We start from the raw sequence: 57,671 nt of genomic DNA, 5'->3' as shown, positions 1-57,671 counted from the left end.
CGTAAAAGGATCTATTTTTATAAATTAATAGAAATAAATAGGTCGATCTTTGCGGTCTTGTAATGGGCGATTATTGTTTTCTAACACTTCTTCCCGGAATTCCAAAATGAAGCGGCGGCTCATCTCCCCGATCCAGTCAAAGACGAACCAATTGATTGGCCCTTTGGTTGGCGGTGTCGTCAACGAACCCACATAATGGAAATGGTGGGTGCGTTCTGGTAAGAACATAGTCGGATCAAACCATTGCGTATGGTTTTCAAAGTCCCAGATGCTGTCGTCTTGCTGATTGCAGATCCAGTTGAGCTTATCCGTCAATTTGAATAAGATGCCCACAACCAAGTTTTCTCCGTCCTCATTCATATGGACGAGATGAAACTCTAATTCTTGCTGTTCATCATCGATAATATGTTCAGACGGCATGTGGAAATGAATATCCGTCAAATAGTAGTTGATCCCTTTAAATGTGACATAACTTTCTTTGTTATATGGAACGAAGTGAATCGTATTTTTGAATTCTTTTTCCGTGAACCGCTCTCGTTTATAGTGAAAAGCCAAGTCCTGATCGATAGGTTCTTCGGTTTCATCGTGAACTAAAGCAATTGGGGATTGGTAAGGAAATTCGGCGCCTTGTGCATACCAATCGCACAAAGTGTGCCAATGTTCAGGTCCATTGTCTCCGGAATAACTCCAGGGAACATCCATATTTCTTTTCAAAAAAACAGCCTCCTAATTCAAGTTGACAGCAAGGAATAGCCCTTCCTATCAAAAAAACTTTCTCCCAATGCTATCAGAAAATAGGTAAAAATAAAACGAATATGCTTGGTCATTCCCTCACATATCCGTTTCTTATTTCAATTCCTTATTCACTCAACCAAGCAGCAGGATCTTTTCGCCACTCTTGTAACAGGGCAACATCAGACTCTTGAATAGCACCCGTTTCTAAAGCCGACTCGATCAACGCTGTATAGTTTGTCAAAGTCACATAGGATAGACCTGCTTGGTCAAAATTCTCTTGGACTTGAGGCAGCTCGTAAGTAAAGATCGCAGCGACGCCTAATACGTCGGCTCCTTCTCTTTTGGCTGCTTCACAAGCTTCTAAGACACTGCCACCTGTTGACAATAAATCTTCAATGACGACCATTTTTTGATTTGGCTGAATACGACCTTCAATTTGATTGCCTTTGCCATGTTCTTTTGCTTTGCTGCGAATATAAACCATTGGCAAATCTAACAATTCAGCGACCCAAGCAGCATGGGGAATCCCGGCTGTTGCGGTCCCTGCAATCACTTCTGCTTCGGGATAAGTCGTTTTGATGACTGCAGCTAAGCCTTTCGCAATGGCGCGACGTACATGAGGATAACTCATAGTGATTCGATTGTCGCAGTAAATAGGGCTTTTGATGCCGCTTGCCCAAGTAAATGGTTCATTCGGTCGTAAAAAAATCGCCTCGATGTCTAAAAGATCTTTGGCAATTTGATTGGATTGTTCTTTCATTGGCTAGCTTCCTTCCATTCTTGTTTTATTTGCAGATAACTTTCATACGGTGTCTTAGACTGGGTGATTGGACGTCCCACAACGATCATGGTAGCCCCCGCATTGCGAGCTTGTGCAGGTGTCATGATCCGTTTTTGATCGCCAACTTCACTGCCAGCTGGTCGGATACCAGGCGTCAAGCGTATGAAGGCATCGGTTGTTCTTTGCTTGATCTGTTTTGCTTCGTGTGCGGAGCAAACAACACCGTCTAATCCAGCTTTTTGGGCACAAGTGGCGTAATGGATAACACTTTCTTGCAGTGACGTCATGATCTGCTGATCATGATGCATTTGTGCCTCACTAGTGGAGGTCAATTGGGTAACTGCAATCAAATCAGGGACTTTGTGTCCTGCGGGGGTTCCTTGTTGCAGACCTTTTTTAGCAGCAGTCATCATTTCAATCCCGCCGGCTGCATGAACATTCGTCAAAGCAACACCTAAAGAAGCTAAGCGCTCCATTGCTCGTCCAACAGTATTAGGGATATCATGTAATTTTAAATCTAAAAAAATATCATGGCCAAAGGATTTCAACCAAGTGACGATCGCTGGTCCTTCTTGGTAGAAAATCTCCATTCCAACTTTTACAAATAATTTTTCTTCCACAGGAAATTGCGCTAAAAATGTTTCAATAGCCTGTTTGTTGGGGAAATCTAAGGCAATAATTGGTCGTTCACTCATCACACGTGCTCCTCTCTCACTTCTTTTATCAACTGTTCCAAAGAAGTGATCCCTAATTCTGCCATTCGGATAGGCAATTCTTCAATCAATTTTGGGCAAATGTAAGGATCGGTAAAGTTTGCGGTTCCTACTGCAACTGCACTTACACCTGCCAGATACATTTCAAGTACATCATCCACCGACATCACGCCCCCCATGCCAATAATTGGTAATTGAGAAACTTGCGCCACTTGTTTGATCAGGCGGATCGCCACTGGTTTGATTGATGGACCAGACAAGCCCCCGGTTTGGTTGGCTAAAATCGGTTTTCGTGTTTTTAAATCGATCCGCATGCCCAAAAGCGTATTGATCATCGTAAACCCGTCGGCGCCGCCTACTTCGATCGCTTTCGCAATTGGGACAATATCCGTCACATTCGGCGAAAGTTTGACATAGATCGGCACTTGCGAGACTTTTTTGACCGCTTCAGTCAATGCACCAGCAACCGCAGGATCGGTTCCGAAAGTGATACCGCCATGTTTGACGTTAGGGCAAGAGATATTCAATTCGATCGCTTTGACATTTTCTGCCTGACTGATTTCCTGACACACAAGAACGTAATCTTCGACGGTCGAACCAGCAACGTTTGCAATGATCGGTAACTCTGGATGTTTTTGAGCTAAGTCCGGCAATATTTGATTCATGACCGTTTCTAACCCAGGATTTTGCAACCCGATGGCATTTAACATACCACTAGGCGTTTCCGCTACCCTTGGGGTTGGATTGCCGAAACGTGGTTCAGGTGTGGTCGCTTTGATCATCACCGCACCTAATTGACTGATGTCATAATATTTATCATATTCTGCACCAAACCCAAAACAGCCGCTGGCTGGCATGATCGGATTTTTTAGACTCAATCCGGGTAGCTCGACGTTGATCGACATTAAATGACCACCTTTCTCGCCTGAAATACAGGCCCTTCGTCACAAACTTTGACACTTTTGGTACCTTGTTCGTCATCTTTCGTATGGCAAACACAGGCATAACAGGCACCCATCCCGCAAGCCATTCGCGCTTCCATGGATAATTGAACATCTGAAAGGTCTTCGAAAAGCTGGGCGGTGGTTTTTAAAAGACCGTTATTTCCGCAGGCAAAGACTGCCGCAGGTGTTTGCTCTGCAGCTAATAACAGGTTGCCAACATTTCCTTGTAAACCAGCGCTGCCATCATCGGTAGCGATCCTCGTATCTCCCAGTGCGCGAAATTCCTCTTCATAATACATGACGTCTTTGCTGGCAAAGCCCAAAAAGTGAATGACGTGGATCCCTTGTTGCGTCAGACGTTTCGATAGTTCGTAGAGCGGCGGTACACCGATACCGCCACCTACGATAAATGCAGTGTCCCCTTGGTTTAAATGATGATAGCGAAACCCATTTCCTAAAGGCCCCATCACATCGATTGGATCCCCAACGGTCATTTCTGAAAAAATTCGTGTGCCATCTCCTTCGACCCGGTAAATGATTCGGCATTCTTTTTTCTCAGCATCGATATGATTGATACTGATCGGTCGGCGAAGAAGAAAGGCATTTTGAGGAACCCGCAGGTGCAGAAACTGCCCTGGGGTCCTCATCTCATTGACTAATTCACCAGTCAATGTCATTTCAAAAATCCGTGGTGCCAGTTGACGCTGTTTGCTGATGGTCATGATTTCTTGCTTCATCAAAAAACTCCTTTATCTGCGTTAAATTGCTTTTGTTGAAAAACTGCGGGATTCCATCACTTTTAGAATTGCATCCGCTGTATCAAGAGAAGTAAAGGTCGGTACACCATGCTCCACTGCTTCTCGGCGAATGATAAATCCGTCTTCCGTTGCATTTTGGCGATCTTTGTCCATGGTATTGACTACTACTTGGGTCGTTCCTTTACGGATCAAATCAACAACCGTTTCTTCTGCTTGTTGATCAGAGATTTTAGCAACTCGTGTCACTTGCAGGCCTTTTTCTTCAAAGTAATCAGCGGTTCCATTGGTAGCCATTAAGGTGAAGCCGACCTCTACGAAACGCGCCGCCAGTGCTGCTGCCTCTTCTTTGCTTTCGTCTGCAACGGTGAAAAGTGCTTTTCCAAATTCAGGAATATGCAGGCCTGATGCCTCAAAAGCTTTATAAAGTGCTTTTGCCAAATCTTTATCTGATCCCATTACTTCACCCGTTGATTTCATTTCAGGGCCTAAGTAAGTATCGACTTTTAAAAGTTTTGTAAAGGAGAAGACAGGTGCTTTGATGTGTACTTCATTTGGTGTTGGAGCAAGTCCGTCTTGATAACCTAACGCTGTGATCTCTTCCCCGAGAATCGCCTTCGTGGCAATTTGTGCCATTGGGATCTCTGTTACCTTGCTTAAAAATGGCACGGTTCGGCTAGCACGAGGATTTACTTCAATGACATACACTTTGTTCTCATGGATGACAAATTGGATATTCATCATACCGATACAATTTAAACCTAATGCCAAGCGTTTGGTATATTCTTCGATCGTAGCAATTAGTTCATCCGAAAGATTTTGCGGTGGATAGACCGCCATTGAATCTCCTGAATGGACCCCTGCACGCTCGATATGTTCCATGATTCCAGGAATCAAAACAGTTTTGCCGTCACAGATAGCATCGACTTCACATTCTTTACCAACCAAGTAACGATCGACCAAGACAGGATGTTCTGGTGATGCTTTCACTGCATGACGCATATAATCTTCTAAATCGGCTTGGTTTTCCACGATTTCCATCGCACGTCCCCCTAAGACATAACTTGGGCGGACTAAAACAGGATAGCCGATTTTTTGTGCGATGGCGATCGCTTCTTGTTCGTTCGTCGCCGTGTCGCCTGGTGGTTGCGGAATATCTAATGCTTGTAATGCTTGCTCAAAGAGATCGCGGTTTTCGGCACGATCAAGATCTTCAATGCTGGTGCCTAGGATTTTGACTCCGGCTTTCACCAAAGGTTCGGCTAAATTGATCGCCGTTTGCCCGCCAAATTGGACGATGACCCCAATTGGCTGTTCCAAATCGATCACATGCAAGACATCTTCTAAGGTCAACGGTTCAAAATACAGCTTGTCGGAGATAGAAAAATCAGTCGAAACCGTTTCAGGATTACTGTTCATGATGATCGCTTCATAGCCAGCAGCTTGGATCGCTTTCACCGAGTGCACTGTTGCATAGTCGAACTCCACCCCTTGTCCGATTCGGATCGGTCCAGAACCTAGGACAAGAACAGATTCTTTTTCACTGCGCTTGCTTTCATTCTCAAACTCATAGGTGCTGTAGAAATAAGGTGTTGCTGATTCAAATTCTGCGGCACATGTATCCACCATTTTGTAGACTGGCAAAATCTTTTGCTCATGGCGCAGCGTGCGGATCTCAGCTTCCGTGGTTTCCCACAGCTCAGCGATCTTTTTATCCGTAAAGCCGTTTTGCTTGGCTTTTTTCAAAACATCAAGGGATTGTGGATCGTTTGCTAATGCTTGTTCGATCTCAAAGATGTGAAGCATTTTATCTAAGAAGAATAAATCGATTTTCGTCATTTCATTCAAATCTTCGATAGTATACCCTCTTCGGATGGCTTCCATGACGTAGAACAGGCGATCATCTTGCGCCTTGATGACCTTCTCCATCAGATCATTGTCAGAAAGAGCTTCTAGTTCTTTCATTTCGATATGATGTGTGCCGATTTCCAATGAACGAACAGCTTTCAGTAATGACTCTTCAATATTACGACCAATGGCCATCACTTCTCCAGTTGCTTTCATTTGTGTTCCTAATCGACGTTCCCCCGTTTCAAACTTGTCAAACGGCCAGCGAGGAATTTTTGCCACAACATAGTCAAGGGCGGGTTCAAATTCTGCATAGGTGGTTTCTGTGACTGGATTTTTCATTTCATCCAATGTTAAACCGACGGCAATTTTCGCTGCCAGTTTGGCAATTGGATAACCTGTTGCTTTACTTGCTAGTGCAGAGGAACGAGAAACCCTCGGATTTACTTCAATCACATAGTAATTAAAGCTATGTGGATCAAGTGCCAACTGAACATTACAACCACCTTCTATTTTTAATGCGCGAATAATTTTTAATGACGCATCTCGCAACATTTGGTATTCATGGTCTGACAGTGTTTGACTAGGGGCAAAGACGATGGAATCGCCGGTGTGGATGCCGACTGGATCGAAGTTTTCCATATTACAAACAACGATCGCGTTGTCTGCAGAATCCCGCATCACTTCATATTCGATCTCTTTAAACCCTGCAATACTACGTTCAATCAAGCATTGGGTCACGGGCGAGAGCTTCAAGCCGTTTTCAGCGATTTGGCGCAGCTCTTCTTCATTGTTACACATGCCACCGCCCGTTCCTCCTAGCGTAAATGCTGGACGAACAATGATTGGAAAGCCGATTTTTTTCGCAAATTCAACTGCTGCTTCCACCGTTGATACGATTTCGGATTCTGGGATCGGTTGATCCAATTCTTCCATTAATTGTTTGAATAAATCTCGATCTTCTGCCTGATCGATTGCCGCTAATTTGGTTCCTAGCAACTCAATTCCTAATTCATCCAAAATACCTGAGTTGGCTAATTCCATCGCCATATTCAAGCCCGTTTGTCCGCCTAATGTCGGTAAAATTGCATCAGGCTGTTCTTTACGTAAAATCCGTGAGACAAACTCAAATGTGATTGGTTCAATGTAGACTTTGTCAGCAATTTCTTTGTCCGTCATGATCGTTGCGGGATTCGAATTGACTAACACCACTTCGTAGCCTTCTTCTCGTAAAGCTAAACAAGCTTGTGTACCGGCATAATCAAATTCTGCCGCTTGTCCTATAATAATCGGTCCAGAACCGATTACCATGATTTTCTTGATATCTGTACGTTTTGGCATATTAGTTCTGCTCCTTCCATGCATCGATCATCTCTAAAAATTCGTCAAATAAGTGGACCGCATCATGCGGGCCCGGTGCCGCATCTGGGTGGTATTGGACACTGAATGCTGGGTAGCGGCGATGACGAACCCCTTCGATCGTGCCATCGTTCACTTCGACGTGTGTCACCATTAGTTTTTCAGGATCGATGGATGCTTCATCCACAGCAAAGCCATGGTTTTGTGAGGTAAAATCGATCCGACCAGTGGCGATCTCTCTTACCGGATGGTTCAATCCGCGGTGACCGAACTTCATTTTATAGGTATCTGCCCCATTCGCTAATGAGAAGAGCTGATGGCCTAAACAAATCCCGAAGATCGGTACCTTTCCTTGAATCCCTTGTATCATTTTAATTGCTTCTGGCAAGCTTTTAGGATCACCCGGTCCATTTGTCAGCATTACACCATCTGGTGCGAGGTCTAAAATTTCTTGCGCTGTCGTATTGTATGGCAAAATCGTTAAATTGCAGTTGCGGCGTGACAACTCCCGTAAAATACTGTGCTTCAAGCCGAAGTCGATGACCACGATATTGCGACCCGTTCCAGGACTTGGATAAGGTTTTGAGGTAGAAACTTGTGCCACTTGATTGGTTGGTAAAACCGCCGCTTTTAATTGATCAAAGGCATGGTCAAAGACATCTCCTGCATCAACGATACTCGCTTTCATGGTCCCATGTTGACGGATCTTTCTTGTCAGCGCGCGTGTATCGATTCCTGCGATCCCTGGAATATTTTTGCGTTTTAAAAATTCATCTAACGTCAGCTGTTTCCGCCAATTGCTCGCTAGACGCGCGTGTTCTTTCACAACGACCCCTTTACAAGTCGGTGAAATTGATTCGTAGTCGTCTCGGTTGACGCCGTAATTTCCAACCATCGGATACGTAAACGTAATGATTTGTCCGTTAAAGCTTTGATCCGTAATGGCTTCTTGATAGCCCGTCATGCTGGTGGTAAAAACAATCTCACCAAAAACATTGATACTGGCACCAAAGCCTTCGCCTTCAAAGTATGTTCCATCTTCTAAAATAAGCCAACGTTTCATATTATTGCCCACCTTTTTGCCATACTAATTTTCCATTTACAAATGTATAACTTGTATCCCCATATAACGTCCATCCACCGAAAGGCGTATTGACTCCTTTTGATAGAAATTGCTTAGGATCCACGTTATAAGCTGATTCTAAGTCAAAAATCGCGAGATCGGCTTTGTCTCCGACCATCATCGTTCCGGCGCTTAGACCAAAGATTGATGCTGGTTTCACGGTCATCCAATCCACTAGTTGCTGCAAGGTAAAGCGTCCTATTTTGACAAAATGAGTGTACAACAATTGGAAGGCATATTCTGATCCGACGATGCCAAATGGTGCTTTTAAAAAGCTTTTCATTTTTTCTTCATAGCCATGTGGGGCATGATCCGTCGCGATACAATCGATCGTGCCATCCAGCAGACCTTCGATCAACGCTTCACGGTCTTCTTGCCCACGTAACGGTGGGTTCATTTTCCAAAAGCCTTCATCGGCAGGAATATCTTCATCGATTAGAAGCAAATGATGAGGAGAAACTTCAGCTGTCACATGGATACCAGCTTTTTTGGCATCTCGGATCACTCGAACACTTTCTTTGGTCGAGACATGGCAGACATGGTAATGAGCACCTGTTGCTTCCGCCAAAAGTACATCACGAGCGATTTGAGAAGCTTCCGTTACACTCAAGATCCCCGGTAGTCCAAGTTCTTCTGCTTTTTTACCAGCATGCATCACGCCGCCAAAGAGTAAGGAGTCATCTTCTGTATGGGCAACCAAGGCCAAGTCATTTTCGGCTGCTTGCTTCATGGCCAGATACATTGTGCCAGCAGTCTGAACACCCACGCCATCGTTCGTCAAGGCGAAAGCGCCAGCAGCTTTCATTCCAGCTGCATCCGTCAACGTTTCACTGCGTAAGTTTTCTGTGATCGGGGCGTATTGTAAGACATTGATTGACGCATCTGCGTTGATTTTTTCGTAAACAGCTGTTAATTTTTCCGGTGTATCGGGAACTGGGTCAAGGTTTGGCATTGCGCAAACTGTCGTGAACCCACCGCGAGCTGCTGCGATGCTGCCCGTTTCAATTGTTTCTTTGTACTCAAAGCCTGGTTCTCTGAAGTGTACATGAACATCCACTAAACCTGGCGTGATCAATTGCTCTTTGGCATCGATGACTTCGTCAAAATCTGTTTCGGGAAATGCTGTACCGATCCCGCGAATGATTCCTTCTTCGATCCAAATTGCTGCAGGAACACAGTGATTGTCTTTTTTGATGATTTTACCGTTTTTAATGAGTGTTTTCATGTAAACTTCCTCCTCTAATTCTTTCCTTTTTGCCTGTTAGGCCTTACCGTTCAACACCGCTTCAAGAATCGCCATTCGAACAAAGACGCCATTGGACATCTGTGTGATGATTCGTGAGCGTAAGCTTTCAACTAAGGCATCAGCCAATTCCACATCGCGATTGACCGGCGCTGGGTGCATTATGATCGCATGCTCTTTCATTCTTGCGGCCCGTTCGACGGTCAACCCGTGATTTTTTAAGTATTCTTCTTTGGAAAAGCTTTCCGTTCCATCATGGCGCTCGTGCTGGACACGAAGCATCATCATAACATCGACTTCTGCAACCAATTCGTCTAATGGTAGCCAATGACCGTATACTTCAAATTCTTCGTCATACCATTCCTTTGGACCTGAGAAGAAGACTTTCGCTCCGAGACGCTTCAACATTTGCATGTTTGATTTTGCGACCCGTGAGTGGGTGATATCACCTACGATTGCGACTTTCAAGTCGTCAAAATGCCCAAACTCTTCATAGATCGTCATCAAATCTAGCAAGCATTGCGTTGGGTGTTGGCCGCTGCCGTCCCCGCCATTGATGATACTGCACTGGATCGTTTTGCTTTGGATCAAAGCGTCGTAGTAATTTTCATCGCCGTGGCGAATGACCGCAACGTCTACACCTAAAGCTGACATCGTCAAGACCGTGTCATACAAGGTCTCGCCTTTTTGAACAGAGCTGGTGGAGGCTTCAAATTCGATGACTTCGATCCCTAGTTTTTTCTCAGCAACATCGAAGCTTTTGTGGGTTCTGGTACTGTTCTCAAAAAAGAGATTTGTTGCGAAATATTGTTCTTTTTGGGGCATCCATTTCGCCCCTCTTTTGAATTCTTGTCCTCTGCGGATGAGTCCCATCACTTCACGGTCCGTCAATGCTTCTACCGTCAAAAGATGCTTTAAGCTGATTCTTTCGGATTGAATAATCATGAATGAATTCCTCCTTTGATTCTGTTTAAACGATGAGTTGGCACAAGTTATTTTTCTTCGCTGCGAGAGCTGTCAGGTAAAATAAGATTCAAGAAGATTCCTAGGACAGTTGCTAACGCCATTGCGGATAATGTGAAGGTACCGACCGTGAATACAAGACCGCCGATTCCTACCACAAGGATCACTGACGCAATGATCAAATTCTTCTTACGATCAAAATCGATTTTGTTGTCGATCAAAATTTTCAACCCGCTGGCAGCGATGACACCAAAGAGCAGGAAGCTGATCCCTGAGATGACTGGACCAGGAATACTTAAGATCAATGCGCTTAGTTTTCCAACGAAGCCTAGTACGATGGCTAGAACTGCTGCACCACCGATGACGAACACACTGTGGACCCGTGTAATTGCTAAAACCCCAATGTTTTCTCCGTAACTTGTCACTGGGGGGCCCCCAACGAGACCGGCTGCAATTTGAGCAAACCCATCGCCCAATAGTGTTCGGTTCAAGCCTGGCTCTTCAAAAAAGTTCCGCTTCGTTAATTTGTTCAAGACCATCAGATGACCGATGTGTTCGGTCATGGTAACAAAAGCGATCGGCGCCATCGTAGTGATTGCATTCAGATACAGTTTTGGTTCATAGTTAATGAAGGGAATCTCGAAGCTTGGCATGCCAAACCAGTTGGCGTCAATGATGGGCTGCACATCGACGATCCCCGCTGCTAAGGCGATCAAGTATCCGCCCACGATCCCCAGAAGGATCGGGATCAATCCTAAAAACCCTCGCAGAAACATATTGAAGAAAATCGTTAATCCTAAGGTAGCCAAAGCTACCAGAATGTACTTGAAATCGTAGACTGAGTCATTGTACATTGCATTCTGGGCGGCGTTAGCGGCTAACCCTAATCCAATCACCATAATCACAGGACCGACAATGATCGGTGGTAAAATTTTATCCAACCAAGCTGCACCGGCACGTTTAATGATCATCGAAACGATCACGTAAACCAACCCAGTCGTGATGGCGCCTTGTGCGATAGCTGGGTAGCCATCAGATTTCATCAGCATCTGCATCGCTGCGATAAACGCAAAGCTGCTGCCTAGATACGCAGGAATCTTCCCTTTCGTTGTGACCAAGTAAACCAATGTTCCAATACCTGAACTAACTAAAGCGATGCTGGGGTTGATCCCAACGAGGATCGGAACCAATACTGTTGCCCCAAACATCGTGAAAAGATGTTGTAAGCTTAGACCTAACCAAGGCAGTGCTTTGGGCCGATCTTTGATGTCTAAAACTGCGTCTGGATTACGAAATTCTTGCTTCTGCATGTTGCTGTCACTCTTCTTCCTAGTCGTTTTCTTTATTGATCATGATCCGGTCAGAACCATCTGATTCTTCCATCTCCACGATAATTTCTTCACTTAAAGCAGTTGGAATATTTTTCCCAACGAAATCTGCCCGAATCGGCAGTTCACGATGACCGCGGTCAACTAGAACGGCGAGTGAGATTCGCTTTGGTCGACCAATATCCATGATGGCATCCAAAGCTGCCCGAATCGTCCGTCCTGTAAACAAGACATCATCGATCAAGATGACTTCTTTGCCATCAATGGCAGTCGGGATGTCTGATGAATGGATCTCTGGATCATCTTCTGCCTTTTTGTCATCTCGGTACAAGGTGATGTCCAATTCACCGACAGGTACTTCTACGCCTTCTAGTTGTTTTAAACGTTCTGCTATTCGTTGAGCGATATAGATGCCTCTTGTCTTGATTCCTACCAGCACCAAGTTATCAATGCCGCGATTTCTTTCAATAATTTCATAGGTGATCCGCGTTAACGCTCGTTTCATTGTTACTGCATCTACTACTTCTTTCGCTGCCATATGTTATTCCCTCCTAATTTTGAACATAAAAAAACTCCTACCTGCTTGAGGTAGGAGTCATGTTTTCCGATCGTTGCCTAAAATCCCATTCTGTGGATTTTGGGTACACGTTATCATCTAGTAAGGGTTCGAATCTCCAACGCGGGAGTCGTCTGCTTACTCATTCCTTCTTAGCCTCACGGGACTACATTTAAAGGAGCTATTTAGTTGTTACAATTACTATACAGTTCTCACACAAAAAAATCAATCATTTTTTCGCAATTTTTTTAACGTGTCCGCGAACAGCTCTGGTAATGGGGCTTCAAAGACCATTGACTCACCCGTAGCGGGATGTGCGAAACCTAAAAGCTTGGCGTGTAAAAACTGGCCGTTGCCTTTTAAGGTACGCTTTGGTCCGTAGATTGGGTCACCGGCTAACGGGAACCCGATATATTGCATATGCACTCTAATTTGGTGGGTTCTTCCAGTTTCCAATTGCAATTCCACCAAGGTAAATTGATCAAAGCGTTCCAACACGGTGAAATGAGTCACTGCGGGTTTGCCATTCTCGATCACGGCTTGCATTTTCCGATTGACTTTCGAGCGGCCGATCGGTGCATTGATCGTGCCTTTTTCGTGGCTGATATTGCCATGGACCAATGCCACATACTTGCGTAACGAGGTTTTGTCTTTCAATTGTTTCGCTAACGACTCATGCGCCTGATCATTTTTGGCAATCATTAACAGACCCGACGTATCTTTGTCGATTCGATGAACGATTCCTGGCCGAACAACATCATTGATCGTGGATAAATCATCCATATGGTACAATAACGCATTGACCAAGGTGCCATTTGGATGCCCAGCGGATGGATGAACCACCATCCCTTGCGGCTTGTTGATGACTGCCACATCAGCATCTTGATAGACGATCGTCAAAGGAATATTTTCTGGCTCTAAATCTACTACTTCCGGCTCTGGCACTTGGATGACCAAGTGATCGCCTGCTTTTACTTTATAATTAGCCCGAACCGTTTCACCTTCTAAAGTAACGGCATCTTCTTTCAGCCATTGTTGAACTTGTGAACGGCTATGGTCAGGCAAGCGTTCAGCCAACACTTTGTCGACCCGCCCTTTTTCTTCTTTAATGATTACTTCAATTTGCTTTTCCATTTGATTCTCCTTGTTTCCCTTTTGCTTCGTCATCTACCAGTGCATAAATAAAAATCAAGATTACCCCAAACACTAATGACATATCAGCGATATTGAAAATTGGGAAATTGATAAAATCAAGCTGGAACATGTCCACCACAAAGCCATGCTGCAAGCGATCGATGAAGTTTCCGATAGCGCCACCTAGCACAAATGCCAGTCCGAAGCGAAACCACAAACTGCTTTTTTGGTAACGAAACAATAGGTAAACAACGACGGCAACCGCGATAACGGTGATGATCGCAAAAAAAGTGATTTTTCCTTCTAGAATACTCCAAGCTGCACCGGTATTCTGAAGATAGGTCAGGGACAACACATTGTCGATCAGAGAATGTGTTTCACCTAGTTGATAATTGGCAACGATCCAAATTTTCAGCCATTGATCCAAGCCAATGACAACAGCACTTAACAAAAAAAACAACGCGATCATAAATTTTCCACTCTTTCTTCTTTAAAAATATCTCGTGGACGGATGATGCCCAAGAGATTTCCATTCGGATTTTTATCCTTGGTGATCAAAACCGCCTCAAGCAGGGCATTTTTTTGAAACAATTCTTCCACTTCTACGATGGTCGTTTCAGCCGACACGAAACAATAATTTGATCGTTTCCCATCTCCTGCTAATAATTCATCTGCCGTTCTGCCTGTCAACTTGATTTCACCATGGAGGCTTTCTTTCGCTAACCAGTATCCCAGCATCCGCAAAGTGATCAAGCCCAAAAATCGACCATTATCATAGATCGGAAATTGTGAATAGCGCTTTTGGGCAACGATTTTCAATAACTCTGGTAATGGCAGGTGCTTTTCAAAACCAGTCACTCGTTTCGCAAAACGCGGCATGACTTTTTCAGGTGCCAGTAAAGAGCGTTCAATTTCTTGAATGCGATTGACGACCCATTCATTCGGTTCAGCAATGACAAAGTTTTCTCCGATTTTTTCATGTACGATGGCATTGCGCAGCTGAGCCATTTGTAATAGATCATCTTCTGCTCTTCTGACATTGATATTTTTGCTTTTTGACAAGCGACGAACCATTTCAGAAAAACCCATATTCCGTGGATTATCCAATTCGTCACGAAGCCGCTTTTCGATTCGATTAAAACTACTCAAAAATTGATCTGCACCACTAGCCATGAGGAACCTCCTTGATAAGATACGCTTTTTTCAAATAAATCAAAACAAAGACAAAATATGCCACCAAATACACCCCGACAAAAAGCAACGAGTAAAGGGAGATAGAGAATAAGCCCAATACCCCCATCATGAGAAAAAGGCTTAAATAAAAGCCGATATATAATCTTTTAAGCGTAGGATTCATCACGATCTCCAGCTTGAGCGCTGATTGGCCTTGTGGTAGCTGAAAAGGCTGACTTTCTAAAAAAAACATGCGCACACGAATCGGTGTCTGCTCAGCTAACTCTAAAAAAATCGTTTGCTGATGATTGATGGCAGCGATTCTTTTTTTTCCTTGCATGACCTCTAAGGGACTGCCCATTCCATAAAAACCAGTCCTCCTAGTTAGTTGTAGCTCCATTGACAAAGATCACCTCAATTGGTTAAGTATACTTGATTATCAAAAGAAAGAAAATAGACTTTTGCTTGCTTCCTTGATTATTATAACAAGAATCCCTACTTTTATCTTCCATCACGTCTAATGAACGAGAAAAAGACGAATGCCGCTTGCATCCGTCCTTTCAAATCATCTCTTTCCGTTTTTTCGTTTCAAATGCAGCGAATGTCTTCTTTGCTTGTGATCACTCTTTTAGAAAAGACCGATCGCTTGGCCATCAGAAGTCACGTCCATATTGATAGCCGCAGGTTTCTTCGGTAATCCAGGCATTGTCATCACGGCACCAGTCAAGGCAACGATAAAGCCAGCACCTAATTTTGGCACGAATTCGCGAATCGTTACTGTAAAGTCATCTGGTGCGCCCAATCGCTTTGGATCATCACTGAAGGAATACTGGGTTTTTGCCATACAAATCGGCAGCTGATCCCAGCCTTGCTCTTTGAAGCTTTGTAACTGCGCTTTGGCTTTTGGTGCAAACTCAACCTCAGCTCCTCCATAGATTTCCCGCACGATCAAAGAAGCTTTATCCGCTAAAGGCAAATCGTCGGTATACAAGCGATGATAGTTGGCGGGTTTTTCCTCGATTAGTTGAACCACTGCTTTTGCTAGATCCGTTCCACCGGCGCCACCTTCTGCCCAAACGGCTGTCCGTGCGATGGTGACGTCGATTTGCTGGCACAAGGTTTCGACTAATGTTCGCTCCGCTTCTGTGTCTTGTGAGAACTCATTAAGCGCAACGACAACTGGAATACCATATTTACGCATGTTTTCAACATGACGCTTTAAATTACTGAAGCCTCGCTCTAATGCTTTTAAGTTTTCTGTCCCTAAATCAGCGACAGCGACCCCACCATGCATCTTCAGTGCTCTGATCGTTGCTACCACTACGATCGCATCTGGTGCCTTTGATAAATTCGGTGTTTTGATATCAAGAAATTTCTCTGCGCCTAAGTCAGCACCAAACCCAGCTTCGGTCACCGTGTATTTGCCTAAGTGCAAAGCAGTCTCGGTTGCGATGACACTGTTACACCCATGGGCGATATTCGCAAAAGGTCCGCCATGGATCAGCGCAGGGGTTCCTTCAATCGTTTGAACGAGATTCGGTTTGAGGGCATCTTTTAAAAGTAAGGTTAAAGCACCTTGGACCGCCAAATCTTTTACGTAAATTGGTTGTTTCTCAAAAGAATAACCAATTAAAATCTTTCCTAATCGCTCTTTTAAATTATCAATGCTTGTTGCCAAGCACAAAATCGCCATGATTTCACTAGCAACGGTGATGTCAAAACCGTCTTCTCGGGGAACGCCTTGTAACGGTCCCCCTAGACCGACAATCACTTGTCGTAACGCTCGATCATTCAAATCGACAACGCGTTTCCATGTGACCCGACGTCCGTCGATCCCTAATTCGTTGCCTTGTTGGATATGATTGTCGATCAACGCAGACAAGGCGTTATTGGCAGCCGTGATCGCATGCATATCACCTGTGAAATGTAAGTTGATGTCTTCCATCGGTAGAACTTGTGCTTTGCCGCCGCCGGTGGCGCCGCCTTTGATGCCCATTACTGGGCCCAATGATGGCTCCCGCAAAGCAATGACGGTTTGTTTCCCGATTTGATTCAGGGCATCCGCAAGTCCGATGGTCACCGTTGATTTACCTTCCCCTGCTGGTGTCGGGCTGATGGCTGTGACTAAAATAAGCTTACCTAACGGCTTGTTTGCTTTTTCTTTGATTGCCGACCATTCGATTTTTGCTTTATATTTGCCATAAAGTTCCAGGTCATCCCCTGTTAAACCAAGTGGTTCAGCAATTTCAATAATCGGTTTAGGCGTTGATTCTTGTGCAATTTCGATATCTGATTTCATTTTTACCCTCAATTCACGAACTATTTAGCACTTTAAAATGTATTTCGTTTGCTATGCTCTTATTATACTTGATTTTATTCAGAAAGAAAGAGAGATTTTCCACACTTTTACAAGAAGTTTGCCGAATCCTCTATGTAAACAAAAAACAACGTCCTTCCTAAGGCTGTACCGCCAAAAGGAGTGATCGCTGTTTTCTAGATTTCTATGAATTACTCGTTGGTTTCGACCTGCACCCTTTTTTCAGGGATTTTTTCTTGAAAAAAAGTTTCTAACCATACCACATCTTTTTTACGCAACGTGAAGGTATACGTTTTTTGATAATCGGTAATGCTTATTAAACGGTTTTTAATTTGCCATTTTTCTATCTCAGGTAAAGAAACAAGACTTTTCTTCCATAAGCGGGCATAGCGAATAAGGAGCAAATCATTCCTGATGAGTATGCTTCGATGAATACCTAACCATACAAAAAAGAAAAAGACGGCTAAAACGAGGTTGCTTTTCCAATAAGGTCTGGTATTTTCTAACGAAAGAATCAAACTGATAAATAATATCATCATAGTAAACGACCAATAAATGATCGCTGTAGCAGCTTCCGGTTGCCAATACAATTTACGCTTCATAAAAGTTCCTCACAACATAAAATTTCTAGTATACTATCTTTATCATATCAAAAAAGGGTGAGACAATGTTAAAAGTTTATCTTGATGCTTCCACGAAAGGCAACCCCGGCCCTAGTGGCGGTGGAATCGTCATTGTCGGTACTGATCTGCATGAGCAAATTGCGTTTCCGCTACCTGATTCAACCAACCACCAAGCAGAGTTCGCTGTGATGGTAAACGCGTTGCAGCTGCTGATTGACAAAGGGTTACAGGAACAGACGATTATGCTCTATACCGACAGCAAAGTCGTTGCGCAGACTATCGACAAGAATTATACCAAAAACCCTGCTTTTTCTGATTATTTAACGGAAATTCAATGCTTGTTGAAACAGTTCCCTTTAGCGATCATCCAATGGATCCCTGAGAGCCAAAACAAAGGTGCCGACCATTTGGCACGCCAAGGATTAGCAAAGGCGTTGAAATTAAAGGATCGGAGACAATAACCGAGAGAAGTTTTGTTTGAAGCGCAACCAGTAAGACTGCTTAGCTAAAATTTCATCCGTCAGTAATGTTGATTGCGCCATATCCTCTTCAAAGAAGCCTTTCAACGTTTGCGTGACATCGTGATCGTAGGCAAAAGCATTGACTTCAAAATTCAAGGCATAACTCCGAATGTCTTGATTTGTCGTCCCAAAGGAACTAATGGTATCATCCATCATGACCGTCTTCGCATGGAGGAAACCATTGTTATAGATGTAGATTTTTGCACCACGACGATGCAAATAATTGGCATAATGCTGTGTTGCCCGGTAAATGAATGGGTGGTCAGGCATACATGGGATCATGATTCGGACGTCTACACCTGAGTGGATGGCAATTTCCAATGCGTTCATCATACTGTCATCAGGAATCAAATAAGGCGTTTGGATCCAAATCGATTCTTTGGCAGCTAAGATCATTTTTACAAAACCGCCTTTGAGAATTTGGGTCTCACTTTCAGGACCATCAGCGACAATCTGCAAATCAACATTTCCAGAGAGCTCTTTCGGCGGTAGAATAAAGTAGCGATCCTCGTATTCCAGTTGATCCTCTTCTTTTTTTACAGATGCGTTCCAGTCACGAATAAAAATCTCTTGTAGTGTAAAACTGGCAGTACCTACGATTCTCGCATGGGTGTCTCGCCAATAGCCAAATTTGGCCTTTTTCCCTAAATATTGATCGCCGACATTAAAGCCGCCAGTCCACCCAATTTGACCGTCGATCACAACGATTTTTCGATGTAGATGGTAGTTCAATCGTGTGTTGCGGATCAGGTTCTTCGAAGTGATGAAAGGCACGACTTTTCCACCGGCATCAATCAACGGTTGAAAGAATTTCCGATTGGCCTTCGGTGACCCCCATGGATCATAGACCAAACGCACTTCAACACCTTCACGGGCTTTATCGATCAAGATTGACAAGAATTGGCCACCGATCTCATCATTAAAAAACGAATAATACTCCACATGCAGATTATCTTCTGCTTGCTTCATGTCCTCAAACAATGCTGCAAATTTTTCTTTTCCATCAGTATAAAATTCTACTTTGTTTCCTTTCGTCAAGGGCGATTCATCAAGGTTCTTAAAATAGCGCTCTAATAGATGATTGTCATCTGAGTAAGGATGTTCAGGAAAAGAATAATTGTGCACTTTGATGATTTGATTCAACTCATTGATCCTACTTTGGTGGTGCTCACTAAATTTATAAATAATTTCTCCGTCGATCCCCCGACCACAAAACAAGTACAACAAAAACCCGATGCCGGGGATGAATACCAACGTCATCATCCAAGCAAAGACACTTGCAATCGAGCGTGGTTTCCGAAAAACAGTAATAAAGGCAGCAATCGTATTAATAAACAAAAGTGCCAATAATACCGTGGAAATCATGCTCATATCCATTTTTATCATAGTTTCCTCCTATATCCTGTAACCCTATAATAGGTAACTATGATCGAAAGCAAGCTTCAATTCATAGTCCCCTAGTGTTTCTTTGATTTTTTGTTTCAGCATTTCTTCGATTTCTTGATCACTATACGCCGATTTTGCGGGAATCACTAAATCAAAAGCCAACAGATCTCCTTTGACCTGAAAATCATGCATCCGTAACTGCGGATCAACGAAGCGAATGATCTTTGACACTTCTTTTTTTAAATACCGATACTGCTGATCTTGAATTGGTACTGGATCAAGGTGACAGACAAGGTCGACCTTTAAAGATTGGCGAAAATCTTGTTCAATCGCATCAATCACCTCATGCGCTTCTCGTAAAGACCACGTTTCATCCACTTCGATATGCACACTGGCAAAGCGATTTTTCGGTCCATAATTATGAACCAGTAAATCATGGTAACCGAGAATCGTCGGATAGTGATCCAAGCGCTGCTCCATGGCAGCTACTTCTTCTTGCGTTGGGCGTGCCCCTAATAATTCGTTGATAAAGGAACGAATCATTTTGATTCCGCTAATCAAAATATACAAGGCAATCAGACAGCCGACAAAGCCATCGATACGTAGGCCAGTCAACCACTCGATCGTCGCTGAAAACAAAACCGCACCCGTTGTATACACATCGTTGAGACTGTCTTGCCCACTGGCTTTAAGTGTTTGAGAGCCAATCAGGTTCGCCAGTTTGCGGTACATCGCTCCCTGCCAGATTTTGATCAAAATCGATAAAACCAAAACGATAAACAATAGTGGGGAAAGACGGATACTCGTCGGTTCCATGATGCGTTGCACAGAGCTGATGAGAAATTGGCCGCCAACAAACGTGATGATCAAAGATACTACAAACCCACTGATGGCTTCAAATCGCTCATGACCATATGGATGTTCACTGTCGGCTGGTTTCGCAGAGATCCGAAAACCGATCAATGTTAAAATAGACGAAGCGGTATCTGAAAGACTGTTGATGGCATCTGCCATAATCGAAACAGACTGGGCAGATAAGCCAATGATAAATTTCCCAGCAAATAATAGTAAGTTGGAAAGCAACCCGAGGCTTCCTGCTAACTTCCCGATGGCTGTACGTTCGTAGACACCATTTTTTTTGCTGCGATTTAAAAAAAAGTTTAGCAAATCATCACCCTCTCAAAAAACCATCTTTCTTATTTTACCCCGAAGGAATTCAATTAAACAACTATTCGTATCGTTTTTTCGAAAAAAAAGCGAATTCCCTTCAATTATCAAACGCATTTTCAGATAACACGTAGGAAAAAAGGAAAAAGATAACGGAAGGGTCTCCCCCTCCGTCATCTTCGTTCAAAAAAGGAATGTGTTAAAGACCTACGCTCCTCTTTCACCTATCTTCTTAGAAGGAAAGGAACTCGCGGGTACAGATTCAACCATAGTGTGCTTACTTGGCAGCTAACCACGCTGCTGCTGTCTCAAGTGCTGCTGCGATTCCTTCTGGATTCTTCCCGCCGGCTTGTGCCATATCAGGACGACCGCCACCGCCGCCGCCAACTTTAGGTGCGATCTCTTTGATCAAATCGCCTGCTTTCAATCCTTTTTCGTTGGCTGCTTTGTTCATGGCAGCTAAAAGATTCACTTTGCCATCATTCGCGGTAGCTAACACTAAAATATCAGAATGGTCTTTTTGTTTCCATTGGTCAGCTAGTTGACGTAATTGGTTCATGTCCTTTACAGTCACTTTTGCTGTGATCAGACGCAGACCATTTACTTCTTTGACATCCTTGAAAACATCCCCTGCTTGCTGGTTTGCTAACTTGCTGGCAAGAGCTTCGTTTTCTTTTTGCAATTCACGCAGCTGCGCTTGCAGTTGTTCTGTTTTGGCAACGACTTCTTTTAATTGGGCGGATTTAACGATCCCTGCAATTGCTTTTAATTGCGCTTCTTCTTCATGCAATAACGTATAAGCTTCTTGACTAGTCACTGCTTCGATCCGACGAACACCAGCACCGATCCCTGATTCAGAAACGATTTTGAAAATACCGATATCCTCCGTATTTGCTACATGGGTTCCCCCACATAATTCGATCGACCAATCGGCAACATTGACGACGCGAACGTCATGCCCATATTTTTCACCAAAGAGTGCCATCGCTCCCATGCCTTTTGCGGTATCGATATCCGTTTCGATCGTCACAACAGGAAGAGCTTCCCAAATTTTCTGGTTGACGATTTGTTCCATTTGGCTCAGCTCTTCGCTGGTCACTTGCCCAAAATGACTAAAGTCAAAGCGCAAATGTCCTGGAGCAACTAATGAACCTGCTTGGTTCGCATGGCTGCCTAATACTTCTTTTAAGGCTTTATGCAATAAGTGAGTCGCCGTATGATTTTTAATGATCTTATTGCGACGATGCTGATCCACTTGTAAGAAATAGTTCACGCCTTCTTTTAGTGGCGCTTTGATTGTAGCAGTATGCAAGAACTGACCGTTCGGTGCTTTTTTGACATCCGTCACTTCCGCTACAATCGTACCATCTTCCGCTACGATCGTGCCTGTATCCGCAACTTGTCCACCCATTTCTGCGTAAAATGGTGTTTCGGCAAAAATCAGTTTTGCTTCACCTGTCGAAACAGAATCATGTAACGCTTCGTCTTGGATGATCACTAATAATTCGCTGTTTGCTTCAAGTGAATCATAGCCAACGAAACGGCTGTCTACTTTGATATCTGTCAATAAAGCGGATTGTACGCCCATTGAAAGCTCCGTTTGTCGAGCCGCACGAGCGCGGGTACGTTGTGCATCCATTTCTTGTTCAAACCCTTGGTGGTCCACTTTCAACCCTTCGTCTTCCGCCACTTCTTCTGTCAATTCAACTGGGAAGCCGTAAGTGTCATACAATTTGAAAATATCTTGACCAGCTAACGTATCTTGACCGTCTGCTTTTACTTGGGCGATCACTTGATTTAAAATATCTAACCCTTCATTGATCGTTTCATGGAAACGTTCTTCCTCGTTGCGGATCACTTTCTCAATAAATTCTTGCTGCTCTAGTACTTCAGGATAGTAGCTTTCCATGATCTCGCCAACGATCGGTACTAATTTGTATAAGAAGGCAGTATCGATCCCTAATTTTTTCCCATGCATGACTGCACGACGTAATAAACGACGTAAAACATAGCCACGACCTTCATTTGAAGGAAGTGCCCCATCGCCGATCGCAAAAGAAAGTGCGCGGATATGGTCTGCAATCACTTTAAAGGAGATATCTGTCGTTTTGCTGTCGCCGTAGTTCACACGACCGCTTAAATCTGCCACTGCATTAATGATCGGCAGAAACAAGTCTGTTTCAAAATTGGTTGGTGCATTTTGAACGATGGAAACCATTCGTTCCAGCCCCATCCCCGTATCAATGTTTTTATGTGGTAGTGGTTCATAGGAGCCATCTGGTTGATGATTGAATTCTGAAAAGACCAGATTCCAGATTTCCAAATAGCGTTCATTTTCGCCACCAGGGTAGTTTTCGGGATCATCTTCCGCTACGTCATTAAACTCAGGACCACGGTCATAGAAAATCTCTGAATCCGGTCCACAAGGTCCTGCACCGATGTCCCAAAAGTTGTCTTCAATCTCAACGATATGCTCTGTTGGTAAGCCGACTTCCTCTTCCCAAATCCGTTTTGCTTCTGTGTCTTTTGGATAAACCGTGACATATAATTTGTCTGGATCAAAAGCCATCCATTCTGGTGAGGTCAAAAACTCCCATGCCCAATGGATCGCCTCATTTTTGAAGTAATCGCCGATTGAAAAGTTGCCTAGCATTTCAAACATCGTATGATGTCTTGCTGTTTTCCCAACGTTTTCAATGTCGTTAGTCCGAATCGATTTTTGCGCATTGGTCATTCTTGGGTTTTCAGGAACAACACTGCCATCAAAATATTTTTTTAGCGTTGCCACCCCTGAATTGATCCATAACAGGGTTGGATCGTTGACTGGAACAAGGGACGCACTCGGCTCGATGGAATGTCCTTTTGATTGAAAGAAGTCCAAAAACATTTGGCGTACTTCTGCACTGGATAATTGTTTCACGTTATTCTCCTACTTTCTTCTGTGTTCGCTTAAGATACAGGGGCTGACAAAATTGCTGGTAAGGCGCTCTTATGCCTGTAGAGTCATTTTGACGATAAAAAAACACCATTGCAGAGCAAGGACGTCGATACGCGGTACCACCTTGCTTGCAATGATGTGACTCATTACCTCTTAGACTCGTTAACGCGGAGTGGACGGCAACATTTCTGCTGCAGTTGAGCACCAAAGGGAGCAATCCGTCCGAATTCATGTTTTTCTCTCAGCAATGAAAAACTTTCTGTAATGAATCATCAAACCGACCATATCCTTCGTCATTCAAAGTATAAGGAAATGTTTCGAAAAAGTCAATCCTCAAATCCGTTCTTTGTTGATCAGAATCGCTTTGCGGTAACGATAGCTCTGGGGAGAAAGCTTTTGATCTGGCTGCAGCATTTTCCGTGAACGGTAATAACTGGCATATGGCAAGGCATCGAATAAAGGATGCCCACAAATCTGCCAGTTCTCCATTTTTAAAGACAAGCCATCTGTCAGCTCCCAAGCATCCGCAAGCCCATAGGTGCAGCCAAATAAATTCGGTTCAAGCAATTCAGCGGTTGACAAAGAGACACCATCGTCGCAGGACTTTTCATTGCCCCAGCGAAAAAGTCGCCGAGTCGCAGCACCGCAAACGTATTCCCATTGATCCTCTGATAGCAGCTGAAAGCCTTGTTTGTCTAACTGCTGTTTCAATTCTGTTTGACTGACGGATTCGTGGGTAAATAACTGATAGGTTTCCGATAACGGCTCGAGTGCAGCAAAATAGCGATTCTCTTCGTGATAAAAAGCGGGTAATTCCCAACGCAAGCTTTCCTCAAAGGACGCTGGTGCTGTGAATTGTGCCTTTAGCTCTTTTTCGAAAGCACTGAATTGATCGACTAACCCGTGAAACTCCCCAGTGATTGTATTTAACTGCCCGATATACCTTGCGCCAGCAGGCAGAGAACTTTTTTGGACTAGCATAGGATCAATCACAGCTTTGCGCAAAGGGCTCGTAGACTCATTGACAAAAATCCCCCAATCCTGGCTGGTTTCTAACTCATAGATTGTTTCCAGCTGGCGAATGATCTCGTTGGGTGGTGACTGCCAATTTTTACTCCAGCAAGTAGCTGGTAATCCTTGCACACCGAGATCCCAACCTAAGATCGCCTCAGAGTTCCCTGGTATAAAGACAAAGTCTTCGCCATCGATCGTTAATTCAAAGGTAGCACATTTCAATCCTGCATACGTCAACTGACTAAAATGGACATCGGTGATCTCCTTTAAAGGACTGACAAAATACATTAAAATTTGCTGGATCAGCTGTTCTTTGATTTCAAAGGACAGTGTCTTCCAATTTGACCATTGTAACGCCTCAAAAAAATCCACGTCATTTCTCCTCTCATCTGCTACAATTACTATATAACGAGTATACCACGAAAAAGGAGGAAAACGACTGATGCTTTATTTTGGACGCAGTCCGTGGATGCTACAAGCGGTTTTCGCCCTGCGGCAAGCCGTTTTTGTGGAAGAACAGCACATTCCTATAGATTGGGAATTTGATGAAAAAGACCAAACTTGCCCATACTATCTTTGGTTAGATGGACGCATCCCGATCGCGACCATTCGCTATCAATTCTCTTCACCGAACACTCTGCAACCTGATCGCTTTTGCGTAGCTAAGGCCTATCGGCACCAAGGATACGGCACCAAATTATTGCATTATCTCGAAATGCGTGGTGCCCAAGAGGGTGCCCTCCAATCAGTGTTATCCGCAGAGATCGACGCTTGTGCGTTTTATGAATCCTGTGGGTATCAAAAAACATCTGAACCCTATGCTGAAGATGGCGTATTGTGTGTAGAAATGACCAAACAATTAAAAACAGCAGCCAAGGAAGAGTAGTTCTCTTCCTTGACTGCTGTTTTGGTATGCATTAGCTATTCGAATTTTTCTTGTTTTTGCGGGCGGTTCGAGTCGTTTGACGACGTTCGATCTTCCGTTTTTCTTTGTTCTTCTTATCAACAGCCCATTGAATTTTTTTCTTGTAGCCAGGCTTGATTTTTTTCTTCTTTTTCTTGACTAAGCCAATCAAGGTTGGGTCTAATTCGTCACGAGATTTTTCCCGCTTTTGCCGACGATTCCGATCGTAAGTCGCAACGATCTCGCCATTTTTGATTTCCTTCGGTTGGAAAACAACCCCTAGATCTTCGATGGCTTGGATTGCCCCTTCATCGCTTGGATCATATAAAGTGATCGCGGTCCCATCCATTTGGTTTCGACCGGTCCGACCAACACGGTGGATAAAGAAATCCAAATCAGCTGGAATCTCAGCATTGATGACATGAGAAACCCCTTCAATATCAATTCCTCGCGCAGCTAAATCTGTTGCGACAACATATTGGTAGTCCAAATTTTGCACTTGGCGCATGATCCGTTTTCTTTCACGAGGACTGATGTCGCCGTGGATCTTCGCTACTTTTAAGCCTTGTTCCTTTAAGTAATCCGTAATTTCATCCACACGGCTCTTCGTGTTGGCAAAAACGATGGCAAGATAGGGATGGCCTGTAGTCAATAATTGATAGATCAATTTATTGGTATTTTTCCCTTTGGTAGAAATCAACCAATTCTCGATCGTATCAGAGATGACTGCTTTCGATTTGATTTCTTCGATCAATGGATTGGCCATGTATTTTTTCAAGAATGGGCGCAATTTCTCTGGAATCGTTGCGGAGAAAACCAGCATTTGTAGTTTCTCAGGCAAACGCCCCGCAATTTGATCGACTTCTTCCAAAAAGCCCATATCCAAGGTCATGTCTGCTTCATCCACGACAAATACATTGGCAGTGTGAACCCCTAACGCTTGTTCGTTGATCATATCCAAGATACGACCAGGTGTCCCAATCACGACATGGGGCTGTTGATTTTGCAGACGGCTTAATTGACGTTGCTTATCCGTTCCTCCGACGAAATTTGACACTCGAATTTCAGGATCATGAAATCCGCCGATTTGTTTTGCGGCGTGATAGATTTGCGTGGCTAATTCACGACTCGGTGCAGTGATCACTACTTGCACTTCATCTTTTTCGGCATCGATTTTATCCATCAACGGCAGTAAAAATGTGTGGGTCTTACCACTTCCGGTCTGTGATTGCCCTACAACACTGCGTCCTTTTTGGATAACAGGTATCAGTTTTTCTTGCACTTCTGTTGGTTTAGAGAACTTTTTATCAGCAAGTGCTTCATAAATAAATGGTTGAAATTTAAATGACTCAAAAGACATTCAAACACCTTCTTTCTTTTAGCATCCTTTGGATTATAGCATATGTTGCCTTGTTTTCCTAACTTTCTTTTGTAATCGATTGAGGATCGATCGTACTGATAGTATACGTTGCACTGCGGCGTTCATAGAAAAAGCGGCTTTCTTTTTTTATTGCTGCCCACAAGAGATTCAAGTAAAAACCAAACTGGATCAACCCAAAAATAACTACCATCAACAAACTAACGACTAAAAGCAGCAGATTGTTGGACTCAAGAAACGGTGCGAAAAAGATATTGACCCGACTGATGCTGGCATAAATCAGATAAAACAAACCATAGCGTTTCAATAAAGCCCCCAAGCTGACACGCTCACGGCCTTCTTGCATGATTTTGATTCGTACGAGTTTTTTTCCAATCGTTTGTCCTTTGGCAAGGTAAGCCAACAACACAAAGTACAGCAACACTTCAAGAGCAAAGTACCAATAGTCCCCACTAAAGTCCCGTACCGTCTGTTGAGTGAGCAAACGAACAGCGATCACCACAATAAAACTGACCACATTCAGTATTCCCCAGTCGATCAACCAAGCAAACACCCTTCGTGTCACAGTCACCCGAGTGCCTTTGGCGTAAGAATCGGCATCCATCTCTTCCCTTGATGGCAATAAGAACGTAAAAAGTGGGGCGATCGTCCAGCCCACAAGCCCTCCAACTGTATTGACAAAGAGATCATTGACATCGAATAAGCGATACGGACGAGGATAAATAAAATACAGTCCCGTCAACTGCGTTAATTCAAAAAACAACGTCAGGCAAAACGTAATAACGAGTGTTTTTAAAAAGGAACATTTGAAGTAATAACGCAAATAGACCCCAAATGGTAAGGTCAACAATAAATTAAAGAGTGGCTCAAGGAAGACCCCCTGCTTCATAGCGGGAAGATAGGTTTGCGGATCGTGAATGTTTAAGACGGTCTGTTGGACAAAATGTTGCCACGATGCCCCTAACTGCAATTCCATCTTAGGACCAGTCATCTGCGCTACCTCTTCGATCGAGGGCAATGGTAGGATAACTAAGAAATAGGCGCACAATAAATAGAAGACAAATGAATACAGAACCAGTGCGCGTGACAAGATAAAACGACCGTATTTTCGATATTGGATAACAAAAAAAATCATTGATATCGCCAATGCTAGGAAAGGAAAAACCAGCAAGGCAACCTTTATTGGGGTAATATAAGCGGACATAAAGAACTCCTTCACGTTTTCTTTTTATCTTACACGCTATTTCCCAAAACGTAAATTTTGGAGTATCATAAAAGAAAAGGAGGTTAAAAAACCATGTTAAATCCCTATTTTGCCTTTGGCGTACCGGCATTCCTTTTGGTTTTATATGCAGCTTTTGCTCTTTTTCGCCGGTCTTCCGATATTCCCTATTTAGGCTTCGTCCTTTTCATCATTGCTGGTTTTCTGACAGGATTTAGTTTACAAGTCATTCAACAAGCCATCAATGAAGTGGAAAAAACATCTCTTGAACACGTGCAAGCAACCCACCTTTACTCGCCTTACTTATTAGCGATTCCATTGATTGTGGGCATTCTTTTACTGATTGTCAACTTGATTCGCGGCTATTTAAAAGTCAAAAACGTTCGTCTGCGGACAAAATAAAAGCAACCTACCTAGAAATACGAATTGATCCTGCTCCTCTTGACGGGAAATGAGATCGCTTCGTATTTTTTTGGTAAGCTGCCTTGATTGCTAGACCCCTTCTAAAGATCCATCCGCCACTTTCGTAGTAAAACAGTTTATCAACTAAAAAAAGGTTTATTCGTCGGCTAGTTCTTCATCCAGGTCTGTCTCTGAGGTATCAGCAAAAGACTCTTTCACATCATCATTGACTTGCTCCAATAAATATTGCCAATCACTATTCGACACAACCACCACATCGATATTCTTTTCTTCATCGATCAGCTCGAGATTCGAAACATCCTCTCCTAACTGCTGGAATAGGTCGATCAATGTTTGGTCTTGTAGCGTTACGTATTCAGTCCGTTTCATCCTTCTTCCCCCCATGAGTCAAAAAATTCATAAAACAAGATATCGAAACTAGTAAGATCGGTCATCTTTTGTAAAGTAGATAGATCTAAACGAATAAACGCTTTTTCCACTAATAAATAATGGTTTTCTTCCAGCGCTTCTTCGATAAATGGTAAAATCTCTTCTTCATCCCCTAATGTTTCACTAGAGATTTGGTCGATTTGATCAAACAAGCGATCATCTTGCAACAAAAAGAATTGATCGTCGTAAAGATAGACTGCGATTTGATATTGCCGGATGGGTAGCTCAGCCCGAATGACAAAAAAGCACTCTCCTGAATTGGAAATCGCTGGCAATAATTCATTCGGTTGTAATGCCTGTTGGTAGTACATTTCCATCCCTCCTTTGTACTTACTATTATAAAGAACAAAGGAGGAAAAAGGAAATAATCGAATTTTAGTTTAAAAAACTCTAAACAAAGTTAGACATCCCATTCTGCATAGAATTCTTCTAAAAAATCCTTCATGAAAGCCACACGTCGTTGGGCTTCTTTTTTGCCATACGCCGTGGTCATCTTTTCAGGAAGCAAAAATAGTTTCTCATAAAAATGATTGATCACCGTCGTCCCTTTTCGGTAATCTTCATGATTTTGAAACGTCTTTGGGGCTAAGTCACTGACATGGATCGGGTGTTGATGACTGCCACCAAAATAACTCGTCCGTAAAATACCGATCGCACCTAAAGCATCGAGACGATCTGCATCACGAACGACGCGGCCTTCTACTGAGACAACTTGCGCGCCTTGCAAAAGTTCTTTTGAAAAAGACAGATTCTCGATAATAGAAAAAATTTCTTTCGTTTGTGCTTCACTGGCTCCCGCCGTGGTCAAACAAGCTCGCACTTCGTTAGACGCCGCTGTGACATCCGCCACAACTTTGTCATCCACCGTATCATGGAGATAGGCTGCCGCCTGTACGACAAAGCAATCAACTGCCAATTCGTCGGCATCAATGATGGCTTGACTTAACCCAGCCACTCGTTTGACATGATCAAACCCATGTCCTGTGTAATCATTCCCCAGAATACTTTCGGCATAAGCAATTACTTTGCTAAGATCGGCAACATTGTATTCTTCCTTCATTTTTTTCCTTCTTTCGATATGAAAGCAGCTAGCCTTCTTTTTTCGATGGTGATTGATACAAAAGGAAAAGAAGTTCAACAAGACGAGCACCCCATGAAATAATTGGGGCGGCAACGTCTTGCGAAGCTTCTTTCCACTCGTTACTTTTAAGCGAAATCTTGCGTCTCGCTGATTTTATAGACACTAAAATAGATCTTGCGTAAATAGTCTAATAGATATTGAGGATTCAATAATTCATCCGTTGCATCTAAAATCAATTCATTTGGTTTCTTGGATGCGCCATATTGATGAATATTTTCAGTCAGCCATTTACGAATCGGTGAATAATCATCCGAAGCCAACACTTCATCGACATTAATTTCTTTTTCCATGGCGTGGAGTAATTGCGCTGCATACATATATCCTAGAGCATAGGATGGGAAATACCCGAAGCTTGAACCTGACCAATGAACGTCTTGTAAGATCCCTTCCAAGTCATTTTCTGGACGAATCCCTAAATATTCCTCGTATTTGTCATTCCAGATTTTTGGCAGTTCATCGATCGATACGGTTTCGTTAAAGATCATTTTTTCGATCTCGTAACGAATAATAATATGAATGACATATGTCAGACTATCAGCTTCAATACGGATCAAGCTAGCTTTTGAGTGCTTTAAGGAGTCATAGAAAGTGTCAAAAGACACATCATCAAACGTGCCTTCCGCACATTCTTGGAAAAATGGGTATTGCTTTGCCCAGAAATTGCGGTTGCTGCCGATAATGATTTCATTAAACAGCGATTGGGATTCGTGGATTCCCATGGACGCCCCTTCATGAACAGGCGTGCCTTCGTATTTCTCATCGATGTTTTGCTCGTACATCCCGTGACCAGCTTCATGAATCACACCGAACAGTCCCATCGAAAAGTCAGTTTCGCTCCAGCGTGTGGTCAACCGTACATCATTGTGGTTGATCCCCGTAGCGAATGGGTGGACCGTATTATCCAAACGGCCGCGAGAAAAGTCATAGCCTAAGTCGGCGATCACTTTTGAGATAAATTTACGTTGTTGCGCTTCGGTCATCTCACGTGAAAGGATCGAAGTGTCTGGCGCTGTTCCTTTTTCAGCCAATTGACGACGAATATCCATGATACCGTCTCTCACTTGTGAGAATACGTTATCCAAGATCTCAACCGTCATATTCGGCTCGTATTGGTTTAACAAGACGTCATAGTTCGTCAGCTCATTTTTCTTCCAATAAGGAATCAATTCTTTCGTCAAGCGAATGTTTTCAGAAAGAGCGTCTTTAAATAAAGAAAAATCTTTTTCTTTACGGGCTTTGAGCCAAGCAGTATGTGCTTTTGACGTAGCTGCGGAAGCCGCCATCGCCAACTCATTGGGTACATTTTTTTGCAATTCATATTCTTCTTTGACTAATTGATACGCAGCTTTCCCTACTTCTGATAATTCATCTGGGTGTTTCCCGAAATAGCTGATCGCTTCTTGGATTGGTTCCCCCACTTTTTTGTCAAAGTATAGACCATATAAATAGCTGTCAACTTCCGCACGGTAATCACTGGCTTTTTCTGGCATCCCTGTTTGATTATCCCAGCCTAAGATCCCCATTGCTTGTTGTAATAGATCGATTTCTTTTAATTCTTTCAGAAATTCTTGTTCTTTCATTCAGCAGACTCCTTTTTGCGTGGCGGACGTTGTCCCCAGTATTGGAAGAGATCGGTACGAATCGCACCGTTGTATAATTTGCGTTTTTTTGTCGCTTTTTCGCCGTAATGGGTCTCAAAAGTCAAGTCACTGGTCAAAAAGTACTTGCTCCAGGTTTTTAGCGGCCGAAACACTTGGCCCATTTCCTGATACAGTCGCTGAACGGACGCTTCTTCTCCTAAGCGTTCACCATAAGGAGGGTTAGCCACAACGACACCATACTCTTTTTCTGTTTTAAAGTCTTTAACGGCTTGTTGTTTGAAGGTGATCGAATCTCCTAGACCGATTTCTTCCGCATTTCTGCGGGCGATCTCAATCATTCGACCATTGATATCCGAACCGGTAATATCTAATTCGACATCATAATCTGCTGCTTCATCTGCTTCTTTCCGTACTTTTTCAAATACTTCTGCTGGGAACCAATCCCACGTTTCGCAAACAAATTCCCGATTAAAGCCAGGGGCGATATTGTGACCGATCAACGCTGCTTCAATGCACAACGTGCCTGATCCACAAACGGGATCGACAAACGGCTTGTCTTTGTACCAATTTGTCAGCATCACTAAAGCCGCAGCCATGTTTTCTTTCAGCGGCGCGCCTCCTTTTTCTAAACGATAGCCACGTTTAAACAAACTAGGGCCAGTCGTATCCAAGGTGATCATCGCATGGTCTTTCAATAAAGCGACTTCTAATTGGAAAAAAGCGCCCGTTTCAGTCAGCGGCACACTTGCTGGACGATGGTATACTTCTCTTAAGCGATTGACGATTGCTTTTTTGGTAATCGCTTGACAATCAGGTACACTATACAATTTTGATTTGATTGATTTTCCAGCTACCGGAAATTCAGCATCTAAAGGTAAAAAGTCTTCCCACGGTAACGCTTTAACTTCTTCAAACAGCTGATCGAAAGTCAATACGTCAAATTCCCCGACGACAATTTTGATACGGTCCGCTGTACGGAGCCACAAGTTCGCGGTAGCAATGGTCTCCATCGTCCCTTTAAAACGCGCTCGGCCGTTTTCAACCTCACACTCGATCCCTAAATCCCGTAATTCTTTGCCCACTAGTGCTTCTAAACCGCTCGCAGCGGTGGCAATACAATTAAATGTTTTTTCAGTCATAACGCTCTCCTTCTTGGTATAAAAAAACCTTCCGTTGCTGGAAGGATTCCCTGATAGGTTGTGATTTTCTATAAGCCATGTTTTGTCCGTATTTTCCTCAGGGAGAAGAAAACACTGGGTAATTATCTATCTGCAATTACTTGCCTTCTTGCTCCGTTCATTTCCGTGCAAAAAGTGCCCCTACCATTGTTTGGGTTGCTCGCTCGAGGGGTTTACCGCGTTCCACCAAGACGGTTTCCCGCCTTGCTTCGTCACTGTGGCACTTTCAAGGATACTTTGGCATAGCTTACACCTTAGCCATTTTTCCTGCCGTTACTTTCTCAAGTACCCTAGCTTATGGTTTCGCTAGGCACGAACACTACAAGCATCTCAGCTTGTGCGAGCATGGACTTTCCTCAGCATAATCGAGTTATGCCGCAATTACCCGAAAACCACAACTATCTTTTCTAAAATAGATTAGAATTGACGGGTTTTTTCGTTGTCATCTTCAAAATCAGCATTTGTATAGTTGCTGTTGTAGGAAGAAGAACGAGTGACAGGTTCTGATTCACGATCAAGCTTTTTGCCAAACACTTCTTTTTCAAGATTAGACAAACGTTTCAAAATATCAAAGTTTGTAACGGTTTGGCTTTTCGGCGCTTCTTGTTGAACACGAGATGCGATCGCTTGGTTTTTCGACAATTGATCGATTTTCGCTGTCAGACGGTCATTTTCTTCTTGCAGGGCTAAGATCTCTTTATTGTAGCTTTCGTAGTCTTTAATGATATTATCTAAAAACTCGTCCACTTCAACTGGATCATACCCGCGCATTTTTGTTTTGAATTCTTGTTGCAGAATATCTTTTGGACTATAAATTAAATTTGCCATTATTTACACCTCATTGTTTATTCCAAATGGTTTTCACTTTCTAGACCATTCTATCAAAAAATATACGAAAATCAAAGTAAATTACTATCAAATGTTGCGTTTTGTAGGTCATCCATTGTTATTTGATGAATAAAGTAGGGATTTTGCTCACTATAAGCTTTGGCATCTCTTAAGAAATAATTAGGTTTTCCTGGAAATTCGTCATCATATAACACAAGTGCGCCTTCGGTATGCTCCAGTAAAAATGCCGTGTGATTTCTTAATTGACTGGGGTCTTGGTAAGGCTTATGGCTGGTGGCATTGACATAATCGGCAAATGACTTCGCTGTTTGCAGTGCCTGCTGATTTGTTTCGTTCCAATTTTCACCAAACCCTTCAAATGGAAAAATAATTCCTAGTTTCAGTTCTGGGTATGTCTGTTTTAATTGTTCAACGGCTTCGGCACACCACAGCTCCGCTCCAAGATTCCCGCTGATCAAGAGCCATTCTAATCCTTCTTCGACATAATTGGTCAAAGTCGACATTATTACTTTCTTAATAACTGCAATCTTGGGATCTTTTGCTTGAAAGACACCTAATTCATAATTACGATAGCCAGTAAAGTATAAGGTTTTCATTGTTTCTCTGGTCATCTCTTTTCTTTCCAAACGACTTTTTGGTATAATGTTGCCTAGGAGTGTGAACAACATGGTTATTCGTTACCCGAATGGACAATCTACTACCTATGATGACGGCAAAAAACAAAAAATGCAAGAGAAACTAATAAAGCCAAAAACGTATGCCAATCGTGGGATGCGTTTTGAAGAAGCGATCAATGAAAGCAACCTTTATTATTTGAATCGGAAACTTGCTGTCATTCATAAGAAACCGACACCAATTCAAATCGTGAAAGTAGATTATCCAAGAAGAAGCGCCGCCGTAATCAAAGAAGCCTATTTCCGTGAGGCATCCACCACTGATTACAATGGGGTTTATCAAGGGCAATATATCGACTTTGAAGCGAAAGAGACTCAAAACAAAACGTCATTTCCCTTTAAAAATTTTCATCCACACCAAATCAAGCATATGGAAGACTGTTTGGAACAAGCGGGTTTATGTTTTGTTCTTTTATGGTTTTCTAGTCTACAACGCTGCTTTTTTCTCGATAGCAAGTGCTTAGTTTCTCAATGGCACCTGCAAAAAGAAACGGGAAAAAAATCAATGACACTGGCCTATATTGAAACGAATGGGATTGAAATCATCCCTTCAATTGCGCCGCGTATTCCCTATTTAAAAGCAGTTGATCAATTTTTAACGATGAAGGAGAATGATTAGTATGGCAAATGGATCACAATCGAGGACCTCTCGGCATGATTCTAAAAAAGGTACAGCTAAAAAAGCACCAAAGTCTCCTAAGGCAAAAGGCAAACGAAGCATTGGGAGTATTCTTTTAAAAGTATTTATGGGGCTGTTTTTCTTAGGCTGTATCGGGATTCTATCCGGGATGGGGCTATTCTGGTGGTATGCCAAAGATGCGCCTGCACTTGATGAAACACGTTTGGATTCAACGGTTTCTTCTCGTTTCTATGCGTCAAATGGCGAATTGATCACTGAATTCGGAAGTGAAACGAGAGAAAAAATCACCGCAAGTGAGATTCCCCAACTGCTGGAAGATGCGATCGTCTCTGTCGAAGATCGTCGGTTCTATCAGCATATCGGGGTCGACCCGATCCGAATCGTTGGTTCTGCATTATCCAATGCCACAACCGGCGGTATGCAAGGCGGAAGTACGTTGACTCAGCAATTGATCAAGCTGTCCTTCTTTTCTACCAGCGCCGAAGATCAAACGTTACGAAGAAAAGCACAAGAAGCTTGGATGGCGGTTCGGCTTGAACAAACCAAATCAAAGCAGGAAATTTTGACTTACTATATTAATAAGGTATATATGTCCAACGGGGTTTATGGAATGCAAACAGCTGCTATGAAGTTTTACGGCAAACCTTTGGCTGAACTAGACCTAGCGCAAACCGCTTTGATTGCGGGTTTACCAAATGCCCCTTCTGCGTTTGATCCTTTCGCTCATCCGGATAATGCGAAAAGTCGTCGAGATGTGGTTTTAGGCGCAATGCTTGAAAACGAGAAAATCACGCAAGCGGAATATGATGCGGCCGTTGCCGAAGATATTCAAGAAGGATTGCAAGAAAACCCGCGAGAAAACCAAGAGTGGAAGTACTTTGATAATTACTTCAACGAAGTGATCGCAGAAGTCAAAGAAAAAACCGGCAAAGATGTTTATACCGATGGCTTAGATATTTACACCAATGTCGATATCGATGCGCAAAAACGGTTATATGACATCGTCAACAGCGATGATTATGTTAATTATCCAGACGATAAGATGCAGGTTGCCGCTACTTTAGTTGATGTCAATACGGGCAAAGTCACGGCTCAAATTGGTGCCCGCAACGTTGATGACGTTCTAGCAAACAACCTGGCTGTCAACGTCGCTCGGGACTTTGGATCGACCGTTAAACCGATCACAGACTACGGCCCTGCCTTCCAATTTCTACAAGACTCTACCGGTAGAATGATTTTAGATGAACCTTATACTTATAAAGGAACCGATATTCCTGTGTACAACTGGGATCGCCAATATATGGGCAATATCACGCTTCGAACTGCTTTAGCAGAATCCAGAAATGTACCAGCAGTGAAATTGTTTGATGAAGTTGGCGCGGATAATATCGCCGACTTTCTTAGCGGGTTGGGTATCGAATACCACACGATTACTCAATCTAATGCGATTTCTAGCAATACGGATAAATTAGATGGCACAAAATATGGGATCTCCAGCCTGAAAATGGCCGCTGCTTATGCTGCTTTTTCAAACGGTGGAACCTATTATGAACCTCAGTACGTCAACAAAATCGTCATGCAAGATGGGACCGAAGATGAAGAATCCTTTAAAGTTGATGGTCAAGAAGCAATGGATGATACGACGGCTTATATGGTGACCGATATTTTGAAAGATGTTATTTCTGTCGGTACTGGGACCAATGCGCAAATCGATGGGTTATACCAAGCAGGGAAAACGGGAACTTCCAATTACACCGATGACCAGCTAGCACAACTGGATACATCAAACGGTGCTTATCCGGATATTACTTTTGCCGGCTATACTCCCTCCTATTCATTGGCGGTATGGACCGGATACAACGACAAAATGACACCGATCACTGATAGCAGTACCCATGTGGCTTCAGATGTCTATCGTGAATTGATGCGCTATGTTTCTGCTTCTGTAGAAAACACGGACTGGACAATGCCAGATGGACTGACACGGATCGGAAGAGAGCTTTATCTTGAAGGGACATACACGCAGCCAAGCTATTCAGCACCAAGTTCGTCCAGCAGTAGTTCGTACGTTGAACCGACGACACCTTCTACAGAAAGTAGTGAAGCAACACCATCAAGTACAACAGAATCATCAAGCGAAGTGACACCCCCAGTGACAACACCTGATGAGGATGATTCATCTTCGGTCGTTACACCTCCTGCTTCTAGTCAGGATCCTGGCTCAACAACGCCTTCCAGCAGTGAAGAAAATCCTTCCTCACCGCCGGATCCACCAGAACCAAATGATGGTAACTCCGAATAACTGAGAATAGTGAAAAACAGTAGATCAGATTTTGATCTACTGTTTTTTTACTAACGACCATATAAATGTAGAAGCTTACTTTTCAAGCTCTTCAAAAAGCAATTTTTTATCTGAAAGCTGATAAACTTGATTATGCAGATCGTCAAACAAATGAATCACATTTTCTTTTGTCTCGTTCACTTCAAAAAGAATCTCCTTGGCACGATCATGAATGCCATCGATTCGCATTTCTGTCGTACGGATCATTCGTTCAGATTCGATCTTCGCTTCTTGAATCGTGCGATTTGCTTTTCTTCTAGCAAAGACTAAAACCTCACTGATTTCTGTTTGGAACTGCTCGTTTTCGATTTGTAGGGTTGCATTTTCTTCCCTTAGTGCTTCGATCTTCGCCTGAAGCTCTGCGACTTCTTCATTTGATTCGCTAGCTGAAACTTTTGCTGCAAGCTCTTCTTTTTCTGCCAATTGCTGTTTCAAATCAGCAATTACTTCTTGCAACTGCTGGATTTCTTGCCGCTTCAACGTCCATTCAGCGCGTTCCTTTTCGTAATTTTGTTTCTCTTTTTGCTCTTTTTCTTGCTGAACAGCTAACTTAGCTTCTAATTGCTGGATCTTTGCTTCAAGTTTTTCTGTATCTACTTTTGTAAGCTGTTCTTCTAGGTCTTTGACTTTCTTATTCGCTTCTACTAGCGAAGCTTTTAATTCTTTTGCCTCTGCTTCTTGTTGAGCCACTACCTTCTGCTGTTTTTTTAACTGTTTTTTTTCTTCCTGTAGTTGCTCATTTTCTAAAATCAATTCTTTAATTTCAAAAGATAAATTTTCAATCATATGATCCTTTTCTTGTTCTTCTGACTCTTGCTTATGTGTCTGGTTTATACTCAATTCTTTCTCCATACGTTCTCCTTTGTCTTCAACGAGTTGACTATCCTTGGCGTGGTTATCACGGTTCCCAGAGGATTTTTGCTGCACTGCTATCTTTTTGACACTTTGATCTGTCTGTTGATCAACAGACACTCTTTGCTGAGAAATCGGTTTTGCTAAAGTCTGTGCGACAGGTTTCGCTGTTTCTTTCTGGGTTTTAGCGGGTTCATTGTCCGCTTGTCGATTGGTTCCTTTCTCTTTTTTTTCAGGCGTAGCCTTTGCGGAACCTTGATCCTCAATGATTCCCTCTTCTTGATTTGTCTCCTCAAATTCATTCAGCTCTTCTATGGATAATTGATTTACTTCATCCATTAGCTTTTGGACAGAAAACAAACCTTTGTTTTTCTTTTTCATCATTAATTTTTCACACTGCCTTTTTGTTCATTTGTATTGATCGTTTCACTTTGATCCGTTCGAGGAGTAGAGGATATGCTTTCGCTCCCCTCGTTATTAGCTACTTCTTGAGCGTCAGTGTTTGGAAAGCTGCGTTCTAAAAGGGTCCAGACCCCATTCTCGTCACGAATGATCGTCTGCTCAAAGGACTGATCAGAATCCTTGGAAAATTGGACAGAGAAGGTTCCTTGGGTGATCAGGAGAACGTTCTGCATATCATGGAGTAGACGAGAAAAATTCTCTTCCCATCCGTTTAAGTCATCAATTGATGGTAATTTGCTAGATAGAACAATTGAGATTTCTTGCAAAGGCTGATCAACAAGAATCATTGCTACGGTGCGACCTAGATATGGTGATAACTGATAGGCCAACTCATATTCAGCTGCAAATTGTGCTTCACGATCATTGGATACGAGTAAATGCTCCCAATCAATCGCTTCAAAAGAAAAGCCGTTCTCAGGATATGCAAAAATCGGCATAAGCATCCATTCCGTTTGCTCAGTTCTAAGCGCGAAGACTTCCTCTTTTAATTGACTGGTTTCTTCTTGCAGCTTTTGCACATGAATGCCGCCTGTCAGCTGAAAAACTGTTAGTAGCAAGACACTTACGATTATGGCACTACTGCAGCCCAATACAATTAGCAGGTGCCCACTGCGCAGGTTGTGCTTAAATAAACGCAGTTTCCTTTTGGCTAAAGCATCTGACGACAGCTGCTTTTCAACTTTTCTTAATAAATATTCTCGATACAATCGCCAACCGATGATACTACCTGCTCCAATGGCAAGCAGTATCATCCCAATATAGATAAAAATCACAGTCTCTTCCTTCCATCAAAACTAAAATTCGTTTTATTCATCTATTTTGATACAAACTTAGTCTTGTTGATATGTTGCAAGAAATGAATCATCGCAAACTTCCTTTCAAAAAGCTGATGTGTCAGAAGAACGTGGTCACCACACCATAAAAGGTTTTACTTGAAATGATTCCAAATTCTCTACTATCACTTGAAGTGAGCAGTGCATCGCCAATGACAAAGTACTCATCTTCTTTGAGGTACCCCCGAATCGGCAACGCCTCAACGGCTTCATCCTTCACAGTGATCATAAATGAAAAATCAAAACCATTATCCTCCGCCCCAATCAACAAACGCTCCTGTGTACGAACGAATGAATCCCCCGGCACACCAATCACTCTCTTGATCAAAAATTTTCCTTCCTGTTCGAAAGCGATCAGCTGATAGCGATTTGGCTGGCGCTTTTTATGAATCAGCACAACTTGTCGATCCTCGATCGTCGGCAGCATGGACGTTCCTCTGACTAACGCCAGTCGATACGGCTGAAGAAACACAATAAGCAAAAGGACCACCAAAAAGATACCGCTGATAGGAAGACCTATTTGTCTATGCCTTTTACTCATATTGCCAGCCCTCCATCCTTATTTTGGCATAATATATGAAACACTTGATGAGTGCGCCAATTCATTGCTGATCACGCGATAAGAGATTGTGGTTCCACCATAGACATTTCCTTCTGAAACCAAAATACCATTTGGACCAACGGCTTCAACAAAAGCGACATGACCATAACGAGGATCAGATCCAGCTGTTCCAGGTGCAAAAGAGATCATACTACCTGCTTTAGGCGTTTGACTGACGTTGTAACCTAAACGTCGTCCGGTATTGCCCCATTGACCACCATTTCCCATGTAGTCATCTACTTGACCGCCTAATTGACTCACCCGATTGAACACATACCAAGTACATTGTCCAACAGGATACGAACCAGAAAGATTGTAGTCACGACCGTTGTATTCTGGAAATGTCATGAGGGAGCGATACTCTTCTGGAATTTGTTCTTTTCCTTGGATAAACAAGCCTGTTTCTGTTGCGATCACTTGGTCATATTGCGTCAATCCATAGACCGCAATCAGTGAATTGATTTTTTTACTATAATTAACATCGGTCGCATAAGTGCCCGTCAAAGCATCTGCTGCCCGAAGATAGTTTTTTGATTCAGAGCGCCACACGTCTTGATAAAAAGTTGGATTTCCAGTGATTCCTCCGCGAATCAATTTGACATAATCTGCCATCGAATCTCGATAACTTGAATAGGAACGAAAGGCTGCTTGAATTTGGAATAGTTCTCCGTTGCCTTTATCTTCCATTGTTGGTAAAGTCACGCTGCTTCCTTGATAACTGCCTTTGATCCCAAAAAGGTTATAATGGGGACTGCTGGAAAGCCCGCTGTCGCCACTGCCGCTTTCAAGGATCGCTTGCGCGATTAATACAGAAGCAAAGACATCGTATTCTTGCCCTAAGCTTTGGGCTTCTTGTGCCAATGTTTCAATAAACGTCTGGGTCTTTTGATTCACTGTAAATTCGTAAGGGGCTGGATATTCAGTAACTAGCTTTTCGCCATATGTAGCCAATTCAGGATTTGATAGCCGTCTGATCGATAGCGGCTCTTCGATTGAAACCCGCTGAACTTCGATGGCAGTTTTCGTTGGCTCTTCTTGATTTGTCACTAAACTTGCTTGGTAACCATCTGCGAGGTAGATACCGATTAACTTATTTGCGTCATATAAAAGATCCCCCGGTTGTAATTGTTCAACCTGCTGTTCTTTTTCTATCCAGCTAGCTTTTCCTTCTATAACAGCTTTGATCCGTTCATTGATCCATTCGTCCATTGTCGATGGTTCTTCTAGTTCACCAATTTGCCCGATGATCTCGTAGACCAATGCCGCTTGCCATTGGGCATCATAATCAGCTAATATCGGCAAGGTGAAATCTAACAGATTCGAATCTGCAATCTTTGCTGCCCGAAAACTCTCTGGTAAATCAATGGTACGTCCATCATAAAAAGATTTTTTCAAGTGAGAAGTAGCATCTGGTGATTGAACGACAGGGTTTATTACTTGCTCAGGTGCAATAATCGGAGGTATTTTCGGCTCCTCTTTTTTTGCATTTTCAGTATTTTCGTTGCTCTCAGTTGAACTTTCATTTTCTTTTGGTGCCAATGACTCATCAATCAAGTCGGTCTCCTTTGGGTTGTTCTCTGTTTCTACTTCTAGATCGTCCGTTTCAGCATCTATTTTTTCCTCTTCCTCGGAAGGTTCCGCGGACTCTGATTCCTCTAGTTCGGTCGTTTCCGCTGACTCGGTCGTTTGTGTTGAGTCTGATTCTTCAGACGAATCAAGAGATTCTACAACGGTATCTGCTGTTTCTGAATCCATAAGCGGTTCATTTGATTCGGAGGATAACTCGGTCGAGTCCTCCGTTTGCTCTTTGCTGACGTCTTCTTGACTTTCTTGGTCTTCTGCTGCCGATGAATCTTGGTCATCAAGTTGCTGTTCGACATTTGTATTTTCTGAATAGTTATCAGGCTGAGGGCTTTCGTTCGCCAGTAATACGGGAGAAACAAAAAGTTGGCTTGCTAAAATCCCAGCACTGAATAATGTTAAATATGACTTCTTTTTTCTACTCTTCATACAGTTTCCTTTCTCTTGTTTCAGCCGGCATCCTTGGTTTTGATCAAAACCTGACGAACTGATTCAAAGTTGCTTGAATAGTTTTTGCACGAGTTTAGGTGAACTCTGTATCTTCGCGATTATTTTTGAAGCAAACGATGGATTTAGCCAGCTTAAGCAGATTTTGCTCAGCAGCGTGATCTACCATAAAAAAGCGTTAAAATCCACTGCTTTTCAACCGATTTATTCACTGTCTTCCTATCAAGAATGGAAGCTGTCATAGGCGTCAACAGCTTCCATTTGATAAGATTGAGCATCGATCATTCGGTAGATGGGACAAAACTTAACTCCCATTCAATCGTTGCTTGATAGGTCATGTTACGCGGATTTGATCCAATGGGTACTTCAAGTTTGACACTATCCCCCATCGTCCCCATATCCCCGTAGCGCTGAATCCAGGTACCGCTTCCTTCATTTGCATCCGCTTCAGCGATCAAAGCGGGTACCCCAGGATCAAGGATCATTGATTCACTATAAGTGGGAGGAATTGCTGAATTGGCGGCATTCGTCAGCATAACTGCATTTTCTAAAATAATTCGTGCACCCCGAAGTTCTTCTCCTCGATCATTACGAAATCCTGCAGCAGATAATGTCGCGTTTAGTTCCCAGCCGGTAAATTGAGCGCGACGGTCAGAAATCTGCACGTAATTTGGCCGTTCCTCAGTTACTGAGCCATCTGCACTGCTAAGACGTTGCGGCAATGCCTTGTACTGTTTGGTATCTGCACTTATTGATACATCTCCAAAGCTATACTGGGAGATGAAATCGATACTGATAAACCCTAAATGTTCTGGTATATCCGGTTTATTTTCTGGGTTCACTTCAATATCTGGCGCGATCGGATCTCGTGGATTCATTGTGGCAATCTCTTGAACAACTGTTTCAGCTGTATCGAATTTTCCATTTAAGAAAGCGTAAGCCGTCACCGTATTATGTTTTGTAAACCGATCCCCCTCGGCTAAGGTCAAGCTGAAATCACCATTTGCATCTGCTTGAAGATGAAACAAGCTGTTATCATCAAAAGAGGGTGATTGCAGTTGCGGTGCGGGAATCGCTGGATCTCCGTCAAAACGAATCACACTATAAGGTGTGGCTTTTCCCTTAATGATTCTTGAGCCTTCCAGTGCCGGGTCTTCCGTTAATGGTTCTAAATGAACCTCGACATCTGGAATATATTCAAATAGGATACGTTGTGCTCTTGTGGTAAAATTCGCGCGAAAATGATCAACGATCTCTTGTGAGATGGAAGAAACATTCGAAATCGATGACAAGGTAGAGGCAAAATTCACTTTTAAATTGAAGATTGGACTCCAACTGAAGTCTGGTTCCTCCGTCAAGTTTCCATGCCGCCATTGCTTCGCAGCTTGAATATCCACATCTAATAGCCCGCCGCTGCCGGAAATCGAAATAAGGCTACTATTTGCTGCATTTCCGGTAACCGCCCTTGTTTTCTCTAAATTGATGCGTTGTGCATCCGCAAAAGTGAAGGTTGAGGCCGAGCTCAAAAATGTCATCAAGGAATGAGAGGGATTGGTTCCGTCCGACTTAATATCCAAGACTCCTTCTTTAGCAACAATAAATGTGGCGGCACCGGCTACATGGATCACTCCGGAGGTGGTGGTCCCTTGATTCACTGCATCAATTTCGACACTGCTTTTATTTCCAATAAGCATCGTGCTTCCAGCACCCATGTAGATAATGTTATAGCCCCATCCATTGAGGCTTGTGGTACGTCCATCAGCTTTGATTACCACTTTGCTATCCTCAGACATTTCAAAGTGGGCGCCGCTAGCATACATACTGATTGCGGGGGAGTTGGCTCGGGCAGTCAAATGAAGCTCTGATCGATTACCGATATTGATCCGTCCATTCGCTATATAAATATTTGCTCCAAAAGCCTCACCGGCTGTTCCAGCTGCACGCAGAGACATCTTTGCATCATTGCCAATAGTCATACGCCCCGTTGCATAATATAAATAGATATTGCCGGAATTTATTGTCGACATGTCAACTGTTGCGTTATCAAGAATTTCCAATTGTGTTACTTCCATATTTGCTTGGTTGGTTGCATTGATCGTTTGCACACGTCCAGATCTGGAAGTATATGTCGGAGTTTGATGCGATATTACTTCGCCAGACATAATAACAGGTGTCGCTAACGAGTGGATCAACTGATTGCCCGCGTTGGTTAAATTGTGGTAACGCATTCTGGATAGATTTTGTTGCGGAATACTCATATTCGTAAAATTCATGAAGCCATAATAGTTGCCATGAACGATATCGATATTTTGGTACGTGATATCCCACGGCGTTGCACTATTGACGGTACTATCATAAAATCCGACAGCAACAGCTCTAAAGTCGATTTGATACCCATTGCCTTCGATCACAAGCGTTCGCGAAATTCCAGAAGCATTGGTCCAAATATAGGCTACCCCATTCGACGGGTTGGAAGTTGCACTTCCCGCAGCCACTCCGGAAACTCCTTGAGTAGGATTGTTTGATGATTCAAAGTCATTTACGATATTGATATAATTTACTTCTCTATTCACGATTGCCGCCATAAACTCTTGCCAGTTGGAAACATCCCGGTGACTGATTTCGTCTAACGGTGTGACAGGTTCTGTCAATTGGGCAATTGCTTCTGCTTGGTCAGCTTCTGTGTCTTGCTGATTCTCATTTAGGTTCGCGTCATTAGAAGGTTGCGTGGTTCGTTTCCCTTCCTGAGGCGTATCTGATGGTGAGACCTCTGTCTCGATCGTTTCATTATCTGCATCATCATCCGAGTCCTCTTCCCCGTCATCTTCTGCCTGTACTTCGATCGTTAGTTCCGCTTCACCTATAAAAAGTCGATAATCGCCTATTTTATTAAAGACGATAGGAATCTCGAACTCCATTAGCTCTTCATCAAAGGTAAGCGTCCATTCCTGTTCTTCTTCAGACAGCTTCTTATTCTTCACTTCTGCAGCAAATTCTTCTTCCACGATCGCTGCTTCTTTCGCTACAACTAGCGTAATCTCATTTAAAGGTTGGCTTGATACGACGAAAACGTCGATCGGTTGATCCACGACACCTTCAATCACACTAACTGGAAACTGAAAAAAAGGTTGATGGATGTCAAATTCTTTTGTTTGGATCGGTTGTGTTGCTTTATCAAGCAAGGACATATTCTGCGTTTCGTCCAACGGTTCAATCGTGTGATCGATGGCGCGGATTTCCGGCAATAGGATACTGCTCAGACTTGGAAAAAAAGTTTGCACACTTAGTAATCCAATAATGATTGCAATTATTACCTTGTGCGGGGTATTCTTCATTTCAACTTTTCCCACCTTCCTTTGCATTTTTTTTCTTATGAACAATTAGGATGATCGCAATAATTAGAAGCAAGCTGATTAGACCAGCCGTGGCGATCATCCACCAATTGAGTGACGTATCTACAGTGACATCGAGTTCATTTAAGCGGCGAGCATCTTCTGCCTCTACGCTAAATATCTGTTCCCAAGACCACTCTTCCTCTCCTGACCGCGCAGTAAGATTCAATACATACTCCCCATTACGAAAACGATCGCCATCCAAGGGAATTGGGAAATGCATATGTGAATTAGGAGCCATTTGCATAGATGATTGACTTGTTTCATATAAGATCGTCTCACCATCAACAGAACGAATTTCAGCTGTTACTTCCAATTGATTGACAAATGTTGCTGTATAATTTTGGATAACAGCACTAAATACGTTTCGGTAGTTTACTTGATCGGCAAAAACATCAAGCAGTTCCAATCCCGGATCCGTTGCGGACCGATTGTTGCTTACTACCACACCAATGACATAGGAAAATGCGTTCCGAATGCCTAATCCTTCTTCAGCAGATTGTGTTTGCTCCTCTTCCGAAATAACCTCTTTGATTCGAATGCCACCTGCCAAAACCCCTTTGAATTCCTCTTCTGGCATCGTAATCGGTAAAGAAATGATTCGTTTTTCTAATGGATCTAACAATACGGTTTCAGGCACCTCTACCAGTTCATCAATTGATGCAGGTAAAGTCGGATCAGGGGATTCTGCATCCCTGCCATATTCCACAACACCATTCACATTCGTAAATGCCGTATGGGCAGAAATTTCTATTTCGATCGCTTGATCAGAACCATTTTCGATCTCTAAAGCCAATTCATCACGTTCTCCTGCCCCAAGATTTAAATCGAAATACCCCAACGCCCCTCCTTCCAGCTGACTTTCCGGTAAGATAGGCGTCACATAAAAGTTTAATTCTGATTCTGTCTGAGCATAGCTCATTCTTGGTGAAAAAAAGAATGATAGTAGGATGACCGCACAGGTAACCGTTTTTATCCATTTCATTCTCATACGTTGTTCAGTCAAAAGTGGTTCTCCTTCCAAAAAAGGCAGGAATAATTTACTATTCCTGCCAGTTGTTTCTTGTTGCAAGCTATGATCCTTCTTACGGATTTACTGTTTCGCCGCCACTATCAACAGAAGCAGTTAGCGTCCATGTCATTTCAGCAGTATAGTTAGTTGCTAGCTGCGTGGTAGAGCCTGGTACAAATAGTTGAATATCATCATTTCTGATCATTTCGCCTTCTTGTTTATTAAGATTTTGTTCCGTCAATTTTTCCTGATCTCCCCAGTAAATCGATGAAGCGCCCGCGCCTTGACCGACCGAAGCACGCATGACAGGAATGTCTTGATCGTTGACATCTAGGATCAACGCATTTTGTTCTTCATTATTGATAACGGCACTTGGCTGTAAGTCTCGATCACCCTCGCCTTTGTTGAACACGATTTCAGGGTTTGCCAACTTGATTTTTGCCCCAGTCAAGACATCTCCTGATTCAGAAGTAAAATCAGTTAGACTAACATTTAATGTCCAACCAGCATGCGTTCCTCGGGTATCTTGCACTTGGGCAAACGATACGTACGGTGTCGTCCCTGATTGATCAGCCAAATTACGCTCATCAGCAACGATTGAATACCAACGATCACTGGTAGAAATAGCATTCTGACCAAAATCGAATGTTTGTGGTGCATAAGCAATGGTAAATGGGCCCGTTTGTCCTGGCGGTGTTGGTTCGATTGTTTCTACTTCTGGGTGCACGACTGGCGGTTGTACCACTGTTAGATCGCTTCCGTCTGAGGTAAACCCTACAACGTTATCGGTAGTCGTTTCTAATGAAGATTGGGCAAAGGCTTGAACGCCTCCTGCTAGTAAAGTGGTGGATAATACAGCGACCGTAGCTAAACGAATCATTTTCATTTCTAGTTCCTTCTTTCTTTTTTTATTCAGTACAAAACCAAGTTACTCAACCGTTTCTCCGTCCGGTCCAGCTGTTGCAGCCAAAGTCCAAGTAAGAGTTGCTTCATAAAGAGCAGCGTCTTTTGCTGTTGATCCAGGAACAAGTAACTCGATTCCAGCATTTTCAACAACCTCTGCACCTGCTTCTACTTGTCGATTGATTTCTTCCTGATCGCCCCAAACGACTGACGATACGCCAGCACCTTTTGTTTGAGCAGCAGTCAGAACCGAACGTTCACTATTTGTAGCATCTAAAATCAATCCATCCGCATGAATTTGTGGCTCATTTTCTTGGTTGCTTCCGTTATATTCCAATTTTGGCGAATTAAAACGAATTCTTGCTCCAGTCAGTTCATTATTCTGTGTTCCTGATTCAAAAGCACTTAAGGAAACTTTTAAGTCCCAACCAGCATTTGTCCCACGCGTATCTTGGACTTGAGCAAATGAAACATATGGAACTCTTTCTTCACTATCTTCCGCGTCTTTTAGCTTGTGTAATTCAGCCACTAGCTTATATTCTTGATCGGTATTAGAAATCACTTGCTCACCGAAATTAAGCGTAGGTGCGTAAGCAATCGTCAATGGTCCCGTTTGTCCTTCCGGGCCGACTGGATTGATCTCTACATCTGGACCATTAGGACCAGGATTTGGTGGTTGAACCACTGTCGCTTCGCTATCGTTTGGTACAAAGAGAACTTTCCCTTCTGTATCATGGTTTGTTACACTCTCAGTAGCGAAGGCTTCCGCGCTAATAGTAAATAAAGTTGCAGCTAAAACAGCTGCCGATGCAAATCGTACGAATTTCAAATTAATCCCTGCTTTCAAATTATTTGTCTTTTCTTTTTAACCATCACAAATTTTGATCGATGTTTGGTATATTGCACATACAATACAACCAGTACAAGCAGTAATCCAAGAAAGATTACGCCGTAAGTTCTTGTCTCGTTGGTCTTTGGTAAAATACCACCTGGTTTTGCTACCTTGTTTGGTGGCGATATATTCTCTGTAGGGCCTGCTGGCGGTGCTGGTTCGGGTTGCCCAATAGGCTCATAAACACCGGTAAAGAGCACAGAGCTTTCTGTTTCAACCGACTGCACTTCCTGAGCATTCACCGCTGCCGTAGAAATAGTTATCCCATAAAAAAGAGTGCAAAACAGAACCATACGAACTAATTTCCATACCTTTTCTCCTTTCATTCTCCCTCCTCCTCTATACTTGCCACGTCTTATAAGTGATCTTTTCAAAACAGCGTTTGCCTAAGACCCGTTAACAAAAATGATTTTGAGATCGTTTCAGAATCATTTGAGTTGTGCAACGCTTTTTCTGTCATTCGTAAAATAGCAGAGAAAGACTTATAACTTTTGACAAAGTTCACTATACTGATGATTTTCACAGATTTGAAATATTATTTTTCACCAATAGGTGAATTTTCTTATTAATTTTACGTTTTATTGACTAAAAATAAGCATTTTTATAAAAAGAAAGGGTAAAAATTTTGCGAAAGAAGCCCATCATACTAAGCTTACAAATAGCTGTCTCTTATACACATCTAGATGTGTATAAGAGACAGGTATTGGCCAGGTTCAAAGTCTTTTTCTGCTGCCACCATCGTGTTGTTGGAGCCAGAAAGGTCAGCCGATCCACCCCAGAGACTAGGGACGGCTTTGGATAAGGCTTGGATCATCTCTTTGCTAGAAACCCGACTAGCTTGTGAGCTGCCAACTTCGTAGCTTGGTAATGTTGCATCCCAATCTGCTGGCAATTCACCCGCAAAGGCTTGTTTGAATTGCGCAGCAAGTTCTGGGTAGGCTGCTTCATAGGCACGGAAGGTTTCGTTCCAAGCGGCTTCAGCTTTTTGCCCTTCATCGATCATGGTTTCTTTGAAGCGCGCGGCAACTTCTTCAGGTACGGTAAATTCTGGGTATTCCCAACCATAAATCGCTTTAGCTGCAGAAATGCCTTCGGCACCGATCGGCGCACCATGAACGGCAGAGGTGCCTTGATTTGGCGCACCGTATCCGATCACAGTCTTGATTTCGATCAAGGTTGGTTTGTCGCTTTCAGCTTTTGCTTCGTCGATCGCTTTTGAGATTGCTTCTAAATCATTGCCGTCTTCAACGAGAATGTGTTGCCAGCCATACGCTTCAAAACGCGCACCGACATTTTCTGTAAAGGCTTTTGAAGTCGGACCATCTAGGGAAATGTCATTTGAATCGTACAAGACGATCAGTTTATCTAATTTCATGTGACCCGCCATGGATGCAGCTTCTTGCGAAACACCTTCCATCAAATCCCCATCGCCACATAAGGCATAGGTATAGTGATCGATGACTTGATACTTGTCGCGATTGTAGGTTGCAGCCAAGTGGGCTTCGGCCATTGCCATACCGACTGCCATGGCGATCCCTTGTCCTAAAGGTCCAGTGGTTGCTTCCACGCCGTCTGTGTGATCGACTTCTGGATGTCCTGGCGTGCGGCTATCCCATTGACGGAAGTTTTTTAGATCCTCAATGGTCACATCGTAACCAGACACATGCAACAAGCTGTACAATAACGCCGAACCGTGTCCAGCAGACAAAACAAAACGGTCACGATCCACCCACTTGCGAGAAGTCGTTGGATTGACTTTCAAGTGTTTGGTCCACAAGGCATAGGCCATGGGTGCTGCCCCCATCGGTAATCCTGGATGTCCTGAATTGGCTTTTTGTACGGCTTCGATACTTAATGTACGAAGGGTGTTCACTCCTAATTGATCGATTTTATCAAACAATGGTAGTTCCTCCTAATTTAGGTTTTTTTTACCTTTATTACATCTTTTATTATACGTGATTCAGATGCTTATTTCAATAGCAATGAAAAGGAATTCACAATTATCTGCCGTGGAGACCTTTTTTCTTTTGAATATCTTTTAATTTCTCTGGTGTCACATCAGCACCTTCAGGATCAACGATCTTCATTCCTTCGATATGGTGACGCATTCCTCCACGAAAGGCGGTTAAATACTCGTCACGTAGAACTTTTTGTTCGTTCGTTTCTGCCTCAGTCAAACCCTCTGTTTTTTTCTTGTTGGCAAGTTCATTGATTCGAGCTAATTTTTCTTGAGATAGCATATTCGTTCCTCCTTTTCCCTCTTGATTTTACTACAAACTAGCGAATAAAAACAATAGTGTAAAAAGCGAACATTTGTTTGAATATTCGATATACCTATGGTACACTAATGTTATCAAATGAAAGAAGGTGTCAGTTTTGGCAAAACGAACAGAAAATCGACAAATCGAAATTCTTAAGTTCATTCATACCCGTGTCACTGAAAAAGGCTATCCGCCGACTGTTCGCGAAATTGGCGAAGCCGTTCAGTTATCTTCTACCTCAACTGTTCATGGCCATTTGTCCCGACTTGAAAAAAAGGGGTTGATCTTGCGAGATCCTACAAAACCCAGAGCCATTGAATTAACTTCTTCCGGTCTTGAAAAAATCGATGTTCAGCCAGCATCCATTCCGATGCTTGGTGTCGTAACTGCGGGAGAACCGATTTTAGCAGTGGAAGATGCATCCGATTTCTTTCCGATTCCGCCAGATTTAGCAAATAGTACCGGTAGTTTGTTTATGTTGACGATCCGAGGAGAAAGTATGATCAATGCTGGCATCCTTGACGGCGATCAAGTGATCGTTCGCAAACAACAAAGTGCGCAAAATGGTGATATTGTGATCGCTATGACAGATGAAGATGAAGCTACTTGCAAACGATTCTATAAAGAAAAGAATTACATTCGTTTACAACCGGAAAATGATTACTTAGAACCAATCATTTTGCCTGACGTAACGATTTTAGGATTGGTTGTTGGGTTGTATCGACATCTGCTTTGATGCTCAACGAGCTGACTAGGAAATCTTCGTTTTTACGAAGATTTTTTTTCTTTCCTCTTTACAAACCGAACAAACATTCGTATAATAAGTATACAAACATAAGTTCGTATTATTTAAGGAGTGAATGAGATGAAAGCAGTTCGTCGATTTGGTTTTATGTTATGGGTTTTATTGATGGGTATTGTTATTGGCTATTTTGGCGTTCTAAGTGCTGTTCTGATTTTTTGTCCTCTAATGATGCTTTGGTTCATGCTATGGGATGAAAAGAAATTCCGCCAAGCAGAGCGCAAACGTAACCGCCATTATTATCACGATCATGATTTTTATCGTTACGAACCATGATCCTTCCCCTACATACGCCATAAGGCAGAAGAAACAAAAAAGGACTCCTGCGAGTCCTTTTTTGTTTCTTCTTTTTTAGTATTCCATTAACGTCTTGATTTCAACACCTTGGATTTTATCTCTTCCATGTAAATCCATTAGTTCGATCAAAAAGGCACAGCCCACAACGATACCGCCTAGTTTTTCTACGAGTTCAATCGTTGCTTTGATCGTTCCGCCAGTTGCTAGTAGATCGTCACAAATCAGGACACGTTGTCCTGGTTTGATAGCATCGGCATGCAACGTCAAAACATCCACGCCATACTCTTTTTCATACTCTGCTTCAATGGTTTCCCGTGGCAATTTGCCTTTTTTACGTACTGGGGCAAAGCCGACACCTAACTGGTACGCAACTGGGCAACCAACGATAAATCCGCGGGCTTCTGGTCCTACCACCATATCGATGCCTTTTTCTTGTGCATACTCAACGATCTGCTGTGTCGCATAACGATACGCTTCTCCATCAGCCATTAGCGGCGAGATGTCCCGAAAAATAATTCCCTCTTGGGGATAATCCGGAATACTAGCAATATACTCTTTTAAATCCATTTTTTTTCCTCCTAGACTGTCAACCACTGACGTAGGGTTGATAAATCACTCATTAATAAAAATTCTTCTGTTTTGATCATTTTTTGTCGTTGCTGATACAAATGACTCTCTGTCAGCGGACGAGAAACAGGATCAGCCGTTTTATTCAAAACACCATCTTGTATTGTAACAAATTCCAGCTCAGAAAACACCTGAATCATAAAAATAAGTAATTTTTCTGGAATTTTTAGATAGTTAGCGACCATCTTTAATTTGTAGCGAATATCCAAACGAGGCTGCTGCTTGATCAATTGAAAAAGCCGACCATATTGCTCTCTGGTGCCTACCCCGTCTAAATAGGCATCTTCCGTCGAGTAAAACACAAACGCAATTCTTGAAGCATGAAGCGCTTGAACGACCTCTTTGATCACAGCAATATCAGCAGGACAATCTAAAAACGCGATCTCTTGGAACGGACCAGCACAAAATGTATCTTTCACAGCAGCCACCGAGTCGAATAAGATCGTTTGTCCACAAAATCCTTGCAGCTCTCGAGGCAGTTTCTTATTGAAAACGACCCCTAATGTTTCATTTCCCAGAGAGACACCTTGCCGACTCCTTTTCGAACGATAATCAAACAACTGCAGCCCTTCCACTGCAAAGTCATCCAACATCAGCTGCGGTTTTTTGTTGCCATTCCATTCATTGATTGAAAGCTGACCAACGATCGATAGTCGATCATTTTCAAACTCTACTGAGTCTTTTCCAAAACCAAAGCCAATCACATCTAGCTGTAGATTGGACTCATCTGTCATCACTAACTTCAAGTGCTGGTTTTCGGTACCAATCTGGCGGGCATTTTGAGTCGATAAATTGGAAAACAGAAATTTCGGTAACGGATTGTCCGTTCCGAAAGGCGCTAAAACGTTTAAAGACTCAATAAAGTTGATCGATACTTCCGCCAATGGCAGTTCCTCATCGATCGCTAAGGGGATTCCCTGACTAAGATCAATTCCATTTTCTTCCACATAGCGATTCATCTGAGCTTGTAACATGTCCAAATGATCAATCGGGATACTTAAGCCGACCGCCGCATGATGACCACCAAAACTGGTAAACATGTCTTTCATCGTAGCCAACATTTCAAATAGATTCAACGCAGCGACACTTCTACCTGACCCTTTTGCTAACCCATTTTCTTTTTTGGTCAAAACGATCACGGGCTGTCCGGTACTTTGCATGATACGTCCAGCTACGATTCCTAAAACCCCTTCGTGCCAGTTATCACCTACGACCAGATGAACATGATTGGCAGGGTCGATTTTTTCTTGCGCTTCTTTCATGATTTCTTCAACGAAAGTTTTTCGCTGCTGATTGATCGTATCTAATGTCTTGGCTAAGGTTACTGCTTCTTCTTCATCAAATGTGGTTAACAAACGAACAGCAGGATTAGGATCTTCCAACCGACCAATTGCATTGAGGCGGGGGCCAACAGCAAAACCAATATCGGTTTCGTTGACTGTTCGTTTTTTCAACCCACTGACCGTCAACAACTCATTCAAACCAAGCCGATCAGTTTGTTGGATCATTTTCAGGCCATTGCTGACTAGTAGTCGATTCTCATCTGTCAAAGAAACCATATCAGCAATCGTCCCAATTGCAACAAGGTCCAGCAGTTCGACGGGCACTTCTTCTAATAGGGCACAAGCCACTTTAAATGCGACACCGACTCCCGCTAAATCACCAAACGGATAGTTTCCTTCAGGGTGACGGGGATGAACGATGGCAAAGGCTTCTGGGAGTTCTGCAGGAAGTTCATGGTGATCCGTCACGATCACATCGACCCCTTGCCCTTGAGCATAAGCAATTGCCTCATGTCCAGATACCCCATTATCAACGGTGATGATCAATTGAGTCCCTGCCGCAATTTTATCTTGATAGACAGTTATGTTGGGACCATACCCATCTGAAAAGCGATTGGGCAGATAATATTCAGCTTCAGCCCCTAGCAACTCCAGTGTTTCTTTTAATACGGTGGTGCTCGTAATCCCATCTGCGTCATAGTCGCCATAAATCAAGATCCGCTCACCATTTAAAATGGCTTCATGGATCCGTTCCACGGCCTTATCCATATCATGAAAGAGAAACGGATCATGAAGGTATTGCAGATCCGTTGATAAAAAAGCGTCTAGCGCTTCTGCTGTTCGAATATTTCTTTGCCATAGCAACGCGCCGATGCGCTCAGGAATCTTTCTTGCTTGGATCAATTCTTTAAATACAGGGGTAGCTTCGCTATCTTGCGGTCGCACCCAATGAAAATTTGCACGTTTCACCAAATCACTCCTAACTAGGTTATTATAGCAAAGTTTATGTAAAAAGGAAAAACAACGAAAGAAACAATTTATTTTTTCATGTCACAAAAAAGAGCTTGCAGCGAACGATGCGCCGGCAAACTCTTTTCTTAATTGCTCTCATGTATTCTAGGCTTGCGATTCAAAAGACTTCATTTCTTCATCAATCGTTGGCGGCGTTGAGGCGCCTGCAGCACGTGACGAAAGTTGCGCTTCTTGATCGTCGAGTTGTTGCTGCCTAGCTGCTAACTCCGCCTGCTTGTTGGTATATTCTCGTTCCAAGGCTTCTCGTTCATCTTGCAGAACTTTCTCGTTATTCGTGCGATAATCCGAGAGCTCTTTTCTCAATTGTTTTAGTTCTTTTTTTTGACGGAACATTGCACTTGTGGAAACCAGCAACAAAATCAATGCGCCTAACAAAGCAGAACCAATAATGACTAAGATCAGTGGCGATTGAATCGTTGTGAAGCCAAAATTGATCGGAACAGTCATATTGTTTGCAACCGCAAATAAAACGATCACTAAAATCAGTAAAATACCAACGATAACACGCCATTGATTTTTCATGGGTTTCAACTCCTATTTTTTGTTGAACATCGTTCCTGCCATATAATCCCCGATTGCAGGAAACAGTGTATACAGTTTTGCTGCCGCCCCTAAAATATGTGGGCGATTGATTTCTCGTTTTGGATGAATCATGGCTTTGACGATCGTTTGTGCCAATTTGTTTGGTTCAAGGACAAGGCTGCCCACCGATGATAAGTAACTACCGCTAGGATCTGCTTGGTCAAAGAATGCCGTTTCGATCGGCCCTGGGTTGACCGTTGTTACGTTAATCCCCAGTGGTTTTAGTTCTAAACGTAAGGCGTTAGAAAAACCAAGTACAGCAAATTTCGTTGCAGAGTAAACTGCGGTCTTCGGCGTAGCTATCTTACCCGCAATTGAAGCAACGTTTATGATATGACCATGCTTTTGTTCAGCCATTTGAATCGCAACTTGCTGAGTCAAAACCATCATCCCAAGTACATTGACTTCAAACATATTACGGATGACCGCAGGATCCATCTCTGTAAACTCTTGAAAGATCCCGTAGCCAGCATTATTGACAAAGACATCGATCTTTCCGACTTTCTCACTGATTTTTTCTAATAAGCGCTCCACGCTTTCAGGATTTGCTACGTCCAATTGAAACGCATACGCTTCTTTGCCGCTTAATTCCATACATTGTTCTTTGACTTTTCCGATCAAATTCGTTCTCCGGGCACAAGTCACGACGATCGCACCACGTTTTGCGGCTTCATAACAGATTTGTTCTCCAAGTCCGGCAGAACCACCTGTTACAACGACAACTTTATTCTCCAAGTTCATCTGATTCTTCCTCTCCGGCAAAAGGGATCTCGACAATATCAAAATCTTTGACGATCAACGTATTCGGAAATACTTCTTTTGCTTCATTTACTAAATTTGTAATATCTTTGCCAACATAGCGCGCGCTGATATGGGTCAATAGCAAACGCTTGGCGTGAGCTTCTTGGGCAACTTCAGCAGCTTGTCGCGTCGTCGAATGAAAATAAGCGCGAGCCAACTTGGCTTCTTCTTTGTTGAAGGTACTTTCATGTACCAAAACATCCGCATCTTTCGCTAAAAGCACGGCGTTTTGACATTTACGGGTGTCACCTAATATTGTCACGATCCGTCCTTTTTTGGCTTGACCTAAAAAATCTGCCCCATTGATTTGACGACCATCATCGAGGGTAACTACTTCACCTTTTTTCAAACGTCCGAAGACAGGACCAGGTTTCAGCCCAAGTTCAAGCAATGCTTGCACTTGCAACTCCCCTTGATGGCTTGCTTCGACAATACGATAGCCAAAACTATCAATCCCGTGATCAAGGCGCAGACAAGATACTTCAAATTGCTGATCTTTAAAAAGAATCCCTTCTTCTTCAATCTCAAAAAAATGCAATGGATAGCTGACTTTCGTCTGAGAAATCCGCAAAACGGTTTGAATGTATGCTTTGATCCCCTTGGGTCCATAAATCTCTAGAGGTGTGTCTCCGCCTTGAAAGGAGCGGCTGCTGATCAATCCTGGCAATCCATAAATATGATCACCATGAAGATGGGTAATAAAGATTTTTTCAATCTTTCTCGGTCTAATCGTAGAATGCAAGATCTGCATTTGTGTCCCTTCGCCACAATCAAAAAGCCAAACGGCATTGCGTTCATCTAATAATCGTAACGCAGTGCTGGTCACGTTTCGATGTTTCGCAGGCACTCCAGCACCTGTTCCTAAAAATTCTAATTCCATAAGCTTCTTTCCTTTCATCTCTTTCCAATTTTAGCGGAAAAGAAATCAAGTTGCAATTGAAGCTTGCGGTTTTTATTTCTCGGATTGGCTATCGGATTCATCGTTATGGGAATTTTTCCAATCCTCTTGAACACGTGCCTTGGTGGATTCTTCGACTTTTTTGGCCGTCTCGATCTCTGCCTCGACATCATCGTAGTCAAAACGAGTGATGTCACCGCCTAATTCATTCATGATCAGTTGGTTCAAAGGACGATTGTCCTCTTCATCGGCAATCAATAATAACCCCGTATCGCCTACACCAATTTGGTTTCCGACGTGTTCGAAGAGCATTTGCGCATTTTGGATCTCTTTTGCGTCACGAGTAGCACCGATCATACTACCGCCAAACCAGCCCAACATGATTCCCAAAGGCCCACCTAACACACCAACGAGCATCCCGATCAAACCACCAGTTGATGTCTTATTGTTTCCAGTAAAATCAAGAAAATCCTCGACTTTAAATTGATGCACGCCTTCATTGGTGTGGGTAAGAACCGCCATTTGCTCTCCTTTGATCTTTCGTTCCATATGCATCCGTTTCACTTCAGAAAAGGCTTGATACGCTTTGGCACTAGCATCAAAGTTCATTACAATGACTCGTTTTGACATAAAAATCGCTCCCTTTGGTTTATTTGTTCTTTTCTTTATTTTAACAGTAAATCATTTAAATGAAAAAAGAAACCAAAAAGAC

The 57,671-nt window shown here is 42.9% G+C and carries 53 protein-coding genes, 1 other RNA gene and 1 pseudogene; 7 read left to right on the top strand and 48 right to left on the bottom strand.

The window, feature by feature from the left end; genetic code table 11:
- Positions 1 to 24: 24 nt before the first annotated feature.
- The 17 genes from A5877_RS00275 to A5877_RS00195 all read right to left on the bottom strand — a co-directional run bounded on the left by A5877_RS00275 (position 25) and on the right by A5877_RS00195 (position 17,574).
- The gene (locus A5877_RS00275; protein WP_016620153.1) at positions 25 to 702 is read right to left on the bottom strand and encodes a carbonic anhydrase family protein; all 678 of its coding nucleotides are present in this window, start codon (positions 700 to 702) and stop codon (positions 25 to 27) included.
- 157 nt (positions 703 to 859) lie between these two features.
- A complete protein-coding gene (pyrE, locus tag A5877_RS00270) occupies positions 860 to 1,495 on the bottom strand; it encodes an orotate phosphoribosyltransferase (protein WP_005226111.1) in 636 nt (211 codons plus the stop codon).
- Positions 1,492 to 2,211 carry an orotidine-5'-phosphate decarboxylase gene (gene pyrF, locus A5877_RS00265; RefSeq protein WP_005235979.1) on the bottom strand — a complete coding sequence of 240 codons (720 nt, stop codon included), beginning with the start codon at positions 2,209 to 2,211 and terminating at the stop codon, positions 1,492 to 1,494. The genes pyrE and pyrF overlap by 4 nt, the downstream gene beginning before the upstream one ends.
- Positions 2,211 to 3,134, bottom strand: coding sequence for a dihydroorotate dehydrogenase (locus A5877_RS00260; RefSeq protein ID WP_086316119.1), 924 nt, complete (start codon positions 3,132 to 3,134; stop codon positions 2,211 to 2,213). Before A5877_RS00260 ends, pyrF begins: the two co-directional genes overlap by 1 nt.
- Positions 3,134 to 3,910 (bottom strand): dihydroorotate dehydrogenase electron transfer subunit, encoded by a 777-nt coding sequence (locus A5877_RS00255; RefSeq protein ID WP_008379873.1) that lies wholly within the window; start codon positions 3,908 to 3,910, stop codon positions 3,134 to 3,136. The genes A5877_RS00260 and A5877_RS00255 overlap by 1 nt, the downstream gene beginning before the upstream one ends.
- Positions 3,911 to 3,931: 21 nt before the next feature.
- Complete coding sequence (gene carB / locus A5877_RS00250; RefSeq protein WP_086316118.1) at positions 3,932 to 7,117, bottom strand: carbamoyl-phosphate synthase large subunit; 3,186 nt, start codon at positions 7,115 to 7,117, stop codon at positions 3,932 to 3,934.
- Between the two features lies 1 nt (position 7,118).
- Positions 7,119 to 8,198, bottom strand: coding sequence for a carbamoyl phosphate synthase small subunit (locus tag A5877_RS00245; protein ID WP_005235984.1), 1,080 nt, complete (start codon positions 8,196 to 8,198; stop codon positions 7,119 to 7,121).
- Between the two features lies 1 nt (position 8,199).
- Positions 8,200 to 9,483, bottom strand: a complete 1,284-nt coding sequence (locus A5877_RS00240; RefSeq protein WP_086316117.1) for a dihydroorotase — start codon at positions 9,481 to 9,483, stop codon at positions 8,200 to 8,202.
- A 36-nt stretch (positions 9,484 to 9,519) separates the two neighbouring features.
- Positions 9,520 to 10,446, bottom strand: a complete 927-nt coding sequence (locus A5877_RS00235) for an aspartate carbamoyltransferase catalytic subunit (RefSeq protein ID WP_005235988.1) — start codon at positions 10,444 to 10,446, stop codon at positions 9,520 to 9,522.
- A gap of 47 nt (positions 10,447 to 10,493) precedes the next feature.
- Positions 10,494 to 11,774, bottom strand: coding sequence for a solute carrier family 23 protein (locus tag A5877_RS00230; RefSeq protein ID WP_005235990.1), 1,281 nt, complete (start codon positions 11,772 to 11,774; stop codon positions 10,494 to 10,496).
- 19 nt (positions 11,775 to 11,793) lie between these two features.
- Positions 11,794 to 12,330: a bifunctional pyr operon transcriptional regulator/uracil phosphoribosyltransferase PyrR gene (gene pyrR / locus A5877_RS00225; RefSeq protein WP_005235992.1), complete on the bottom strand. Its 537-nt coding sequence runs from the start codon at positions 12,328 to 12,330 to the stop codon at positions 11,794 to 11,796.
- Between the two features lie 243 nt (positions 12,331 to 12,573).
- A complete protein-coding gene (locus tag A5877_RS00220) occupies positions 12,574 to 13,482 on the bottom strand; it encodes an RluA family pseudouridine synthase (protein ID WP_061054170.1) in 909 nt (302 codons plus the stop codon).
- Positions 13,466 to 13,951 (bottom strand): signal peptidase II, encoded by a 486-nt coding sequence (gene lspA, locus A5877_RS00215; RefSeq protein ID WP_005226122.1) that lies wholly within the window; start codon positions 13,949 to 13,951, stop codon positions 13,466 to 13,468. The genes A5877_RS00220 and lspA overlap by 17 nt, the downstream gene beginning before the upstream one ends.
- The gene (locus tag A5877_RS00210; protein WP_005235996.1) at positions 13,948 to 14,655 is read right to left on the bottom strand and encodes a CBS domain-containing protein; all 708 of its coding nucleotides are present in this window, start codon (positions 14,653 to 14,655) and stop codon (positions 13,948 to 13,950) included. The genes lspA and A5877_RS00210 overlap by 4 nt, the downstream gene beginning before the upstream one ends.
- Entirely contained in the window at positions 14,648 to 15,055 is a 408-nt protein-coding gene (locus tag A5877_RS00205; RefSeq protein WP_005235998.1) for a hypothetical protein, read from the bottom strand. The genes A5877_RS00210 and A5877_RS00205 overlap by 8 nt, the downstream gene beginning before the upstream one ends.
- Before the next feature lie 228 nt (positions 15,056 to 15,283).
- Positions 15,284 to 16,954, bottom strand: a complete 1,671-nt coding sequence (locus A5877_RS00200) for a formate--tetrahydrofolate ligase (protein WP_086316116.1) — start codon at positions 16,952 to 16,954, stop codon at positions 15,284 to 15,286.
- Between the two features lie 209 nt (positions 16,955 to 17,163).
- On the bottom strand, positions 17,164 to 17,574 hold the full coding sequence (locus A5877_RS00195; RefSeq protein ID WP_086316115.1) for an EbsA family protein: 411 nt from the start codon (positions 17,572 to 17,574) through the stop codon (positions 17,164 to 17,166).
- Between the two features lie 65 nt (positions 17,575 to 17,639).
- Here A5877_RS00195 and A5877_RS00190 point away from each other — a divergent pair, with 65 nt between their 5' ends.
- The gene (locus tag A5877_RS00190) at positions 17,640 to 18,056 is read left to right on the top strand and encodes a ribonuclease HI family protein (RefSeq protein ID WP_005236004.1); all 417 of its coding nucleotides are present in this window, start codon (positions 17,640 to 17,642) and stop codon (positions 18,054 to 18,056) included.
- On the opposite strand, the gene cls is transcribed toward A5877_RS00190, so the two are convergent.
- The 4 genes from cls to A5877_RS00170 all read right to left on the bottom strand — a co-directional run bounded on the left by cls (position 18,036) and on the right by A5877_RS00170 (position 24,993).
- A complete protein-coding gene (cls, locus tag A5877_RS00185; protein ID WP_008379854.1) occupies positions 18,036 to 19,502 on the bottom strand; it encodes a cardiolipin synthase in 1,467 nt (488 codons plus the stop codon). The two genes, A5877_RS00190 and cls, sit on opposite strands and share 21 nt — an antisense overlap.
- 24 nt (positions 19,503 to 19,526) lie before the next feature.
- Positions 19,527 to 20,669: a cation diffusion facilitator family transporter gene (locus A5877_RS00180; protein ID WP_005236009.1), complete on the bottom strand. Its 1,143-nt coding sequence runs from the start codon at positions 20,667 to 20,669 to the stop codon at positions 19,527 to 19,529.
- Positions 20,670 to 20,946: 277 nt separating this feature from the next.
- Entirely contained in the window at positions 20,947 to 23,589 is a 2,643-nt protein-coding gene (gene alaS / locus A5877_RS00175) for an alanine--tRNA ligase (protein WP_086316114.1), read from the bottom strand.
- Between the two features lie 351 nt (positions 23,590 to 23,940).
- Entirely contained in the window at positions 23,941 to 24,993 is a 1,053-nt protein-coding gene (locus A5877_RS00170) for a hypothetical protein (protein ID WP_086316113.1), read from the bottom strand.
- 70 nt (positions 24,994 to 25,063) lie between these two features.
- Here A5877_RS00170 and A5877_RS00165 point away from each other — a divergent pair, with 70 nt between their 5' ends.
- Positions 25,064 to 25,507, top strand: coding sequence for a GNAT family N-acetyltransferase (locus A5877_RS00165; RefSeq protein WP_086316112.1), 444 nt, complete (start codon positions 25,064 to 25,066; stop codon positions 25,505 to 25,507).
- A 31-nt stretch (positions 25,508 to 25,538) separates the two neighbouring features.
- On the opposite strand, the gene A5877_RS00160 is transcribed toward A5877_RS00165, so the two are convergent.
- Complete coding sequence (locus tag A5877_RS00160) at positions 25,539 to 26,885, bottom strand: DEAD/DEAH box helicase (RefSeq protein WP_005226134.1); 1,347 nt, start codon at positions 26,883 to 26,885, stop codon at positions 25,539 to 25,541.
- Between the two features lie 58 nt (positions 26,886 to 26,943).
- Complete coding sequence (locus A5877_RS00155; RefSeq protein ID WP_015509738.1) at positions 26,944 to 28,107, bottom strand: VanZ family protein; 1,164 nt, start codon at positions 28,105 to 28,107, stop codon at positions 26,944 to 26,946.
- A gap of 93 nt (positions 28,108 to 28,200) precedes the next feature.
- Between A5877_RS00155 and A5877_RS00150 the strand changes: the two genes are divergently transcribed.
- Positions 28,201 to 28,527, top strand: coding sequence for a hypothetical protein (locus tag A5877_RS00150; RefSeq protein ID WP_005226136.1), 327 nt, complete (start codon positions 28,201 to 28,203; stop codon positions 28,525 to 28,527).
- A gap of 156 nt (positions 28,528 to 28,683) precedes the next feature.
- On the opposite strand, the gene A5877_RS00145 is transcribed toward A5877_RS00150, so the two are convergent.
- The 8 genes from A5877_RS00145 to A5877_RS00110 form a co-directional block, all read right to left on the bottom strand.
- The gene (locus tag A5877_RS00145) at positions 28,684 to 28,917 is read right to left on the bottom strand and encodes a hypothetical protein (RefSeq protein ID WP_010748385.1); all 234 of its coding nucleotides are present in this window, start codon (positions 28,915 to 28,917) and stop codon (positions 28,684 to 28,686) included.
- Complete coding sequence (locus tag A5877_RS00140) at positions 28,914 to 29,294, bottom strand: hypothetical protein (RefSeq protein ID WP_005226138.1); 381 nt, start codon at positions 29,292 to 29,294, stop codon at positions 28,914 to 28,916. The genes A5877_RS00145 and A5877_RS00140 overlap by 4 nt, the downstream gene beginning before the upstream one ends.
- A gap of 83 nt (positions 29,295 to 29,377) precedes the next feature.
- Positions 29,378 to 30,037 carry an HD domain-containing protein gene (locus A5877_RS00135; protein WP_005226139.1) on the bottom strand — a complete coding sequence of 220 codons (660 nt, stop codon included), beginning with the start codon at positions 30,035 to 30,037 and terminating at the stop codon, positions 29,378 to 29,380.
- Positions 30,038 to 30,183: 146 nt separating this feature from the next.
- Positions 30,184 to 31,698, bottom strand: coding sequence for a carboxypeptidase M32 (locus A5877_RS00130; RefSeq protein ID WP_086316111.1), 1,515 nt, complete (start codon positions 31,696 to 31,698; stop codon positions 30,184 to 30,186).
- Positions 31,695 to 32,858: a class I SAM-dependent RNA methyltransferase gene (locus tag A5877_RS00125; RefSeq protein WP_010748389.1), complete on the bottom strand. Its 1,164-nt coding sequence runs from the start codon at positions 32,856 to 32,858 to the stop codon at positions 31,695 to 31,697. Before A5877_RS00125 ends, A5877_RS00130 begins: the two co-directional genes overlap by 4 nt.
- Positions 32,859 to 32,924: 66 nt before the next feature.
- An RNA gene (rnpB, locus tag A5877_RS00120) (RNase P RNA component class B) lies at positions 32,925 to 33,290 on the bottom strand.
- Between the two features lie 24 nt (positions 33,291 to 33,314).
- Positions 33,315 to 33,725, bottom strand: a complete 411-nt coding sequence (gene gpsB, locus A5877_RS00115) for a cell division regulator GpsB (RefSeq protein WP_005226142.1) — start codon at positions 33,723 to 33,725, stop codon at positions 33,315 to 33,317.
- 71 nt (positions 33,726 to 33,796) lie between these two features.
- Entirely contained in the window at positions 33,797 to 34,342 is a 546-nt protein-coding gene (locus tag A5877_RS00110; protein ID WP_005226143.1) for a DUF1273 domain-containing protein, read from the bottom strand.
- Positions 34,343 to 34,412: 70 nt separating this feature from the next.
- Here A5877_RS00110 and recU point away from each other — a divergent pair, with 70 nt between their 5' ends.
- Positions 34,413 to 35,039 (top strand): Holliday junction resolvase RecU, encoded by a 627-nt coding sequence (gene recU / locus A5877_RS00105; RefSeq protein WP_015509744.1) that lies wholly within the window; start codon positions 34,413 to 34,415, stop codon positions 35,037 to 35,039.
- 1 nt (position 35,040) lies between these two features.
- Positions 35,041 to 37,362: a PBP1A family penicillin-binding protein gene (locus A5877_RS00100; RefSeq protein ID WP_369596781.1), complete on the top strand. Its 2,322-nt coding sequence runs from the start codon at positions 35,041 to 35,043 to the stop codon at positions 37,360 to 37,362.
- Positions 37,363 to 37,437: 75 nt separating this feature from the next.
- On the opposite strand, the gene A5877_RS00095 is transcribed toward A5877_RS00100, so the two are convergent.
- From A5877_RS00095 to A5877_RS00045, 11 genes and pseudogenes are all read right to left on the bottom strand, one after another.
- Entirely contained in the window at positions 37,438 to 38,637 is a 1,200-nt protein-coding gene (locus A5877_RS00095; protein ID WP_086316109.1) for a hypothetical protein, read from the bottom strand.
- The gene (locus A5877_RS00090) at positions 38,637 to 39,488 is read right to left on the bottom strand and encodes a hypothetical protein (RefSeq protein ID WP_244733624.1); all 852 of its coding nucleotides are present in this window, start codon (positions 39,486 to 39,488) and stop codon (positions 38,637 to 38,639) included. The genes A5877_RS00095 and A5877_RS00090 overlap by 1 nt, the downstream gene beginning before the upstream one ends.
- A 121-nt stretch (positions 39,489 to 39,609) precedes the next feature.
- On the bottom strand, positions 39,610 to 40,089 hold the full coding sequence (lepB, locus tag A5877_RS00085) for a signal peptidase I (RefSeq protein WP_086316108.1): 480 nt from the start codon (positions 40,087 to 40,089) through the stop codon (positions 39,610 to 39,612).
- An 18-nt stretch (positions 40,090 to 40,107) separates the two neighbouring features.
- Positions 40,108 to 42,159, bottom strand: a complete 2,052-nt coding sequence (locus A5877_RS00080) for a glucosaminidase domain-containing protein (protein WP_086316107.1) — start codon at positions 42,157 to 42,159, stop codon at positions 40,108 to 40,110.
- Positions 42,160 to 42,458: 299 nt separating this feature from the next.
- Positions 42,459 to 45,512 carry a WxL domain-containing protein gene (locus tag A5877_RS00075; protein WP_254907403.1) on the bottom strand — a complete coding sequence of 1,018 codons (3,054 nt, stop codon included), beginning with the start codon at positions 45,510 to 45,512 and terminating at the stop codon, positions 42,459 to 42,461.
- A gap of 1 nt (position 45,513) precedes the next feature.
- Positions 45,514 to 46,641, bottom strand: coding sequence for a DUF916 and DUF3324 domain-containing protein (locus A5877_RS00070; RefSeq protein ID WP_005236047.1), 1,128 nt, complete (start codon positions 46,639 to 46,641; stop codon positions 45,514 to 45,516).
- Positions 46,642 to 46,654: 13 nt separating this feature from the next.
- On the bottom strand, positions 46,655 to 47,467 hold the full coding sequence (locus tag A5877_RS00065; protein WP_086316105.1) for a WxL domain-containing protein: 813 nt from the start codon (positions 47,465 to 47,467) through the stop codon (positions 46,655 to 46,657).
- 42 nt (positions 47,468 to 47,509) lie between these two features.
- The gene (locus A5877_RS00060; RefSeq protein ID WP_034872689.1) at positions 47,510 to 48,313 is read right to left on the bottom strand and encodes a WxL domain-containing protein; all 804 of its coding nucleotides are present in this window, start codon (positions 48,311 to 48,313) and stop codon (positions 47,510 to 47,512) included.
- Positions 48,314 to 48,327: 14 nt separating this feature from the next.
- The gene (locus tag A5877_RS00055) at positions 48,328 to 48,702 is read right to left on the bottom strand and encodes an LPXTG cell wall anchor domain-containing protein (protein ID WP_005236050.1); all 375 of its coding nucleotides are present in this window, start codon (positions 48,700 to 48,702) and stop codon (positions 48,328 to 48,330) included.
- Positions 48,703 to 49,076: 374 nt separating this feature from the next.
- Positions 49,077 to 50,276, bottom strand: a pseudogene (locus A5877_RS00050) (transketolase family protein); the annotation flags it as partial.
- Between the two features lie 100 nt (positions 50,277 to 50,376).
- Positions 50,377 to 50,616: a DUF896 family protein gene (locus A5877_RS00045; RefSeq protein WP_086316104.1), complete on the bottom strand. Its 240-nt coding sequence runs from the start codon at positions 50,614 to 50,616 to the stop codon at positions 50,377 to 50,379.
- A gap of 136 nt (positions 50,617 to 50,752) precedes the next feature.
- Between A5877_RS00045 and lexA the strand changes: the two genes are divergently transcribed.
- Both lexA and A5877_RS00035 read left to right on the top strand, forming a co-directional pair.
- The gene (gene lexA, locus A5877_RS00040) at positions 50,753 to 51,373 is read left to right on the top strand and encodes a transcriptional repressor LexA (protein ID WP_008381880.1); all 621 of its coding nucleotides are present in this window, start codon (positions 50,753 to 50,755) and stop codon (positions 51,371 to 51,373) included.
- Between the two features lie 129 nt (positions 51,374 to 51,502).
- The gene (locus tag A5877_RS00035; RefSeq protein WP_005236082.1) at positions 51,503 to 51,715 is read left to right on the top strand and encodes a hypothetical protein; all 213 of its coding nucleotides are present in this window, start codon (positions 51,503 to 51,505) and stop codon (positions 51,713 to 51,715) included.
- A gap of 75 nt (positions 51,716 to 51,790) precedes the next feature.
- Here A5877_RS00035 and A5877_RS00030 read toward each other — a convergent pair whose 3' ends face one another.
- From A5877_RS00030 to A5877_RS00005, 6 genes are all read right to left on the bottom strand, one after another.
- On the bottom strand, positions 51,791 to 52,303 hold the full coding sequence (locus tag A5877_RS00030; RefSeq protein ID WP_005226167.1) for an adenine phosphoribosyltransferase: 513 nt from the start codon (positions 52,301 to 52,303) through the stop codon (positions 51,791 to 51,793).
- A gap of 11 nt (positions 52,304 to 52,314) precedes the next feature.
- The gene (gene recJ / locus A5877_RS00025; protein WP_061054150.1) at positions 52,315 to 54,615 is read right to left on the bottom strand and encodes a single-stranded-DNA-specific exonuclease RecJ; all 2,301 of its coding nucleotides are present in this window, start codon (positions 54,613 to 54,615) and stop codon (positions 52,315 to 52,317) included.
- A 147-nt stretch (positions 54,616 to 54,762) separates the two neighbouring features.
- Complete coding sequence (locus A5877_RS00020; protein WP_086299461.1) at positions 54,763 to 55,200, bottom strand: lipopolysaccharide assembly protein LapA domain-containing protein; 438 nt, start codon at positions 55,198 to 55,200, stop codon at positions 54,763 to 54,765.
- A gap of 12 nt (positions 55,201 to 55,212) precedes the next feature.
- Positions 55,213 to 56,001, bottom strand: a complete 789-nt coding sequence (locus tag A5877_RS00015) for an SDR family oxidoreductase (RefSeq protein WP_016612306.1) — start codon at positions 55,999 to 56,001, stop codon at positions 55,213 to 55,215.
- Positions 55,985 to 56,941 carry a ribonuclease Z gene (rnz, locus tag A5877_RS00010; RefSeq protein ID WP_034872611.1) on the bottom strand — a complete coding sequence of 319 codons (957 nt, stop codon included), beginning with the start codon at positions 56,939 to 56,941 and terminating at the stop codon, positions 55,985 to 55,987. Before rnz ends, A5877_RS00015 begins: the two co-directional genes overlap by 17 nt.
- 72 nt (positions 56,942 to 57,013) lie before the next feature.
- Positions 57,014 to 57,589: a DUF456 domain-containing protein gene (locus A5877_RS00005; protein ID WP_005236092.1), complete on the bottom strand. Its 576-nt coding sequence runs from the start codon at positions 57,587 to 57,589 to the stop codon at positions 57,014 to 57,016.
- Positions 57,590 to 57,671: the final 82 nt, after the last annotated feature.

Source organism: Enterococcus sp. 3C7_DIV0644, from assembly GCF_002141235.1.
GTDB classification, from domain to species: Bacteria; Bacillota; Bacilli; order Lactobacillales; family Enterococcaceae; genus Enterococcus_D; species Enterococcus_D entomosocium.
This window is presented reverse-complemented; position numbering and strand designations above follow the sequence as displayed.

What these genes read in the sequence shown, in the direction of transcription:
- A5877_RS00275 (WP_016620153.1), bottom strand. Translation starts at nt 702, where the DNA reads ATGGATGTTCCCTGGAGTTATTCCGGAGACAATGGACCTGAACATTGG.
- pyrE (WP_005226111.1), bottom strand. Translation starts at nt 1,495, where the DNA reads ATGAAAGAACAATCCAATCAAATTGCCAAAGATCTTTTAGACATCGAG.
- pyrF (WP_005235979.1), bottom strand. Translation starts at nt 2,211, where the DNA reads ATGAGTGAACGACCAATTATTGCCTTAGATTTCCCCAACAAACAGGCT.
- A5877_RS00260 (WP_086316119.1), bottom strand. Translation starts at nt 3,134, where the DNA reads ATGTCGATCAACGTCGAGCTACCCGGATTGAGTCTAAAAAATCCGATC.
- A5877_RS00255 (WP_008379873.1), bottom strand. Translation starts at nt 3,910, where the DNA reads ATGAAGCAAGAAATCATGACCATCAGCAAACAGCGTCAACTGGCACCA.
- carB (WP_086316118.1), bottom strand. Translation starts at nt 7,117, where the DNA reads ATGCCAAAACGTACAGATATCAAGAAAATCATGGTAATCGGTTCTGGA.
- A5877_RS00245 (WP_005235984.1), bottom strand. Translation starts at nt 8,198, where the DNA reads ATGAAACGTTGGCTTATTTTAGAAGATGGAACATACTTTGAAGGCGAA.
- A5877_RS00240 (WP_086316117.1), bottom strand. Translation starts at nt 9,483, where the DNA reads ATGAAAACACTCATTAAAAACGGTAAAATCATCAAAAAAGACAATCAC.
- A5877_RS00235 (WP_005235988.1), bottom strand. Translation starts at nt 10,446, where the DNA reads ATGATTATTCAATCCGAAAGAATCAGCTTAAAGCATCTTTTGACGGTA.
- A5877_RS00230 (WP_005235990.1), bottom strand. Translation starts at nt 11,774, where the DNA reads ATGCAGAAGCAAGAATTTCGTAATCCAGACGCAGTTTTAGACATCAAA.
- pyrR (WP_005235992.1), bottom strand. Translation starts at nt 12,330, where the DNA reads ATGGCAGCGAAAGAAGTAGTAGATGCAGTAACAATGAAACGAGCGTTA.
- A5877_RS00220 (WP_061054170.1), bottom strand. Translation starts at nt 13,482, where the DNA reads ATGGAAAAGCAAATTGAAGTAATCATTAAAGAAGAAAAAGGGCGGGTC.
- lspA (WP_005226122.1), bottom strand. Translation starts at nt 13,951, where the DNA reads ATGATCGCGTTGTTTTTTTTGTTAAGTGCTGTTGTCATTGGCTTGGAT.
- A5877_RS00210 (WP_005235996.1), bottom strand. Translation starts at nt 14,655, where the DNA reads ATGGCTAGTGGTGCAGATCAATTTTTGAGTAGTTTTAATCGAATCGAA.
- A5877_RS00205 (WP_005235998.1), bottom strand. Translation starts at nt 15,055, where the DNA reads ATGGAGCTACAACTAACTAGGAGGACTGGTTTTTATGGAATGGGCAGT.
- A5877_RS00200 (WP_086316116.1), bottom strand. Translation starts at nt 16,954, where the DNA reads ATGAAATCAGATATCGAAATTGCACAAGAATCAACGCCTAAACCGATT.
- A5877_RS00195 (WP_086316115.1), bottom strand. Translation starts at nt 17,574, where the DNA reads ATGAAGCGTAAATTGTATTGGCAACCGGAAGCTGCTACAGCGATCATT.
- A5877_RS00190 (WP_005236004.1), top strand. Translation starts at nt 17,640, where the DNA reads ATGTTAAAAGTTTATCTTGATGCTTCCACGAAAGGCAACCCCGGCCCT.
- cls (WP_008379854.1), bottom strand. Translation starts at nt 19,502, where the DNA reads ATGATAAAAATGGATATGAGCATGATTTCCACGGTATTATTGGCACTT.
- A5877_RS00165 (WP_086316112.1), top strand. Translation starts at nt 25,064, where the DNA reads ATGCTTTATTTTGGACGCAGTCCGTGGATGCTACAAGCGGTTTTCGCC.
- A5877_RS00160 (WP_005226134.1), bottom strand. Translation starts at nt 26,885, where the DNA reads ATGTCTTTTGAGTCATTTAAATTTCAACCATTTATTTATGAAGCACTT.
- A5877_RS00155 (WP_015509738.1), bottom strand. Translation starts at nt 28,107, where the DNA reads ATGTCCGCTTATATTACCCCAATAAAGGTTGCCTTGCTGGTTTTTCCT.
- A5877_RS00150 (WP_005226136.1), top strand. Translation starts at nt 28,201, where the DNA reads ATGTTAAATCCCTATTTTGCCTTTGGCGTACCGGCATTCCTTTTGGTT.
- A5877_RS00145 (WP_010748385.1), bottom strand. Translation starts at nt 28,917, where the DNA reads ATGAAACGGACTGAATACGTAACGCTACAAGACCAAACATTGATCGAC.
- A5877_RS00140 (WP_005226138.1), bottom strand. Translation starts at nt 29,294, where the DNA reads ATGGAAATGTACTACCAACAGGCATTACAACCGAATGAATTATTGCCA.
- A5877_RS00135 (WP_005226139.1), bottom strand. Translation starts at nt 30,037, where the DNA reads ATGAAGGAAGAATACAATGTTGCCGATCTTAGCAAAGTAATTGCTTAT.
- A5877_RS00130 (WP_086316111.1), bottom strand. Translation starts at nt 31,698, where the DNA reads ATGAAAGAACAAGAATTTCTGAAAGAATTAAAAGAAATCGATCTATTA.
- A5877_RS00125 (WP_010748389.1), bottom strand. Translation starts at nt 32,858, where the DNA reads ATGACTGAAAAAACATTTAATTGTATTGCCACCGCTGCGAGCGGTTTA.
- gpsB (WP_005226142.1), bottom strand. Translation starts at nt 33,725, where the DNA reads ATGGCAAATTTAATTTATAGTCCAAAAGATATTCTGCAACAAGAATTC.
- A5877_RS00110 (WP_005226143.1), bottom strand. Translation starts at nt 34,342, where the DNA reads ATGAAAACCTTATACTTTACTGGCTATCGTAATTATGAATTAGGTGTC.
- recU (WP_015509744.1), top strand. Translation starts at nt 34,413, where the DNA reads ATGGTTATTCGTTACCCGAATGGACAATCTACTACCTATGATGACGGC.
- A5877_RS00100 (WP_369596781.1), top strand. Translation starts at nt 35,041, where the DNA reads ATGGCAAATGGATCACAATCGAGGACCTCTCGGCATGATTCTAAAAAA.
- A5877_RS00095 (WP_086316109.1), bottom strand. Translation starts at nt 38,637, where the DNA reads ATGATGAAAAAGAAAAACAAAGGTTTGTTTTCTGTCCAAAAGCTAATG.
- lepB (WP_086316108.1), bottom strand. Translation starts at nt 40,089, where the DNA reads ATGAGTAAAAGGCATAGACAAATAGGTCTTCCTATCAGCGGTATCTTT.
- A5877_RS00080 (WP_086316107.1), bottom strand. Translation starts at nt 42,159, where the DNA reads ATGAAGAGTAGAAAAAAGAAGTCATATTTAACATTATTCAGTGCTGGG.
- A5877_RS00075 (WP_254907403.1), bottom strand. Translation starts at nt 45,512, where the DNA reads ATGAAGAATACCCCGCACAAGGTAATAATTGCAATCATTATTGGATTA.
- A5877_RS00065 (WP_086316105.1), bottom strand. Translation starts at nt 47,467, where the DNA reads ATGAAAATGATTCGTTTAGCTACGGTCGCTGTATTATCCACCACTTTA.
- A5877_RS00055 (WP_005236050.1), bottom strand. Translation starts at nt 48,702, where the DNA reads ATGAAAGGAGAAAAGGTATGGAAATTAGTTCGTATGGTTCTGTTTTGC.
- A5877_RS00045 (WP_086316104.1), bottom strand. Translation starts at nt 50,616, where the DNA reads ATGCTATCTCAAGAAAAATTAGCTCGAATCAATGAACTTGCCAACAAG.
- A5877_RS00035 (WP_005236082.1), top strand. Translation starts at nt 51,503, where the DNA reads ATGAAAGCAGTTCGTCGATTTGGTTTTATGTTATGGGTTTTATTGATG.
- A5877_RS00030 (WP_005226167.1), bottom strand. Translation starts at nt 52,303, where the DNA reads ATGGATTTAAAAGAGTATATTGCTAGTATTCCGGATTATCCCCAAGAG.
- A5877_RS00020 (WP_086299461.1), bottom strand. Translation starts at nt 55,200, where the DNA reads ATGAAAAATCAATGGCGTGTTATCGTTGGTATTTTACTGATTTTAGTG.
- A5877_RS00015 (WP_016612306.1), bottom strand. Translation starts at nt 56,001, where the DNA reads ATGAACTTGGAGAATAAAGTTGTCGTTGTAACAGGTGGTTCTGCCGGA.
- rnz (WP_034872611.1), bottom strand. Translation starts at nt 56,941, where the DNA reads ATGGAATTAGAATTTTTAGGAACAGGTGCTGGAGTGCCTGCGAAACAT.
- A5877_RS00005 (WP_005236092.1), bottom strand. Translation starts at nt 57,589, where the DNA reads ATGTCAAAACGAGTCATTGTAATGAACTTTGATGCTAGTGCCAAAGCG.